The organism is Thiocystis violacea (genome assembly GCF_016583565.1).
Taxonomy (GTDB): domain Bacteria; phylum Pseudomonadota; class Gammaproteobacteria; order Chromatiales; family Chromatiaceae; genus Thiorhodococcus; species Thiorhodococcus violaceus_A.
This window is the reverse complement of the sequence record NZ_NRRF01000044.1, coordinates 1-44,228: the sequence shown is the minus strand read 5'-3', so window position 1 is coordinate 44,228 and position 44,228 is coordinate 1. Positions and strand designations below refer to the sequence as shown.

41 protein-coding genes, 2 tRNA genes and 2 CRISPR repeat arrays are annotated in these 44,228 nt (G+C 62.9%); of the genes, 19 read left to right on the top strand and 24 right to left on the bottom strand.

Annotated elements, in window-relative coordinates:
• The 3 genes from CKO23_RS16575 to CKO23_RS16565 form a co-directional block, all read right to left on the bottom strand.
• Positions 1–502, bottom strand: a 502-nt coding sequence (locus tag CKO23_RS16575; RefSeq protein ID WP_200332930.1) for a helix-turn-helix domain-containing protein, incomplete at its 3' end; no start/stop codon positions are given.
• A gap of 106 nt (positions 503–608) precedes the next feature.
• Positions 609–2,119: a CRISPR direct-repeat array (repeat unit 37 nt; unit sequence GTCTCAATCCCCTTTAGAACGGGTCTCTGATTCGAAC).
• Positions 2,120–2,254: 135 nt separating this feature from the next.
• The gene (locus tag CKO23_RS16570) at positions 2,255–2,656 is read right to left on the bottom strand and encodes a helix-turn-helix domain-containing protein (RefSeq protein WP_346014624.1); all 402 of its coding nucleotides are present in this window, start codon (positions 2,654–2,656) and stop codon (positions 2,255–2,257) included.
• 85 nt (positions 2,657–2,741) lie between these two features.
• Positions 2,742–3,062: a histidine kinase gene (locus CKO23_RS16565; protein ID WP_200332929.1), complete on the bottom strand. Its 321-nt coding sequence runs from the start codon at positions 3,060–3,062 to the stop codon at positions 2,742–2,744.
• Between the two features lie 161 nt (positions 3,063–3,223).
• Between CKO23_RS16565 and cas3 the strand changes: the two genes are divergently transcribed.
• The 9 genes from cas3 (at position 3,224) to CKO23_RS16520 (ending at position 16,939) form a co-directional block, all read left to right on the top strand.
• Positions 3,224–5,833 carry a CRISPR-associated helicase Cas3' gene (gene cas3 / locus CKO23_RS16560; protein ID WP_200332928.1) on the top strand — a complete coding sequence of 870 codons (2,610 nt, stop codon included), beginning with the start codon at positions 3,224–3,226 and terminating at the stop codon, positions 5,831–5,833.
• Positions 5,834–5,850: 17 nt separating this feature from the next.
• Positions 5,851–7,443, top strand: coding sequence for a type I-E CRISPR-associated protein Cse1/CasA (locus CKO23_RS16555; protein WP_200332927.1), 1,593 nt, complete (start codon positions 5,851–5,853; stop codon positions 7,441–7,443).
• Positions 7,430–8,002 carry a type I-E CRISPR-associated protein Cse2/CasB gene (gene casB / locus CKO23_RS16550; protein WP_200332926.1) on the top strand — a complete coding sequence of 191 codons (573 nt, stop codon included), beginning with the start codon at positions 7,430–7,432 and terminating at the stop codon, positions 8,000–8,002. The genes CKO23_RS16555 and casB overlap by 14 nt, the downstream gene beginning before the upstream one ends.
• Before the next feature lie 25 nt (positions 8,003–8,027).
• Complete coding sequence (cas7e, locus tag CKO23_RS16545) at positions 8,028–9,227, top strand: type I-E CRISPR-associated protein Cas7/Cse4/CasC (protein ID WP_200332925.1); 1,200 nt, start codon at positions 8,028–8,030, stop codon at positions 9,225–9,227.
• Position 9,228: 1 nt separating this feature from the next.
• Entirely contained in the window at positions 9,229–9,966 is a 738-nt protein-coding gene (gene cas5e, locus CKO23_RS16540; protein ID WP_200332924.1) for a type I-E CRISPR-associated protein Cas5/CasD, read from the top strand.
• A complete protein-coding gene (gene cas6e, locus CKO23_RS16535) occupies positions 9,963–10,682 on the top strand; it encodes a type I-E CRISPR-associated protein Cas6/Cse3/CasE (RefSeq protein WP_200332923.1) in 720 nt (239 codons plus the stop codon). The genes cas5e and cas6e overlap by 4 nt, the downstream gene beginning before the upstream one ends.
• Complete coding sequence (gene cas1e, locus CKO23_RS16530) at positions 10,676–11,566, top strand: type I-E CRISPR-associated endonuclease Cas1e (RefSeq protein WP_200332922.1); 891 nt, start codon at positions 10,676–10,678, stop codon at positions 11,564–11,566. Before cas6e ends, cas1e begins: the two co-directional genes overlap by 7 nt.
• Positions 11,538–11,834 carry a type I-E CRISPR-associated endoribonuclease Cas2e gene (gene cas2e, locus CKO23_RS16525; RefSeq protein WP_200332921.1) on the top strand — a complete coding sequence of 99 codons (297 nt, stop codon included), beginning with the start codon at positions 11,538–11,540 and terminating at the stop codon, positions 11,832–11,834. Before cas1e ends, cas2e begins: the two co-directional genes overlap by 29 nt.
• A gap of 66 nt (positions 11,835–11,900) precedes the next feature.
• A CRISPR array of direct repeats spans positions 11,901–14,430; the repeat unit is 29 nt; unit sequence GGTTCCCCCGCGCTCGCGGGGATAGGCCC.
• 1,354 nt (positions 14,431–15,784) lie between these two features.
• Positions 15,785–16,939, top strand: a complete 1,155-nt coding sequence (locus tag CKO23_RS16520) for an endonuclease (protein WP_346014623.1) — start codon at positions 15,785–15,787, stop codon at positions 16,937–16,939.
• Here CKO23_RS16520 and CKO23_RS25305 read toward each other — a convergent pair.
• From CKO23_RS25305 to CKO23_RS16435, 17 genes are all read right to left on the bottom strand, one after another.
• Positions 16,884–17,201 carry a histidine kinase gene (locus CKO23_RS25305; RefSeq protein ID WP_207168583.1) on the bottom strand — a complete coding sequence of 106 codons (318 nt, stop codon included), beginning with the start codon at positions 17,199–17,201 and terminating at the stop codon, positions 16,884–16,886. The two genes, CKO23_RS16520 and CKO23_RS25305, sit on opposite strands and share 56 nt — an antisense overlap.
• Before the next feature lie 9 nt (positions 17,202–17,210).
• Positions 17,211–17,513 (bottom strand): hypothetical protein, encoded by a 303-nt coding sequence (locus CKO23_RS16510; protein WP_200332919.1) that lies wholly within the window; start codon positions 17,511–17,513, stop codon positions 17,211–17,213.
• Positions 17,513–18,049, bottom strand: coding sequence for a thermonuclease family protein (locus CKO23_RS16505; protein WP_200332918.1), 537 nt, complete (start codon positions 18,047–18,049; stop codon positions 17,513–17,515). The genes CKO23_RS16510 and CKO23_RS16505 overlap by 1 nt, the downstream gene beginning before the upstream one ends.
• Positions 18,050–18,307: 258 nt before the next feature.
• A complete protein-coding gene (locus tag CKO23_RS16500; RefSeq protein WP_200332917.1) occupies positions 18,308–19,453 on the bottom strand; it encodes a peptidoglycan-binding domain-containing protein in 1,146 nt (381 codons plus the stop codon).
• 426 nt (positions 19,454–19,879) lie between these two features.
• Complete coding sequence (locus tag CKO23_RS16495) at positions 19,880–20,437, bottom strand: DUF1353 domain-containing protein (protein WP_200332916.1); 558 nt, start codon at positions 20,435–20,437, stop codon at positions 19,880–19,882.
• 186 nt (positions 20,438–20,623) lie between these two features.
• Positions 20,624–21,721 carry a metal-dependent hydrolase gene (locus tag CKO23_RS16490; protein ID WP_200332915.1) on the bottom strand — a complete coding sequence of 366 codons (1,098 nt, stop codon included), beginning with the start codon at positions 21,719–21,721 and terminating at the stop codon, positions 20,624–20,626.
• A 1-nt stretch (position 21,722) separates the two neighbouring features.
• Positions 21,723–22,736: a hypothetical protein gene (locus CKO23_RS16485; protein ID WP_200332914.1), complete on the bottom strand. Its 1,014-nt coding sequence runs from the start codon at positions 22,734–22,736 to the stop codon at positions 21,723–21,725.
• Positions 22,733–23,362 carry a TolC family protein gene (locus CKO23_RS16480; RefSeq protein ID WP_200332913.1) on the bottom strand — a complete coding sequence of 210 codons (630 nt, stop codon included), beginning with the start codon at positions 23,360–23,362 and terminating at the stop codon, positions 22,733–22,735. The genes CKO23_RS16485 and CKO23_RS16480 overlap by 4 nt, the downstream gene beginning before the upstream one ends.
• Positions 23,359–23,916: a phage antirepressor N-terminal domain-containing protein gene (locus tag CKO23_RS16475; protein ID WP_200332912.1), complete on the bottom strand. Its 558-nt coding sequence runs from the start codon at positions 23,914–23,916 to the stop codon at positions 23,359–23,361. The genes CKO23_RS16480 and CKO23_RS16475 overlap by 4 nt, the downstream gene beginning before the upstream one ends.
• Positions 23,917–24,228: 312 nt before the next feature.
• Positions 24,229–25,311, bottom strand: coding sequence for an OmpP1/FadL family transporter (locus CKO23_RS16470; protein WP_200332911.1), 1,083 nt, complete (start codon positions 25,309–25,311; stop codon positions 24,229–24,231).
• Between the two features lie 173 nt (positions 25,312–25,484).
• Positions 25,485–26,513, bottom strand: coding sequence for a patatin-like phospholipase family protein (locus tag CKO23_RS16465; protein WP_200332910.1), 1,029 nt, complete (start codon positions 26,511–26,513; stop codon positions 25,485–25,487).
• The gene (locus CKO23_RS16460; RefSeq protein WP_200332909.1) at positions 26,510–26,761 is read right to left on the bottom strand and encodes a hypothetical protein; all 252 of its coding nucleotides are present in this window, start codon (positions 26,759–26,761) and stop codon (positions 26,510–26,512) included. Before CKO23_RS16460 ends, CKO23_RS16465 begins: the two co-directional genes overlap by 4 nt.
• Positions 26,762–26,858: 97 nt before the next feature.
• A complete protein-coding gene (locus CKO23_RS16455; protein WP_200332908.1) occupies positions 26,859–27,314 on the bottom strand; it encodes a VRR-NUC domain-containing protein in 456 nt (151 codons plus the stop codon).
• On the bottom strand, positions 27,311–27,670 hold the full coding sequence (locus tag CKO23_RS16450) for a hypothetical protein (protein ID WP_207168582.1): 360 nt from the start codon (positions 27,668–27,670) through the stop codon (positions 27,311–27,313). Before CKO23_RS16450 ends, CKO23_RS16455 begins: the two co-directional genes overlap by 4 nt.
• A gap of 4 nt (positions 27,671–27,674) precedes the next feature.
• Positions 27,675–28,367 carry an ATP-binding protein gene (locus tag CKO23_RS16445; RefSeq protein WP_200332906.1) on the bottom strand — a complete coding sequence of 231 codons (693 nt, stop codon included), beginning with the start codon at positions 28,365–28,367 and terminating at the stop codon, positions 27,675–27,677.
• A gap of 4 nt (positions 28,368–28,371) precedes the next feature.
• Positions 28,372–29,208 (bottom strand): helix-turn-helix domain-containing protein, encoded by an 837-nt coding sequence (locus CKO23_RS26735; protein WP_200332905.1) that lies wholly within the window; start codon positions 29,206–29,208, stop codon positions 28,372–28,374.
• Between the two features lie 2 nt (positions 29,209–29,210).
• Entirely contained in the window at positions 29,211–29,447 is a 237-nt protein-coding gene (locus tag CKO23_RS16435) for a helix-turn-helix domain-containing protein (RefSeq protein WP_200332904.1), read from the bottom strand.
• Positions 29,448–29,540: 93 nt separating this feature from the next.
• On the opposite strand from CKO23_RS16435, the gene CKO23_RS16430 reads away from it, so the two are divergent.
• Positions 29,541–29,960 (top strand): helix-turn-helix domain-containing protein, encoded by a 420-nt coding sequence (locus CKO23_RS16430; RefSeq protein WP_200332903.1) that lies wholly within the window; start codon positions 29,541–29,543, stop codon positions 29,958–29,960.
• A gap of 326 nt (positions 29,961–30,286) precedes the next feature.
• Here CKO23_RS16430 and CKO23_RS16425 read toward each other — a convergent pair whose 3' ends face one another.
• A complete protein-coding gene (locus tag CKO23_RS16425) occupies positions 30,287–30,427 on the bottom strand; it encodes a hypothetical protein (RefSeq protein ID WP_200332902.1) in 141 nt (46 codons plus the stop codon).
• A gap of 26 nt (positions 30,428–30,453) precedes the next feature.
• Positions 30,454–31,527 (bottom strand): hypothetical protein, encoded by a 1,074-nt coding sequence (locus CKO23_RS16420; RefSeq protein WP_200332901.1) that lies wholly within the window; start codon positions 31,525–31,527, stop codon positions 30,454–30,456.
• Positions 31,528–31,617: 90 nt separating this feature from the next.
• Here CKO23_RS16420 and CKO23_RS16415 point away from each other — a divergent pair, with 90 nt between their 5' ends.
• The 7 genes from CKO23_RS16415 to CKO23_RS16385 are packed head-to-tail and all read left to right on the top strand — an operon-like array spanning position 31,618 to position 42,105.
• Positions 31,618–34,356: an HsdM family class I SAM-dependent methyltransferase gene (locus CKO23_RS16415; protein ID WP_242482497.1), complete on the top strand. Its 2,739-nt coding sequence runs from the start codon at positions 31,618–31,620 to the stop codon at positions 34,354–34,356.
• Positions 34,356–35,261 carry a hypothetical protein gene (locus CKO23_RS16410; protein WP_200332900.1) on the top strand — a complete coding sequence of 302 codons (906 nt, stop codon included), beginning with the start codon at positions 34,356–34,358 and terminating at the stop codon, positions 35,259–35,261. The genes CKO23_RS16415 and CKO23_RS16410 overlap by 1 nt, the downstream gene beginning before the upstream one ends.
• Positions 35,258–35,986 (top strand): hypothetical protein, encoded by a 729-nt coding sequence (locus CKO23_RS16405; protein ID WP_200332899.1) that lies wholly within the window; start codon positions 35,258–35,260, stop codon positions 35,984–35,986. Before CKO23_RS16410 ends, CKO23_RS16405 begins: the two co-directional genes overlap by 4 nt.
• Positions 35,986–37,296 (top strand): restriction endonuclease subunit S, encoded by a 1,311-nt coding sequence (locus CKO23_RS16400; protein ID WP_200332898.1) that lies wholly within the window; start codon positions 35,986–35,988, stop codon positions 37,294–37,296. Before CKO23_RS16405 ends, CKO23_RS16400 begins: the two co-directional genes overlap by 1 nt.
• The gene (locus CKO23_RS16395; RefSeq protein WP_200332897.1) at positions 37,293–38,273 is read left to right on the top strand and encodes a Fic family protein; all 981 of its coding nucleotides are present in this window, start codon (positions 37,293–37,295) and stop codon (positions 38,271–38,273) included. The genes CKO23_RS16400 and CKO23_RS16395 overlap by 4 nt, the downstream gene beginning before the upstream one ends.
• Positions 38,270–41,389: an HsdR family type I site-specific deoxyribonuclease gene (locus CKO23_RS16390; protein ID WP_200332896.1), complete on the top strand. Its 3,120-nt coding sequence runs from the start codon at positions 38,270–38,272 to the stop codon at positions 41,387–41,389. Before CKO23_RS16395 ends, CKO23_RS16390 begins: the two co-directional genes overlap by 4 nt.
• A complete protein-coding gene (locus tag CKO23_RS16385; protein ID WP_200332895.1) occupies positions 41,389–42,105 on the top strand; it encodes a M48 family metallopeptidase in 717 nt (238 codons plus the stop codon). The genes CKO23_RS16390 and CKO23_RS16385 overlap by 1 nt, the downstream gene beginning before the upstream one ends.
• Positions 42,106–42,121: 16 nt before the next feature.
• On the opposite strand, the gene CKO23_RS16380 is transcribed toward CKO23_RS16385, so the two are convergent.
• Together CKO23_RS16380 and CKO23_RS25730 are read right to left on the bottom strand one after the other, a co-directional pair.
• On the bottom strand, positions 42,122–43,084 hold the full coding sequence (locus CKO23_RS16380) for a tyrosine-type recombinase/integrase (RefSeq protein ID WP_440870571.1): 963 nt from the start codon (positions 43,082–43,084) through the stop codon (positions 42,122–42,124).
• Positions 43,085–43,190: 106 nt separating this feature from the next.
• Positions 43,191–43,331 (bottom strand): transposase family protein, encoded by a 141-nt coding sequence (locus tag CKO23_RS25730; RefSeq protein WP_242482496.1) that lies wholly within the window; start codon positions 43,329–43,331, stop codon positions 43,191–43,193.
• 252 nt (positions 43,332–43,583) lie between these two features.
• Between CKO23_RS25730 and CKO23_RS16375 the strand changes: the two genes are divergently transcribed.
• Together CKO23_RS16375 and CKO23_RS16370 are read left to right on the top strand one after the other, a co-directional pair.
• Positions 43,584–43,659 (top strand) — tRNA-Ala (locus CKO23_RS16375).
• Between the two features lie 59 nt (positions 43,660–43,718).
• Positions 43,719–43,794: transfer RNA gene (locus CKO23_RS16370), tRNA-Glu, on the top strand.
• The last annotated feature ends 434 nt before the right edge of the window (positions 43,795–44,228 follow it).

The following is a 44,228-nucleotide window of genomic DNA, read 5'->3' as shown; positions in this document are numbered from 1 at the left end:
AATCACCAGCGCGCGGGGTGTTGATCCAGCCCTGTACGCGATGCGGCTTGAGATCGATCTCGCGTAAGAAGCGTCCGATGGAGTGCGCGGAGATGTCTTCGACGATCCCGCGCGCCTTGGCCTCTTCAGCCAAGTCCGCATGGGTCCAGCGCGCCAGCGTCACTCCCTCGCGGACCGCAGGCTCGCACGCCAGGGCAATGATGGCGCAGATCTGCTCGGGGGTGAAGGTCGGCGGCGTCCCCGAACGCGGCTCATCGCTCAGACGCTCGAGCACGGGTTGATCCGCGCGCTCGCGCCAGCGTCGGCGCCAGCGTTGGACCAACGAGCGACTGACCTGCAACGTGGCGGCCGTTTCGTGCATCCCCTTGCCGGCGTCGGCGGCGAGAATGATTCGGGCTCGGATCGCCAGTTGCTGCGCCGTGGTGTGCTGACGCACCAACGCCTCCAACTGGGTACGTTCTTTGTCGGTGAGGGAAACGGGAATCGGGGTGCAGCGTGGCATCGTGTCATCAACTCATCGGCGAAACTCAAGACAGATGAGTAGGATGCCATCGATCGCCCAGAAACAGTATTAGGACTTTCACTCTAGACCACTAGCTGCCCTGAATGTCTCAATCCCCTTTAGAACGGGTCTCTGATTCGAACATTCAATTCATTCCGTATCGGAGAGACATCATGGTCTCAATCCCCTTTAGAACGGGTCTCTGATTCGAACGCCGCTACCTCTACGCTGCCCTACTCGCCTAGCCGTCTCAATCCCCTTTAGAACGGGTCTCTGATTCGAACGCGGTATAAATACGTATACTCAATTCCCTAACAGAGTCTCAATCCCCTTTAGAACGGGTCTCTGATTCGAACATGGGGCCAGAGACCGTTGCAACACGAGTGGTGGTCTCAATCCCCTTTAGAACGGGTCTCTGATTCGAACCAAGCTGATCGCCAACGAAGAGCGCCACATGGGTCTCAATCCCCTTTAGAACGGGTCTCTGATTCGAACCCCCCGAGACCATGAAGCTCGCCGCGTAACATGTCTCAATCCCCTTTAGAACGGGTCTCTGATTCGAACATGGGGCCAGAGACCGTTGCAACACGAGTGGTGGTCTCAATCCCCTTTAGAACGGGTCTCTGATTCGAACACGCATCCATCGACGAAGCCCGCTATGCCGACGGTCTCAATCCCCTTTAGAACGGGTCTCTGATTCGAACTTCCGCAAGCGACAAAACCGCGGAGGCACGAATGTCTCAATCCCCTTTAGAACGGGTCTCTGATTCGAACTAATAATCGATACGGAATGACACCGGAACCATGTGTCTCAATCCCCTTTAGAACGGGTCTCTGATTCGAACTCCCGCATCGCATCGGAGCTTCGCGAAATGCGGTCTCAATCCCCTTTAGAACGGGTCTCTGATTCGAACATATTGAGCATTACGACTCCGAAGATCGCGGGTAGTCTCAATCCCCTTTAGAACGGGTCTCTGATTCGAACTTACATGATCGGCATGATATCTCGCAACATCTCGTCTCAATCCCCTTTAGAACGGGTCTCTGATTCGAACTACTGTCATTCACGGAAATCCCGGCGTTGGAAGTCTCAATCCCCTTTAGAACGGGTCTCTGATTCGAACGGTAGACGCCTTCACGGGGTACATCACAACAGGGTCTCAATCCCCTTTAGAACGGGTCTCTGATTCGAACACCAGCCAACAGGAGAAACCAATGTTCTACGCAGGTCTCAATCCCCTTTAGAACGGGTCTCTGATTCGAACATCGATAGACCAGTCTCAGCGCAACAGAACAAGTCTCAATCCCCTTTAGAACGGGTCTCTGATTCGAACTGGATGCGGGAGCAACCACAGACACAGGCGGAAGTCTCAATCCCCTTTAGAACGGGTCTCTGATTCGAACATCCACTTAACTGCGCATACGCTTCTGACTTAGATGTCTCAATCCCCTTTAGAACGGGTCTCTGATTCGAACTGAGAGAGAGAGTCAAGTAAGTCTAAGCTATCGTGTCTCAATCCCCTTTAGAACGGGTCTCTGATTCGAACATGCAAGGTGTTTGACTGTGAGGCATCAGCTCAGTCTCAATCCCCTTTAGAACGGGTCTCTGATTCGAACTGCTCGTTGCCGGAGAAGCTTTTTAATCAACGACTTGCGAGGTGGGTTCCCAGGATTTCGCGGAGCCGAAAAGTTCATGTGCAGCGTGCCGTGCGAGCGTCGAATCCTCCTCAACTATAGCAGGCCGGTGCGTCTCTAGGGAACGACCCTTCGGCTAGTGTCGAGCTGCACATCGGTCGCAATCTCCGCAGCACTCTGGATCAGATCCCGGCCCCGGGCATCGGCGGCGCGATACCGGGCCAGAAGGTCGATCTCGGGCGCGTTTAGAGGACCAGTCGACTCATCCAGGCAGAGCACCCAGGTCGGCGAAACCATGCCGAAGACCTTGGCCAGCAGGAATACCTCCTCGATACCCGGCCGGCGCAAGCCCTGCTCGTAGTTGCTCAGTCGAGACTTCTTCAATACCCCGCCGGTGCGGGCGGACAGATCGCTGAGAGACCAACCTAGAAGCTTCCGCGTCTCGCGGAGGCGCTCCCCGATCCGCTTGGTCAGCTCGGCGGAGTCGATGTCGAGGTATTCGTTGATGATGTCGTCCACTCGGTGTCCCTCATTGCCGCTGCCGCGCCCCGCAGGATCCGGGCGCCGCGCGTGGTGCGCGGGGTCGTCCGGCTCGTCAGCCGCTTCAGTGCATGGTCGCAGCGACGCAAGCGGCTCGATACGCCCGAACCTGCCGCAGCAGCTCGGGCCGATCCTCCAGCGCCCGCCCGAGGGCGGTGTCCAGGGACTCCCCGCCCATGCCGTCGCCGAACAGGATTGAGCGGATCGCCTCCGCGTCCGGGCAGTCGCACCAGGCCGCCTCGAAGCCCGCGAGCCATTCGCCCTGGGCCTCCAGGTCGTTCAACGGCGGGTAGAAGTCCGGGGCGTCGGTCCCGCCGATGCAGACGGCGTAGCCGGCGCCGTACCAGCCGAAGTCGGCGACGGCTTCAGGGAGGGGGGCTGGCATCGATTCCGCTCCATGTGAATGGGTGATGACAATCTTGGGTAAGTGAATATTCCTCAGAGTGATATTCTACGCAACAACGTCACGAGGCTGTTTCGTCCGTTTTCGCGGCGGCGCCCCCGGTTTTGGGGCCAACAGGAACGCGTGCAAGCCAGAGACAAGGGATGATGCAAGGGAACCACTCCGCGGCATTCGGAAAGCTCCAGCGCGACGACAATGGGGCCATCTCCGGTTGGCATCCGCTCGTAGACCATCTCATTGATGTCGCGAGTTGCTTCGTTCACCTGTGCGCCTGTCACTCGATACGGCGAGCGTTGGAACGCACGGCAGGTCGACGACTCAGCCTCCAAGACATCGCGCGGCTTGCCTGCCTGGTCTTCCTTCATGACATCGGCAAGGCCAATAGCGGATTCCAGGCGAAACGCTGGCTCAAGGGCGCCACTCCGGGTTGGCCGGCGCATGCTGGACACGGCCTGGAAGCAATCAAACTCTTTGACGAGACCCCCTTCCTCCAGGCGTTGGTCGCCCTGCTCCCGGTTGACGCGATCTGTACCTGGGGCGAGGCTGTCGAGCCGCTGCTGAAGGCCAGCATCAGTCATCACGGCCGTCCAATCATCGAGAATGCAGGCGATTGGAACCGCGCGATCTGGAAGCCCGTCGTCGGAGCGGATGGGAAGACCCTTTACGATCCGGCTCCCGTGCTCGAAGAGATTGGGCGACGCGCAACTGATCTTTTCCCGGAAGCCTTCGCGCCGAGCGGCGAGCCGTTGCCGGACGCGCCGGCCTTCGGCCATCTGTTCGCAGGATTGGTGCAACTGGCCGATTGGCTCGGCTCGGATACGGCGTTCTTTCCATTTTCGACACCCGGCGAGGATCGGGCAGAGACCGCGATCGATTGCGCGGAGCGTGCGATCAGGTCGCTGGGACTGGATGCCGACGACTGGCGCCATGCCCTGGGGACACTTTCACCAAGCTTCGCTCAGACCTTCGGCAATCCGCCTTATCCCATCCAGGCGGCGATGGATTCCTCGGACCTGGGGCCGCTGGTTGTCTTGGAGTCAGAAACTGGCAGCGGCAAGACCGAGGCGGCGCTCTGGCGCTTCGTGCACCTCTTCGCGCGTGGTGAGGTGGATAGTCTCTATTTCGCGCTCCCGACCCGCGTCTCGGCCAGCCAGGTCTACGAGCGGATTCTGACGGCGGTTGCACGCCTTTGGCCAACCAATCCGCCTGTCACCGTGCGCGCCCTGCCGGGCTACGCCAGCGCCGACGGCCAGGAACCCACAGCGCTCCCGGACTTCAAGGTCTTGTGGCCGGACAAACCGGAAGACGCGGAGGCGCATCGCCGCTGGGCGGCTGAGTCTCCCAAGCGCTTCCTAGCCGCGCCGATCGCCGTGGGCACGGTCGATCAGGCGCTGTTCGGCGCCTTGCAGGTGCGTCATGCCCACCTGCGGCATGCCCTTCTGGCGCGCAGCCTGGTCGTGGTGGACGAGGTCCACGCCTCCGATCCCTACATGACGGTCCTCCTGGAGCGTCTGCTTCAGGCGCACTTGGGATGCGGCGGCCATGCGCTGCTGCTGTCCGCGACCCTCGGTTCCAGCGCAAGGACGCGTTATCTCGCGCTTGGCCACGATTCCAGGTCGGCGCCTCCGGCCTTTCAAGCGGCGTGCGACGCACCCTATCCCGCACTGTCCGACCAGCTCGCCATGCGCGCCATCGACTCGACCATTCGCCCCAAGTCGGTCACCTGGATCTTGCGCGATCTCATCGACGATCCCGAGGCCATCGCCCGGCTGGCGATCGATGTCGCATCGGCGGGCGCCAAGGTGCTCATCGTGCGCAACACCGTCCCTGCGGCGCTCGCGGTCTTCCGCGCGATTGAACAACTCGCGCCCAACCTGCTGTTCGCAGTGAATGGGTCCAGAACCTTGCACCACAGCCGTTTCAGCCGCGAGGATCGCCCGTTGCTGGACGCCGCGATCCAAGCACAGCTCGGCAAGGAGCGCCCGCCTGGCGCGCGAATCGTTGTCGGTACCCAAACGCTGGAGCAAAGCCTCGACCTGGACGCCGATCTGCTCATCACCGATCTCTGTCCGATGGACGTGCTCTTGCAGCGTATCGGGCGGCTGCATCGACATCCGCGTCCGGAAGAGCAGCGCCCCGAGGCGTTCCGCTTACCGCAAGCCTGGATCCTGACGCCGCCGAATCATGATCTGTCTCCGCTGCTGCAAACTTCCCGGCATGGCCTGGGACCGTTCCGCGATGGCGACGGCATCTACCCTGACCTGCGCACCGTCGAGGCCACACGCCGCCTGATCGTTGAGCGTCCTAGCATCACGATTCCCGAGGATAACCGGGCGTTGGTCGAGGGGGCGACGCATCCGGATCGGTTGCAGGAAATGGAATCGCTGGGCGAGGCTTGGAAGCAGCTCGGCCAGAAGATCGAAGGACAGACCGGCGCCCAGCGCACCATCGCCCACCTCCACGGCCTGGAAATCGACAAGGCCTTCGACGCCCAACAGGGCTTTCCGACCGATCTCGACATTGCTACCCGCCTAGGTGTGCGCGACCGTCTGTTGACCTTCGATCTGGCTCCGCCCGGGCCATTCGGCCAGCCGTTGAAGCATCTGCCCGTGCGCCATTTCCTGGTGCCCAAGGGCATCGATCCGGACGCCCAACCAATGGGGGTGGAGGTCCAGGAGGGCACGATCCTGTTCAGTCTGGAGACAGCTCAGTTTCGCTATAGCCGCCTGGGACTGGAGAGGATCGACGGCTAATCAGCTAGGAGTCTGCGATGACGCTGCGTTATTCACTGCTCGACGAACCACTCATAGGCGCCCGCCTGGCGGCCGATGGCTCACGGGTTCACCTCAGCCTACCGGCGCTCTTGGTCGCCCTGGCCGATGATCGGATTCGCGACTTCCCGGCCTTGAGACCGCATCAACGCCACCCCTGGCATGCCTTCCTGGTGCAACTCGCGGCGATGGCACTGCATCAGGCTGGCCAGACCGCGCCCTTTACCGATGAGGCGGCCTGGAAAGCCGCGCTGTTGGCTTTGACGCCGGATGATCTGGACGGGGCGGCGTGGTGTGTGATCACGCCTCCCGAGCGCCCCGCGCTGATGCAAGCGCCTGTCCCAGAAGGAACGCTGAAGGCTTGGAAGAACCAGATCAATGCGCCGGATGAGTTGGACATGCTGGTGACATCAAAGAACCACGATCTCAAGGCGGCCCGCATGCGGCGATGCACGCCCGAGGATTGGCTGCTGGCCTTGATCAGCCTGCAGACCCAGGAGGGATTCCTTGGCGCAGGGAACTATGGGATCTCTCGGATGAACGGAGGATTCGCAAGTCGCCCCGCGCTGGGCGCGGTCCCACTTGGCGGCTGGGGCAAACGCTGGGCGCGGGATGTCCGACGACTTCTCAGTTGCCGCGCCGAGATCGCGCAGGACATGGCGCTCTGCGAGCAGGGTGGAATTGGCCTGGTCTGGCTGCGTTCTTGGAACGGGACCGACAGCCTCGCCTTCGCGGCGCTCGATCCCTTCTATATCGAGATCTGTCGCCGGATTCGTCTCGTCGAGTCCCCCAATGGAATCGCTGCAGTGGCCACTGGCAGCAAGGCTCCGCGAATCGAAGCCAAGAGCCGCAATGGTGTGACGGGCGATGCCTGGATGCCAATCGAGATCGGTGCGGGCAAGGCGCTCACCATTACCGGCAAAGGCTTTGACTACAAGCTCTCATCCGAACTGTTGTTCGGCCAGAAATTCCGCTCGCCGATCGCCCAGGAATTGATTGCGGAGGATGGCGCTCAAGGGATTGTGATGTTGGCGCGTGGGGTAACACGCGGACAAGGCAAGACCGAGGGTTACCACGAACGGCGGATTCCCATCTCACCGAAAATTCGTGCCTTCATGATTCAGAAGAAGACCGATGGGGTCGCGAAGATCGCGGAGGAGCGGGTCTCGGACATCAGCAAGATTCGCGGGGTGCTATGGACCGCCTTAGCGACCCTCTTCGAAAACGGCGAGCCGAAAGACAAGTTCGGTGACAGCGCGAAGGACAAGGCCAATCTCTTTGCCAAACCGTTCGAACACTTCGAGGACTCGCGCTTCTTCGACGGTCCGCTCGGACTGAACGAGGAGGTCGAATCCGAACAGCCCGAGGACGTCCGCCTGCGCTGGTATCTGGACATGGCGGAGCGGGCAAAGGCCATCCTCATCGACGCCTTTGACTCAGGGCCGCGCAGCGGTGAGCAACGCTATCGCGCCCGTGCCGCGGCCCTGAGCCGATTGCATGGCGGACTGCTCAGCGACAAGACCCTGCCAACCCTGGCTCACTACTACAAAGTGCAAAAGGACGCCAAGGAGACATCATATGTCCAGCCCTGAAACCGAGCCCCAAGCGCCTGCCAGCGCGGAGCGCGAAAGCTCACCGATCGCCAGGCTCGCCCAACTCATCGGTCAGGCCGCCCGTTTCAACGGCGACCTTTACGGCTTGGGCAAGGGTGAAAAAGCGGCCTTGGCTCGCCTTGACCCAGACGGCGAGCTTCGCCCGCATCAGATCGCCGCCCTGGCGCGTGCACTCATTCACGCTGGCCTTGAGCCCGAGAGTTGGCCGCCGGAAACCTGGCGGCGCTGGGCCTTGATCGCTCACGGCATGGCGCTGGCTGGTCATGCCAGCGGCTCGCTCGGGAATCAGCTCTGCACGGCCGGAGTGTCGGAGTCGCGAGTGACTAAGCTCCTCACCTCCCGAGGAGATGCCTTTCGCCAACTTCTGCCGCGCCTGCTGCGCCTACTCGCGTCGAAGGAGGTCGCCCCAAACTGGCACGAGCTTGGTTGGCTGATCCTGTCTGAAGGTCGGGATGAGGAAAAGGCGGAAGCCATCCGCATGCGCATCGCCGGCCGCTATTTCTACGCGCTCGCCAAATCCAACAAACAAGCCGCCTGAATGACCGACAAGGAACTGTAACGCCATGACGACTGAACCGCGTTTCATCCAGATCCACACCCTGCACACCTATCCCGCCGCGCTGATCAATCGCGACGATGCCGGACTCGCCAAGCGCCTGCCGCTGGGGAACGCCATGCGGACACGGATCTCTTCGCAATGCTTGAAGCGTCATTGGCGGATCGCCGACGACCGGTTTGCCTTGTCAGCGCTGGCGGTTCCGATGGCGATCCGCTCTCGGGGAACGCTGGAGCTGATCCGCAAGCGGATCGTCGAGGGCGGCGTCACCGAGACCCTGGCGCAAGCGGCGGTGGAGGCCTTGCGCAATGGCGGCTTGGTGGACAAGGCAGGAAAGGAGATGAAAGGTAACGATGCACTGAATACCGGTCAGGCCGTGTTGATGGGAAAAGCCGAAATCGACTATCTGGTCCAGCGCTGCATCGAGTCGGCGAGCGCAAGTGCGGACGAAAGCGCCGTGCGCATCACCGTGGCGAAAATGCTGAAGGACGAGAAGAAGAACATCGAGGCGCTAAAGCATGGGAGCGGTCTGGAATCGGCCCTGTTCGGTCGGATGGTGACATCCGACGTCCTCACCAGCCGGGACGCCGCGGTCTACGTGGCCCATGCCTTTACGGTGCATGAGGCCCAGGTCGAGAACGACTATTTCACCGTCGTCGACGATCTCCTTCAGGAAAGCGGCGAGCTGGGCTCGGCGGGCATCTTCGACACCGAGCTGGCCTCGGGGCTGTACTACGGCTATGTCGTGGTCGATGTCCGCCAACTGATCGAGAATCTGGAGGGCCTCGCGGCCAAAGAATGCTTCGCTGCCACGACGCCACCGGAGAAGCGCGCGTTAGCGGGGAAAGTCGTCGAACACCTCCTGCACCTGATCGCCACCGTCAGCCCCGGCGCGAAACGCGGTTCGACCGCGCCATTCGACTGGGCCAAGCTGATGCTGGTCGAGGCGGGTGATTGGCAGCCGCGCAGTCTGGCAGGCGCCTTTCACGATGCCCTGCCACTGTCGGCCCGGGATGAGAGGCCGATTCGCGAACGCGCCGTGGTCTGCCTGAGCGACGAAATCGCCAAGATGGACGAGGCTTACGGCGCGACCTTGACCCGCCGCGTGATGGCGCTCGATCCGGTCGAGATTCCGCAGGCCCAACGCCTCAATCTGAGCGCGCTCGCCACCTGGACCGCTGAGGCGATCGTGACAGGGGCGTGCTGACATGCCTCGCCATCTACTCCTGCGGCTGGAGGCGCCGCTGATGGCGTTCGGTGGGGAAACCATCGATAACTTCGGCATCATCCGCGACTTTCCGGCACTGTCGATGGTCACGGGACTGCTGGGCAATGCCCTGGGCTGGCGGCGCGAGGAAACAGAGAAACATGATCGATTGCAGGAGCGGCTTGTTTTAGGCGCGCGCTTGGAGCGCCAGGGAACGCGAATACAGGATTATCAAACCGCATTGCTGTTTGAGAATGATCAGGGATGGACAACCCAAGGCATTCCGGAAGGGCGTGCGAAGAGTCCTAGTTATGCGCCGCAGCCGGACGGCCGCAAGGCGTTGACCTTGCAGCGCTACCGCGACTACCACGCCGACCTGTCCATGCTCGTCGCTCTACGCCTCGAACCAACCGACGAGCCCCCGACGCTGGATGATGTGGCCACCGCCCTCGATCACCCAGCCCGCCCGCTCTTCATCGGCCGTAAGCCATGCCTCCCGAGCCGTCGGTTATTCGACGGATGGCACGAGGGCGAAAGCGTCTTGCACGTCCTGCGCTCCGTGCCCTTGCCAGTCGATGCGCCAGATGGCGCGCGGCTGCAATGGCCGGATGGCGAGGGCACCATGCCGGGTGACCGGGGTCTCGACCTCTGCGACGAGCGCAATTGGACCAGCGGCGTGCATGGCGGTTGGCGGCCGATTCGGGAAGGTCGGGTTCGGGTCGAGGAGAAACCGGCATGAGCCTTTACCTGCTGCACTGCTCGCCTGATCCCGAAGCCATGGCCATCTGGGCAACCCGCCATCGGCTGCTGTCGCCTGACGGTGATGATGGATATGCGTTGCATGCCCTGCTGACTGCGGCCTTTGGCGAGCAATCCCCCAAGCCGTTTCGCTACCTCGGCCCGCGACAGGGACTCTTGGCCTACTCAGATCAACCCCCGGCGGCGCTGCATGACAACGCGGCCCTGGCGACCCCTGATGTGGCGCGAGCACTGGGGTTGGATAGCCTCGCCGCGCGGCCGTTTCCGACCTCATGGAGTAAGGGCCAAGCGCTGAGTTTCGAGGTCCGAGTGCGCCCGGTACTCCGGGCAAAGGACGGTCGCGAGCGCGATGTCTTTCTGCACGCCATCGAAGCGGAACCGTCGCCTGAACAGCCCATCAACCGCGAAATGATCTACGCCGAGTGGCTACGAAAGCGGCTCGCTGAACACGGCGCCGCCCAGTTGCTTCAGGCCGGTATGGACGCCTTTCGGCTCAGTCGCGTGATCCGACGTGCCGGGTCTGACGAGGCCAGACAACGCAAAGCGCGCTCGTTCTCTGGCCCCGATGCCGTGTTCAAGGGCCAGTTGCACGTTGGCGATAGCGATGCCTTCACCCGCCTGCTGACGCGCGGTATCGGGCGGCACCGCGCCTTCGGTTTCGGCATGCTGTTGCTCAAGCCGGCCCGCTCATGCTGAAGGGACGACTCGGCCTTGAAACCTCGCGGATGCCCCATGCCGATCGGCATGGGCTGATCTGGTTTGAGCGTGGCGAGCTGTGCGTGATCGATGGCTGTCTGCATTTCTTCCAGGGCAAGGACTCACTGACACCCTCTGCGGTGCAGATCCCGCATCAAACCGTGTCGATGATCCTGCTCGGCCCTGGTAGTACCGTAACCCATGACGCGCTTCGCCTGCTCGCCAGGCACGGCACCTTGATGGCAGCGGTGGGCGAGGACGGCGTGCGCTGCTACACCGCGCCGCCTTTGATGCCGGACCGTTCCGACATCGCTCGCCGTCAGGCTGAATTGTGGGGTAATCCGCGTCGGCGCATCAGCGTCGCCCGCCGCATGTACGCCCTGCGCCTCGGCGAAGTACTACCTCATCGAGACCTGGATACCCTGCGCGGCATTGAGGGCTCTCGCGTCAAAGCAACCTATCAGTTGATGGCGCAGCGCTATGGAATCGACTGGAAGGGGCGGCACTACGATCGCGCCAACCCCAGCGCGACGGACATCCCCAACCAAGCGATCAATCACGCGGCGACTGCCGTTCAAGCGGCGGCGGCAATTGCTGTTCAGGCCGTTGCGGCGATCCCCCAGCTAGGGTTCATCCATGAGGATTCGGGGCAGTCGTTCGTACTGGATATCGCCGATCTGTTCCGGGACACCATCACTCTGCAGGTTGCTTTCACGGTCGCGAAGAAGGCCGAGACGGACAGCAAGACGGTCGATCGCTTGGTCAGGCGCGAAGCGGCGACCGTGTTTCGCAAGCAGGATGTAATCCCCTCGATGATCGATCGCATCAAGCAAGTCATCCGCATGGAGGAGACCGATGCCTCTGGTCATGATCGTAACGCGTGATGTCGCCGACCGATACCGTGGATATCTCGGTTCGCTCATGCTGGAGGTTGCTCCAACGGTCTACATCTCACCGCGCATGAATCCGGGTGTGCGCTCTCGCACCTGGGGGGTCTTGACGGCTTGGCACACAGCGGAGCCGACAGGAAGCATCGTGATGGTGTGGCGGGATGTGAATGCAACAGGGGGTATTGGTATCGCGACGCTGGGGACGCCGCCGAGAGAACTGGTCGATATCGACGGACTGTGGCTGGTGCGAAAGTCTTTGTAAAAGCGCTCTTTGAAAACTAATGTATCTCCCGTTTTTCTCTTGTAGGGTATGCGCTTAACTGCAAGAGGTTCCCCCGCGCTCGCGGGGATAGGCCCCACCACCAGGCGCCCGACAGGGGCGATGCTCCGGTTCCCCCGCGCTCGCGGGGATAGGCCCCAGCCAAGCCTACGCAAATAATGCCATTACTGGGTTCCCCCGCGCTCGCGGGGATAGGCCCCATGATCCAAGGCATCCAAGCCAACATCTCAGGGTTCCCCCGCGCTCGCGGGGATAGGCCCGCAGACGGCGCATGGAGGCAGAAGCGCGGCGCGGTTCCCCCGCGCTCGCGGGGATAGGCCCCGGCCATTTCGCAGCGCTCCTTCACGCCGCGCGGTTCCCCCGCGCTCGCGGGGATAGGCCCGCCATCAGCACACCAGCGACCCATTCATTGAGGGTTCCCCCGCGCTCGCGGGGATAGGCCCCTGTAAGCGTTTTTGCGGTAATTGTCCTGGATGGTTCCCCCGCGCTCGCGGGGATAGGCCCGATCAAATCCAGGCGCTTGGACTCGGCGGTTTGGTTCCCCCGCGCTCGCGGGGATAGGCCCTGACGAGAGAAGCCTGAATTTGGGTCGTAGAAGGTTCCCCCGCGCTCGCGGGGATAGGCCCTGTCAAGGATTTAGGTTGTCGGCCGTGTTCGCGGTTCCCCCGCGCTCGCGGGGATAGGCCCCACGGATTGTCCGAGTAATTGATCTCGCACAGGGTTCCCCCGCGCTCGCGGGGATAGGCCCGCCGAAATTTACCGGAGATGGCACGCCGACCCGGTTCCCCCGCGCTCGCGGGGATAGGCCCACAGCCCGAACGTCGTCGCTGGAATGCCGAACGGTTCCCCCGCGCTCGCGGGGATAGGCCCTCATTCCCGATGACCATGGCGGTCAAGCGAATGGTTCCCCCGCGCTCGCGGGGATAGGCCCCCATCGGATGACTTTTGCGCCTCCAGCTTGCGGGTTCCCCCGCGCTCGCGGGGATAGGCCCGATCGCCTCGGATGCTGCGCTCCAGGGCGAGAGGTTCCCCCGCGCTCGCGGGGATAGGCCCAGGCCAGGTTGGTGAACGACATCGGGCACGCCGGTTCCCCCGCGCTCGCGGGGATAGGCCCAATCCTTAGTATCCATAAACCCACCATGCATTGGTTCCCCCGCGCTCGCGGGGATAGGCCCTCTACGGGGCCAAGGTATGAACGCGCCACTGGGGTTCCCCCGCGCTCGCGGGGATAGGCCCCCATGGACAAGCTGGGGCGGGTCTCTGATCAGGGTTCCCCCGCGCTCGCGGGGATAGGCCCAAATCGGCGTGTCGGACGACCGCGCGAGTCATGGTTCCCCCGCGCTCGCGGGGATAGGCCCCACGGCGCCACGGTGCGCGCCATCGCGGTCGAGGTTCCCCCGCGCTCGCGGGGATAGGCCCTGGTCGAGGTCATGGATCGCCCGTCGATCACCGGTTCCCCCGCGCTCGCGGGGATAGGCCCATTGACTACCTCCACGGCCCCGTCACGTCGACGGTTCCCCCGCGCTCGCGGGGATAGGCCCCGCTGGGGCCTGACCTGCTGCAGCCCCGAGTGGGTTCCCCCGCGCTCGCGGGGATAGGCCCCACCGCGCCCACTGCCGATGCCGTCGTCCCACGGTTCCCCCGCGCTCGCGGGGATAGGCCCGCCCAATTCGTCGCGATCGTCGACCATCACCTGGTTCCCCCGCGCTCGCGGGGATAGGCCCGCTAGCAATCGCGGATGGCAAGCAGGCGGGGCGGTTCCCCCGCGCTCGCGGGGATAGGCCCAAAGTCGCAAGCCGCTCCGCCTCTGCTCTCGCGGTTCCCCCGCGCTCGCGGGGATAGGCCCCTGATACCAGAGGTGGTACCGCTTGAGGTTCAGGTTCCCCCGCGCTCGCGGGGATAGGCCCGTCCCGGCCGTCAGATTCTCGGATGCGATGATGGTTCCCCCGCGCTCGCGGGGATAGGCCCAAAGGCGGCGCTCCGCATGACCTTGAAGTCGTGGTTCCCCCGCGCTCGCGGGGATAGGCCCGCCACGTCCTCGAGTGCATCCAGGGTGAGCTTGGTTCCCCCGCGCTCGCGGGGATAGGCCCCCGTGCGACTGCACCAACTCATTGGCCGCCGTGGTTCCCCCGCGCTCGCGGGGATAGGCCCGATATCGAGGTATGCCCACCGCTTCCTCCAGCGGTTCCCCCGCGCTCGCGGGGATAGGCCCGTGACCAACCTGATCTAAGCGAGACGAGCGCCGGTTCCCCCGCGCTCGCGGGGATAGGCCCTGCTCGCACACATGCTCGGAGTGTTTGATGGAGGTTCCCCCGCGCTCGCGGGGATAGGCCCTTACGCACGACCACGACGCCCATCTGATCGAGGGTTCCCCCGCGCTCGCGGGGATAGGCCCTGCAGGACCAGGCTCGGGCGCAGACCTCGGCGGGTTCCCCCGCGCTCGCGGGGATAGGCCCGCCGGAGCATCGCCCACCCCCGCCTGCCCAGCGGTTCCCCCGCGCTCGCGGGGATAGGCCCCGTTCACGCTAGCGACGCTAGACGGTTTTAGCGGTTCCCCCGCGCTCGCGGGGATAGGCCCACGCTCAAGGCTGACAGCGGCGAGCCACCGACCGCTGCCGATCCGCCATTCCACTGCGGAGCGATGCTTGCAGCAGCGGCCCCGTGCCGAGGTTGATCATGATGGTGGTCTGACGCGGGGTAACAGGCTCGCACTAGAGCGCATCCGCCCGCGCGCGCTGCTACCCAACCTCGCAGCCACGCTGACGCCGCGCGCGCGGGCGGTCGAGACCCCGCCGTCAGGCGGGGGCGAGTCGCGCGCGTGGAAGCTGGGTGCCACTGCGCTTGAGTCGGGCGGCGAGGGTCGATTCAGGCGCGGTGCTCGCTCTTCATCGAGCGCGCAAGCAATGCCAGCGCTTGCCGGCGTCCGCTTGAACGCAGTTAAGCGGCGCCTGTCACTGGTCTGTCAGCCGGAGGGCGGTGGGCGGGCATATGAATCGGTCGTGACCGGCGCCCGCCTTGCCAGCGCCTGCCGGGGCCGCTACCCCAGAATCGAGGACAAGGCGCCGGTGGGTGCTGCGATGCAAGGCGGGTGACGGGCACGCTCCACGCCTGAGACGATGAGTCGGAGTGCGGAGCGGAGTGCCGACCGGCGACCCCGGCGAGCGCGGTGTTTGCGCTGGCCGGGGGCGATGGCCGGCGCCTGCGGGCCGAGGTCGAGCGATGCCCTGTGAGATTCGGTCGCGACTGGCGCGGCGCCTGCCAGGGCCAGCGGGGGCCGCCTCAACGAGATCAACCACTGCGGCGCCCGGTGGACCTGCTGAGCAGGCGCCGTGACAGGCGCGCTCCTCAGCTTCCAGGACGATGAGTTGGACCACTGAGCGCCGTGCCAGCCGTGGAGGCAGGGCGCGCGGACTCAGGGCGTGCCGGGATGCGCAGTCCAGGGATGGCGAGCACAGCCCGGCGCCCTGGCCGCGCGCGCTGCCGGAGCGGTTGGCGCAAGCGGGGCCGATGCCTGCGGTGAGCTTGAGCCGGACGTTCCCCCCAGCGGGGGGGTAGGGGGGAGATGTCCACGCAGGTCGCGGCAATTCTTCCCCCTTGAGGGGCTAGGGGGTGATCGAAAGTAGCGGGCTGACGGTGCGGGGAAGGAGTGACCGGCGCTGTTTGCCGGGCACGACCCCGCGCCGGCAGACCTACCTTGGAGCGCAGCGACCCCTCGGGGCGCGGGTGCTCCCGCATCTCAAATCGGTCGTGGCCGCCCGGCTGTTGGCGTTGTTTGCCAAGAGCCGGGCGGCCACGCTCAACCCACCCCCAGCGGGGGCCGGGGGGGAGATGTCCACATCGGTCGTGACGGGCGCGGCGCTTGCCCAGGGTGGCCGGTGCCGCCACCACATGAATCAAGCGGCGGCTCCGGGCGCGCTGGATCTGCAAGCGCCGTGACCGGCACGCTCCTCCTTTGCCTGCATGAACTGGTACAGTGCGTCCCTTTTGCTCGCTGTATCTCCATGGCTCGTTCCGCTCGTAAGTCCACGAAACCTAGTGCCCGCAACGGCTCTGCGGCGTTTGCGATTTTCAACCGCTTTCCGATGCGTGTTTGGCTCGCGAAGTTACGTGACGTCGCCGCAGGCTTGGGCATCATCAGCGCCGTATCCTTCACGCCGCAGTCGATCGTGGAGCGGCTGCCCGAGAACGGGCAAGAAGCATTCGCTATCGCCACAGACATCCGTGCCTTGCTGGTGGATGTAGCCGGGGATACCGGCACCTGGCTTGGGGATCTGCTCGGGTCTCTGGCCGACCATGACCTCGAAGTTCCGGCGAGCATCAAAGACCTGGGGGCATGGTTGCCCGAGTTTCGGTTGCCTGACCTGCCCGAGCTTCCTTGGGCCGAGCCTAAAGCCGTTGACGGCAAAACGCTGCCGACAACGGCAGGATCTTTCTCGACGGCGAAGGATTACCTATACAACAAGGTCTACTTCGATCACCGCGAGACTTTCTACTGCGGATGCCGCTACAGCGATAAGGGTGCCATCGATCTCGGGAGTTGCGGCCTTACCAGCTTATCCAGCGTCAGCCGGGCCAGGCGGGTCGAGGCCGAGCACGTTTTTCCGGCGGCCCAGTTTGGACAGTCGCGCCAGTGTTGGCGTGAGCCAAAAGCCTTCAAGGAGTGCAGCAAAGACAATGGCGAAACGCTATCCGGTCGCGACTGCTGTCAGCGCGTCGATCCGGTATTCGAGGCCGCTCATAACGATCTCATCAACCTCTATCCTGCCGTCGGGCAGATCAACGGTCAGCGGTCGAACTACAACTGGGGCATGGTCAGCCGCGGGGAGCGCTTCGGAGAATGCGAGATCCGCATCGATTCGAGCATCCGCAGAGTTCAACCACCCGCTGACGTTCGCGGAGACATCGCCCGGACCATGCTCTACATGCGCGACACCTATGGGTTTCGATTGAGCAGCCAGGACCAGCAGCTATACAAGGCATGGAACAACGGGGATCCTCCCGATGCCTGGGAGATCGAGCGAGACAAGCGCATCAAGGCGATCCAGCGACATGGTAACGAGTACGTGGAGAACTTCCGAAAGCTCTGATCGCGAGCAGTTGCCGCAGCAGTTCGGGCCGGTCGGCAAGGGCACGCGCAAGGACCTCCTCGACCGGTTGGCTCCGGGGATCCTGCTCCAGGCCGGGACACTCCGGAAGCTCCGCCCAGGCTCCCGCGAATCCGGCGAGCCATTCACGTTGCGCCTTGCAGTCGCCGAGCGGCGGAAAACAGGCCGGGTCGATGATGCCATCGAAGACGGCTGAGCCAGCGTCGAACCAAGTCAGCTCAAAGTCGTGGTCGAAGATGGGCATGGTGCGACCTCATGGGTTCGTTGGAGCCCCAACGCTCTGGCACCGGTGGTCGTTGATGATCGAGTGGGTCCGAATGGCGGTGCAGGAGACGAGGATACGACGGGCGAGGATGACCTCGGCGCGGTCGAACTCGCCGACGGCGAGCGTGCTGGTGGCCGATTCGATGGCGTCATTGATCGTCTGCAAGTCGGCGCCGGTGAGCAGTTCGCCATCTAGGACGCGGCGCTCGATCGCATGAACGCGCGTCAGGCTCTCACGATTCCTGGCGTCGAGTTCATCCTTCAGAAGGTCATGCAAGCATGCGAGATCCATCAGTGGTGTCTCCATGTCCAGGGCTGTTGCTGATCGCCCGGCTTCTCCCAGATCCCACGCCCTGCAGTCTTGGCCTGCTCCTGTGCCGCATAGAAGCGGGATTCGTTGCAGTAACGAGGATAAACGGCCGCGCGACCCGCCGCGACCATTGCCAGATTCAAGCTGGTCTCACCATCGAACACCTCGCCGACGATGCGACCATAGCGGTCCTTGTCGTGCTCCACCAACCGGACGGTGGACGGGGCAATCCTGCGCAGATAGTCACGGCTCTCGGTGCCCCAGGGCCGCTGTCCCATCTCCGGCGTGTCGATACAGTAGAGCCGGACTTTGACCTTCTCGGCGCCGCAGGTGGCGCGGAGGGTGTCGCCGTCATAGATGCTGTTGATCATGCACTCGGGCGGCTTTCTCGTGTTGAACGAGATCGTGTCACCCAGGATCCAGGGTGCGGCGATGCCGATGCCAGAGAAGGCCCAGAACAGGGCGAGGCGTTGGTGACGCGGAAGGAGTCGATGCCAGGGGATGCGAAGACGGGTCATGTCTGATGTTACGTTATAACGTAATTTTTTCGATCGGCTTGAATTCCCTTATACAAGAGATCGTGTCAACTCGTTGCCGCTGACGCCGCAGCCTGGTCTGCTGACGGCGCCACGCCATGCAGCTGTTGGCGCTCAGGATGACCTCCTCCGGAGCCCATCCAGTGCGATGCTCAATCGAAAATCCCAGCACAGCGACGGCGGGCTGCTGCGACACAGAGCGCACCGCGAGGACAGTGCACCGCATCAATGTCGGTGTGTTCAGAATACTGGGATCGTCGGCAGATGCTTCTTCAGCCATTCTCCTGGCTGCTGAATCAGCCATGGACCAACCGTCCTCAAGTGCTCAATCGTCTGTCCGTTGACGATTGGGACACAAAACCCGTCGACACACACCTGGCCCTGCTGAATGTGGTCGATGTGAAAATCAGAGTAGGGATACTTCTCGTCGGTTCGGGCGCGACCGATCGCGTTGGTGATGCAGATATGCAGTCCCTCACCCTGCCTTACGATCTCGCGAAATGAATCCCGTTCTCCGTGGACGTTAAAGGCGTCGCGACAGAATTTCGAGTCCGTCAAAGGAACCTTGATTTGCGCCAAGTAGGGGTTGATCGGCGCGACCGGCCCGCGTGTCAAACCGATCATGTGAGTCAGCGCCACAGCCGGATCGACGACGGCGCAGAACATGCCCTTGGAGCCCGTTCCTGAATAGACGCTTTCGATGAGCCTCACCAGCGACCAGATACCGAAAGGGACCATCCGGTGATGGAGCCGGCGCAAGGTCGCTGTGGAATCCGGGTTTGCGGCGAAGCGCTTTGAGAGTTCATCGTCATCGAGCGGGGGTTCATGGACGGCCACGAAGGGGAAGAGCAACATCTTCCCAGGCGTCTTCGCCGCGTTGCTGCGCCGAACGACCGCTTGAATCTCAGCCGGCAAGCCGGACAGCGGCGGTTTGTACGCGCCGCCAATCGGCGCGCGCGTCGTTGATGCAGGCGGTGCGGTCGCGACGGGCTGCGCGCTGAGTGTCGCGACGCGGGGACTGACGGGGTGCAGACGACCGAGGTCGACCAAGCGGGGCGGCCCGCCCGCCCCATCCAGCACCCAAATGGCATGATCGAGCGAGGCGATGGTCATGCGTCCCACGACATTGTCGGCCTGCGTCTGGTAGCGCCGATTGACCACGTCGAAGTCGCGTTTGTAGCTGAGCACCGCGTTGGCCGTCTGCGGGCCGTATACCGCAGTCTCCTGGCTGGCCGCTTCCGGGACAAGATACCGAAGCCGCACGAGCGCGGCCTGGATGCGCGCCACATGTTCGCCTCGGGATCCGGGCACGACGTGAGCAGCGTCGTTGACGAGACAAGCCTGAAGCGCTGGGTTGTCGGCGAACAGTTGTGAGCGCAGTGCCATCGGTCGGACTCCCGTCGCGTGCCATTTCAGTCAGGACAAGAAACGCCTGAGATCGTCGTCATAAGGATAGACCCCATGACCCTGCGCGTTCTGCGAGCCCGCCGTTCTAGAGATTGCGCGATCCACCAACACAGAGAAACAAGCGGGGCTTCTGAACTGGAAGTTGGCCGGGTCGTTTTGACTGTCGAGGACGAACGGCCTGGCCGCCGGGAATATACGGCGGAGTGATCCTCTACAGAGAAGGTTACCGACAACCTAGAAGTGCGTTTGTCCGTTCAAACAGGCAACGCCAACGGTCCGAACCAAGATCAAGGAATGCTCGGATAGACGAGCACGTTGCGTCAGGATCTTCTCGCCGAATTCACCGAAGAGTGCGCAACAACCGCGACGCGGGCGCTCTCTCCGAGCGCCTGGTGCATAGACACATCAGAACTGAAGGTGACACGCAATGATGTCATCAAGCTGCTCGATCGTTGCCCCTGGAGGCAATTCCTGCATTTCAGCCGAAATGTCTGACAGCTTGCTTTGCATGAACTGCTCTTCAGTTGTTGGCACCTCGAGCGGCAGCCTGAACAGGATGTTCTCTTTGGCCATCGTCCGCTTTGGCAAACTCCTGGAAGCCCAAGCTCCAATGCGCACACCTGCATATAGGATGCGTGCCTGAGCTTCGGAGCAACCGCCAGCGCGGCAGGCATGGAAGAACATCGCGTCAGCCTCTTTCCGCGAGACTCCATGCGTATTGCAGGCGATATCGTGGACAACCGATGCGCGGCGATAGTCGTCAGTGTAAGGGCTCCCCACAGTCGACCAGAGCGGGCGAGGAATACTTGCGCCGTTGATCGTCTCTCCTTTGGGTGCAGGCCACACCCGTCCGGCGGGGTCTGTGAAGGAGAAATCCTCCAGTAGCAGCATGTTCCGGTCTTCATCGTGAAGATCAGTCAACCATTCCGTCTTCGGATTCCCAGAGAAGGTGCCGTGCGACATTTTGAATACCTCAGTTGCCTCCTGTTAATGCTCAAAGCGAACTTACCGCTATACCCTTGTCGGCCGTGCTGTTTCGTACACATTCAAATCTTAGCTCATGGGAAGCCGTTTGGCAGGTAGGCGCTGAAAAGAGAGGCAACGAGCATTGAACTATCGCAAACATTCCGTTTGCGGTCGTTTACTACATCAACGCAACCAGCGTTTGAGGAGTTCGGACGTCTCCGCGCCGCGCGACTGAACAGGATCCAGGTCCGGAAGCTTCGCGCCCGGAGCATGCCGGACCTGAAAGACCAGATCGACGTTGCTCAAGGTGCGCCCCGTGAGCCCCTGCAGGATCTCGGGAGACGCATAAGCGAAGGTGAGCGCGTCGCTGGTGACCTCCAACGTCGGCGATTTCGCCCTGACGCCCTCCGCCTGCGCCGTGCCGAGGAGGAAGACCGCGCCGACTTGGCTCAGGGTTGCGGCTCGCCGCTGGAGTTCCCCGACGCTCACCAGGGCGCCCTGTACCGTGGCGGTCGAGGTCTGGATCGGCTCCCCCTTGGTCAGCTCCGCGTGGCTGCTATACCAGTCGCAGGTGCTGCCCGCGCAGAATGAGCGCGGGCCGTCGTCGGTCGCGAGGATGAGCCCCTGAGCCGCCCAAGGGCCGACCACCGCATAGGTTCCTGAGATGTCCCGGTCGGTGCGGTTGTCGCGCCCGCTGACCTTGATGCTGAAGCGATAGCTGCCCTTGTCGCGGTCATACTCCGAGCGGGCAGCCTCCAGGTCTCCCAGCGCCCCACGGATCAGCCCAGCGGTTCCCTTGCCGGTTGCCGCCAGCGGCATCATCACGACGCCGAGCAAGGCGACCACAACCAGAAACGCCAACTCGCCACCCTTCGCGACCTCCATCCGATAGTCCGGATTGCCGGGCAGGACGCAGCGGATCCGCGCCGGCCAGAACCAGGCCACGCCCGACTTGGTCATCATGTCCGCCCAGGAGTGCGAGACCCAGCCGGTGATCAGGGCCAGAGCGAAGCCGAATGGCAGCAGCCAGAACGCCAGCCCGCCCGCGACGAGCTGGACCAGCAGCGAATGGGTCATGCTACGGTGCCCGAAATACTGCTCCAGCATGCTCGATGTCAGGCGCAGGATTCGCCCGATGTAGCTTGCGCGGCTGTCGAGATCCGGCAACGCGGCGCCGAGCAAGGCAACCACCGCTTCCTCGGCGGCCGGGGGGTGCGCGGCCACCACGCAAGCGGTCAGATAGGCGGTCTGGGCAAACAGGAGATGGGTCGGCGTCAGCATCTCACCGTCTCCGCAGCTGCATCATCCGCCCGAAGTACAACAACAAATAGAACATGCTGGTCCCCACTCCCGCCATCACCATCAGCTCCTTCATGCCCATCCCGCGCGAGATGTACCTAAGCGCCATGAAACCGACCGAGACGATCACCAGCACCGGGGTCATGTCGAGATAGGACAGCGCGGCCTCGTGGCTCAGCTCGCGCAGGGTTCGACGGGTCACGGAACGCTCGACCAGCGCGAGATCCAGCAGACCCTGGACGGCAGCCGGGATGCCGCCCGAGTCCCTTACCACAGCGCGCACGAAGGCGCGGCGGACCCTTGGCGTTTCGAACGCCACCGGATGCACGGCAAGCCACTGCTCAACCCAGTCGCGCACATCGGGACTGACCAGCGGCTTGAGATCCACCGTGAGCTGGAATTTCCAGAGCAACCGCTGGATCCGCGCGCGCCGGTTGTCGGCGTCGAGCGCGGCGCAGAGCTGGCAGTGCTCGGCGAGCTGTCCCAGGATCTCGGCTTGGGTCGGCGGAACCTCCAGCGATGAGACGAACAGGATGACGTCGTCGCGGCGTTCGAGTGAGCGCAGCAATAGAGCCATCTGATCGGCCACCGGCTCGCGTGAGAGCGAGCGGCGGATGTGCTTGAACTCCACCCGGCCCGTCCGCTCGGCGATCACCCGGTAGCGCGGTGGAATCAGCCGCTCGGGCACCTCAAGGCCAATGGCCTCGTGGATCTGCTCGGCCAAATCGGCGGTGAGCTGCTTCGGCGTGCTGACCGAGGGGGCCAGGCAGATCCGTTGCCCCGCTAGTCCTGCGCGAACCCGCGCCAATAGCGCCCGCTTGCCGATCCCGGCTCGGCCTTTGACGATGATCGAAGAACCGGCCAACAGGGCGCGGGTGATCTGGGCGATCTCGAGCCGCCGACCAACGAATATCGATGTGGAGGCTTGAGCATCTGCGGCCTGGTCAGGGGCCAGCTGATCGTCGGTGCTGTCTGGCGCGTCCCCCGCCGAGCTCATCGCGTCATCGCCTCGAACAGAACCCGTAGCCGCTGCCATTCTTGCCCCCCGTAGTGGCGGGCCAGGGTCAGGCGCCGAGTGTCGAGCTTCGCCGCCTCCTGCTCCCATTGGTGCTTGGCGGTCTGGAAGGATTGCGCGGCGGACCACAGCGAATCGGCCGGATCAATCCCCTGATCGACGCGCTCTTGCTGGTAGGTAAGCTGATCGCGCGCAAACTGGTGCGCGGCATCCAGCGCCCGGACCTGGTGCGTCTGCTCGCACAGGGCTTGGACGTCGGCGAGCAGCGCCGCGCGTGTCGCGTCCTCCTTCGCAACGGCGGATGCCTTGTCCTTCGCTGCTTGGATCTGCGGGGTCCGGTCCCACAGCGGGATCTTCACGCGGATCGCCGCGTTCGGGCCTGCGGCCCCGCTCTCGAAGGTTTCGGTGATCGAATAGCCGACGGTTACGCTCGCGTCCCACGGCTTTTTCCTGCGCTGCTCGGCGTAGATGTCGCGCTCGGCCAGCAGGACAGGGTTCGTCTGGCTGACGAGGGTCAAGGCTTCCTCGAGCCGTTCGGCGCCGGGGCACTCGGCGCAAAGTGCCTGGGTGAAGAGCATCAGGCCAGCGAAAGTGAGCAAGGCCTTCATCGGAGCAAGAGCGCTTCTGAATTGCGGCGATAGTAGTCTCGCCAATCGTCCGCTCGCTCGTGCCCAAGTCCGGCGAGAGCACGCGCCTCGTGCTGCGTCAGCCCCGCTATCGCGTAGAACAGGGCCGCCAACTCCTCGAAGCAAGCGCACGCGAGCGAGTAGTTGTCGTAAGCGTCGTGATGCGCCTTGGGCAGCTGCTGGCTCCAATGCTCCCACAGCACCTCGTCGCACTCTTCCTGATACGCGGTGATCATTGCCCTGAGCGCCGGCTTGACCTTCTTGGCGTTGATCGACATCAGCCAGCCCGAGAGCTTGTTGAGCGGAATGCAGCAGACCTTGCGCCGCTGATCATCGCCCGGCATCTGCATCACGATATTGGTGACGCGGAACCGCTGTTGATTGGCCATCAGCTTCTTATGTTGCGCCTGCCAGGTGAGCCCCATGCCCTCGGCAATGGGCCTGATTGGCGTATAAGGCTTGCCGTCGTAGTCGAGGACATAGAGCGTGGTGTCGCGGAAGGAGATGGCGCAAAGATGGATCGTCGGACCAGACATGACGTACTCCCTTCGTGTCAATGCCTGCCGAAAGGGCGGCAGGCCGCGTGAGGTTGTCACAACCGGCAACGGGACCGGCCATCCATGCGGATGCCTCACACAGCCCGCCAATGGGCGGACAGAACCCGCCTTGGACGAGGACCCGTTGACGCGAGGGTGACAGCCCCGATCAGTATCATAGATATTTTGTATGCTATGATTAGATTTATTAAATAATAAATACACAATACGGCAATATTCAAGCTATTCAGGCGTCTTTTGGACTGAAAATCTCTCGGTTCTGCGCCGCCGTCCTCGCTGCTCCGCTCCCCGTTACCAGCGCCGCGCAATACCCAAGGCCACGAGGTCCGCACTGCCGCTGTAGTCCGCGGCTGGATGCGTGCCGCTCCTATCGCCAAACCAGAGATGGGCATAGCTCAGGTTCAGCGCCCAGGACCCGTCCTGGTAGCCCAGCCCGCCCGCCAGCCAGACCCGGTCGCTATCGGGCAACCGCGCCGAGCGGTGCGCTGCGTCGGACACTGGCGACTGATCCCAGGCGGTGCCGAGCCGCCAGATCCAGGGGCCGCGCCGGTACTCTCCGCCGAGCGCCAGGCGCCAGGTGTCGCGCCAGGCGTGGTCTTCGGTGAGGGTCTGGCCGTCGGCCAGCTCCACGTCCAGCGCCTGCAACCGACTCCAGCGCGTCCAGGTCGCGCCGCTCAACAGGGACAGGTCTGGGCGCAGATCCCACTTGGCCCCAGCCGACAAGGTTTCCGGCGTGGTGACGGCCACCCGCGAGGACACCGACCCCGACGGTAGACGGGTTCGCCCGTCGAGGTCGTGATGCACGGCGGAGGAATAGGCGAGCCCCAAGGCCAGCCGCGGATTGGGGGCCCACAATCCCCCGAGCGACCAACCCAGTCCGACGTCCTTGCCCTCGATCTCGACGCGGCCATCTCGTCCGTGCAACGGATAGGCGCTCGTCAGCGTTGCCTCGAACGCCTGGGCGAAGACACCCGCGCCCAGTCGCAAAGTCGGCGCGGCCTGGTAGGCGCCGGCCAGATGCGCCCGGGCGGTCTGGATCTCCGAATGCAGGGCGTAGTAGCGCCCGGCCCAGTCCTCCGGGTAGTCGGTCGCGAGCCCGAAGGTGGAGTAGAGCCCGATCCCAATCCCGCGCGAGGCGCCATAGAGCGTCGGCACCGCGGCCGGCTCCCCGGCGTCCTCGGGCTGGATGTCGTTGCGAATCAGATGGAGAGAGGCGCTGACCGCGCTCCGCTTCGGCAGCGCGGCCGGATTGAAGCTCACCGCCTCGGGACCCGTCACGGCGGCCTGGCCAGCGTAGGCACGACCGAGCCCGGCCGCATCGCGCTCGACAAGCGCGAATCCGCTCGCATCCACGGTCCCGCTTGCGAGCAGCATCACCGCGCCTGCGGCAGCTCGCCCGGCGCCTGCGCCTGCGCGCGTCCGCGCGGCAACTCGCCGCGACCGGCGGCAGCCGATGCCCTGCACCTGCGGCAGGCCCAGTGCAACCAGCGCAGGGTTGGTCCAGGGAGAGGCCGTGGCGCAGGGTGAGCAGTCTGCCCGAGCGACCATCAGGCGGTCTCCCGGCGTGACGTCAGCCGTTCCAGCCAGCCGGCCTCAAGCGGGAGCCCACGCATCCGGCGGGCGAGCTGGTGGAGACGATGATCGGCGCCGTCCTGCAGATAGGCGTAAGCCGCGGCCTGCAGTTCGTCGATGTTGTCGATGTTGTCCATCTCGGCCAGCCGGTCAGAGATGGCGGTCTGGAAGCGCCAGTAGTTGTGGGCGGGCAGCAGAGTCCGGGCAGTGACGTGGTCGGTCCCGACGGCACCGGTCATGAGCGCCGTCAAGATCGCCGATCCGTGCCCGAAGATGGTCTTGGGGATCGTCGTCTGTCCCTCGGGCGGTGCACCGGTGCCGAAGCTGGCAACCACAACGTCCTCTATGGGTATCGCCTTGCGGTGCGGCTGGTGGCTCAGCGCCTCCGAGATCGCCAGGACTACCGGGTTGTTGGCGGTCATCCCGCCGTCGGCGAGCGGGTGCTTGACGCCCGTCTCGTCGGTGACCATCAGGTGAGGGTCGAAGAACAGCGGCGCGGCCGCGCTCGCCCGGCAGACCTCCCACACCGGGAGTGCCTTGTGGTCCTCGCGCTCAGAGGAAAAGACGTGGACCTGAAGCGCCTGGATGTCATAGCTCATCGCCATCACGGGCCGCCCGAGATCCCCGAGGCGGGCATCACGGAAGATCGAGCGCAACATCGTCTCGAGCCCCACGGCGTCGTACTTCGCCGCGAGCCCGACCCGATTGGCAAAGCGCCGACCGTGGTCCTTGAGCGAGACCGGCTTGGCGAATGCCACCGCTGCACTGTCGCTCCAGATCTGGCGCAGCTCTCTGGCATCCATCCCCATCGAAAAAGCGCATCCCATCACGGCTCCGATCGAGGTTCCCGCGATCAGATCGACGTGAGCATGAATCGGCCCCTTGAGGTAGTGCTCCAGGCGCTCGACCCAGACCACAGAGAGGATGCCCCGCACCCCGCCACCGTCGAGGGTCAGGATGCGGTAAGGCTTGCGACGCAGACCGAGGGATTCAGCGATGCTCATAGGTCTAGCTCCTCCTGCTTCGGGATGAAGGAGGTCAGGACCGGACCACGCTGCGCGGTGAGCAGATTCTTGACTTGCTCTAGGGCTTCCTCGTCGCCGTTGGTGATCTCACATTCCAGCGCGATCGAAAGCTTGCCCTCGTCGGTGACAACGATCTTGCGGATGTGGGTATCCAACTCGGCGCTGCGAGCAGGGAACCGGAGGACCTGGCCGCGATCGTTGCTAGTGGTGTAGGTGCGTTCGCCCATGGCGTGGATCTCCTGTCATCGTGGATGGATGCCCGTCTCTCCGGGCTGTCACGCCTGATCGCGGGTCGGGGGTGCGAGGGTGGCGTTCCCCTGGGGTTCAGCCACTTACCCCGCGCGGATAGCGCAGTGGTGGACTGATCGCGGTCTCGCGTACCGCCTGCACGTTCGGCGCGGATTCGCCGAAGAACGCATCCAGCCCCCGCTTCACGTCCTCGATGCCGCAGGCAAGGATCGCCAGCCCGCCGGCCGCTTCGACTTGGGCAAGGAAGGCCGCTTGCTCGTCGCTGGGTTCCTCGCCTAGACGCTTGACCTCAATCGCCAGGAATTTCCCGGTCACGAGCTGACCCAGCACATCCGAGCAGCCAGGAAAGGCATAGCGAATGAAGCGACGCTTCGGCTTGCCATGCTTGTCGCGCTCCTCGACGACATGCGCCCCGGTGTTGAAGCGACGCGCCCACGCCACCCGTCGATCTACGGCGAGATAGCGCAAGATCGCGCACTGAATGTCGTGCTCCAGGGGCTCGATCGGGGTCAGGCGAAAAGCTCGGCTCATGTCAGGTCCTCCGGTCGACGGTGAATAGCGGTCAAGATCGCGCGCGCCTCCGCTGCGAAGGGTCCGGTGATCGACAGCGGCGGACGTGCGTCCCCGCCGGCGAGATGCCGCGCCAACACCGCCAACTGCTGGCGTGCCGCCGGGCTGTTGCGGTAGCGCCAACGGATGCGAGCGCGGTAGGCCTCGGGATCCATGCACATCGAAGGCGCGGCGAGCGGACCCAGGGCCACGGAGCTGGTGTCGGCCGCAAGCGTGAACGCACCCGACCAGGCATCCCCGCTCAGAGACGCTGTACGGGCCGTGGAGCTTGCGCGAGTGGTTATATCAAAACTCCTATGGGTCATTTTCTCAGGCACGGCTCTACGCCTCCTGTGCGGTCTGAGGGCGACTCGCGCGGGTCCGGTAGCTCGACCAGGTGAACGGCACCAACGCGCTTCCGGATTCGAGCACGCGATCCATGATCCGCGCCCCCAGGTAGTCCTTCATGCCATCCGCATCGAGATTGCCGATGAGAAGCGTTGGACGTTGAGCGGAATAGCGCCCGTTGACCAGATCGAATAGCAACGCCCGGCGCTTCTCACGGTCCCCGATCGACACGCCTACCTCGTCGAGGACAAGAAGATCCGGCTCGATCAGCAGTGCGAACGCCTCCTCTTCGGTGCGCTCGGCCCGCGGCGAGTAGGTCGCGCGGATCATCCGCAGCGCCTCCGAGATGGTCATGAACAACCCGGTGTGACCCGAGCGGATCACTGCAGTCAGGATCGCGCAGGCCAGATGCGTCTTGCCTGTGCCAGGATTGCCGGCCAAGACGAGCGAATAGCCCGCGCTCAGGACGCGAGCAAACCCTTCCGCGTACCGCTGGCAGGTCTCCAGCGCGCGGCGCTGGTCCGGCGTCTCGGCATGGTAGCCACCGAAATCGCGCCCCAGGAATCGCCTGGGAATCCCCGAACGCCCGAGTTCCGCCTCGAGCCGGTGCTGACGGTCGCGGTCCCGCTCGCGCTCAAGCGCGACAACTTCCGCGCGCCCAACAGCGTTGAGTTGCTCCAGGGTCATCGGTTCATTGCATCCAGGGGATGTCCTCAAGCGGGGTGGCTCCCTTGGTGTAATCCGGGCGATGGTCGCGGCCATTGACTCCGGTTGCGCCTGTCTTGTCATCTTTCGCCTCGTATTCACGCTTCACCCACTTGCGCCAAACGGCGAACCAGTCCGCACTGACAGCCCTGTCACCGGTCGCTGCCTGCCAGTAATCGCGGAAGCCTATCCAGACCGCGTCGAGATCGAGATCCGGACGCGCCTCGGTAGCCCACGATTGCCACGACTGCGGCAGATCGCGAAGAGCAAGCCGAGCGGGTTTTTCTGACTGTTCAACTCGGTTTTCGCGCGAGCTGCTGCTAGCTGCTAACGGTTCTTTACGGTTCAGCTTACGGTTAGTGGCCGCCAGGCGGCCTAGTTCAGGGCCGCCAGGCGGCCTAGTTGAGCCGCCAGACGGCCTAGCCGCCTCCTGGCCTAGGCCGCCACTCGGCCTAGTTGAGCCGCCAGACGGCCTAGCCGCCTCCTGGCCTAGGCCGCCACCCGGCCTAGTTGAGCCGTCTCGCGGCTTAGCCGCCTCCTGGCCTAGGCCGCCTCCCGGCCTAGTTGGATGGCCGTTGATGCCGAGCCGATAGATCGTCACGCGCCCCCGGTCGCGTTCCCGGATGACAAGGTGTGCCCGCTCAAGCGCGTTCAGCGCATCCTTGACACCCGAAGGCGAAAGCCCAGTGCGTGCGCTGAGACGCGAGAGCGACGGCCAGCACTCCCGATCTTCATTGGCGTGATCTGCAAGGGCCAAGAGCACGAGCTTCTGCGTGGGCGATACCAAGAGGCTCCAAGCCCACTCCAGGGCTGACAGACTCACGGTCAGCTCCCGTCGGTTGTGATGAGTTCACTGACAGGCACACCGATTTCGGCGGCCAGCCGTTCCAGGGTTCTGAGGCTTGGGCACTTCTGACCTTTCTCGATGCGGCTGAAGTAGCCTTGCGAAAGCCGCATCCTCCGGGCGAGATCCATCTGGGTGACGGAGTTGCGTGCCCTCCAGACTCGGAGATTCCGACCGACGGTCACGGCAATCGTTTGGGCATGGTGCTCTGTGGTCATATTATGTCCTCCAATGGGAATAAAATAACTCCCATAGGTTATATTCTCAAGGAAAATTAGACTGTTAAATGTCCCAGGGGCATAATTCGCCGTATGTTGCACACTCGTCTCAAATCCGCTCGACAGGCCAAGGGCCTCAAGCAAAAGGAGGTCTCGGATGCACTCGGAATTGCGCAAGGCTTCGTCTCGCGGCTGGAAAACGGCGACAAGAAGCCGAGCGTGGAGATGCTTGCGAGGCTGGCCGAGCTGTATGGAGTATCCGAGAGCTATCTGATCGGGCATCAGCTCGCTGACGATCAGGGCGAGTATTCGCCGGCTGCCGAGCGCCTGTTGGCTGATCCTGGGACGCCCGCCGGATTGCGCGAACTCGCCGCTGACAGCGCGCTCCTAGCGACGCTAGAGATCACGTCGGCGGAATGGTTGGCCTTGCGCTCGATCGAGCTGCCGAAACCGGCAGCAAAAAGCGGGTACGTTCAGCTCTTGACGACGATCAGGGGGATCTCGCGAGCGTGACTCGAACGTGACGCGCTCCAGTCACGTTGGGGCAACCTGAGTCACGGTGAGTCACGATTGCGTGGGGGCGGATGCGCTAATATGTTGAAAAATAAAGGTAGCAGTTTGGGGAAATTGGCTACGAACCAGGTGGTCGGGAGTTCGAATCTCTCCGGGCGCGCCAATAAAGACAAAGGCTTAGCATCAATCAGGTGCTGAGCCTTTTTCGTTTCTGACGAAAACCCGAAATTTACCCCCACTTTTACCCCCACCCTCAGAAACGCTTACTCACGGTTCCGTGCGCTGGGCTCTTTTTCGAGAATCCACGTCCATTTTGCGAAACAGATTCACCAGTCGACATCCAGGTCGTCTAGCAACCCGCCCAGCCCTCTCTCCACCAGCCGCAGCCGACTGGCCATCCCAGCGATCGAGGCACTGACGAAACGATCATGCTGCTGCCTCAGTCGCTCGAAGGTGCGTCGGTGCATCCCCTTCGGTCGTCGACCGGGGAAGTTCAGGATGCCAGGCTCCCAGCCCAGCCGTCGGCGAATGGTCTCCGCCCGCCGCATCGCGCGGTCATCGTCGGTTTCGCGCTGACAGTCATAAGCCAGCCGGTAGCAGTGCCGGCAGGCAAAGATGCCCGAGCCGCCGAGATAGAGCATGGCCACCCGTCGTCCGCAGCCATTCGCCGGGCAGAGGAACCAGGGACGCGATCCGCCGTAGTTGCAGCCGGTCCAGTCCAACTGGACGGCGTACCCATCGGCGTCCAATCACCACCTGTGCGCTGGTGCCGATAGAGCGGATGGAATTCCCCGTTGACCCATTCGGCGGCTTGCTGTGAGTGATCCTCCGGGAAGGCGAAGAAGTAGTCGAGATCGTTGCGTCGATAGGGCTCGACCACGCAATGCTGGCCACGCCCTTCGGCATGGCGAAAGTAGTGACTGATCAGGTTGGCCAGTTCCCGCAAGCTCGCGGTATCGACCGCCGCCTGCTGTCGAGGCAGGTTCCGGCGCTTGCGCCAATAGGACAGCATGTCCGCGTGGTAGAAGCGGGTTGCGCCCTTCCACCAAGGCCCATAGTCGAGGAAGGTGATCATCGCGCGGGCATAGTGGCTGGAAAGGGCCGAAAGCTGGTCGGAGAAAGACGCGAAAGCCTCGGAATCCGCCCCACACTGCCAACGCGCCTCGTCGAGGATCGCCAGCCAGCCCTTCTCGCAGCTCATATCGAAGATCTGCCGCAACTCCGCCTCCAACGGATTGCGCTGGGTGTCCGACAGATCCCGCCATGCCTCGAACAGGGCATCCGGAGTGCCTTCGTTCATCTCCGCAAAATCCAGGTCGCCGAACAGCCCGTGCATCTGGAAGTACCGCGCCAGCAAGGCGTTCGGCATCTGGCGGGACAGGTTGTTGATCGAGTAGTGGCGAGTCATGCGTTCCTCCTTGGCGTGTATCAATCGCTTTTTTTGGACGTTAGCGGTTTTTCCTGTACTTTGCAGCGTTTGCGCTGCAGGACGTGCTGTGGACTGTCGGGAGCATCGGTCCGCCCCGAACAAGGTTGGGGTGCTGATCTGGGAGCCTGGCAGGTGCAAGGGCGCTCCGATCGAGGGCGCGGATCAGGCCGGCGGCACTCATTCAGGGCGGAGCCTCAGTCTTAACGAAGGAACAGCTGTAACCGAACCATGGCGATCAAGAAGTCCGATCTTTACTCCTCCCTCTGGGCCTCCTGCGATGAGCTGCGCGGCGGTATGGACGCCAGCCAGTACAAGGACTACGTCCTGTTCATGCTGTTCATCAAGTACATCTCGGACAAATACGCCGACTCCGACGACTTCGCCCCGCCCGTTATCATCCCGGCCGGCGGGGGCTTCAAAGACATGATTGCGCTCAAGGGCAAGAGCGACATTGGCGACAAGATCAACACCCAGATCATCCAGCCGCTCATCGACGCCAACGCCCGCCTCGCGCGCAGCGACTTCCCCGATTTCAACGACCCGAACAAGCTCGGCGAAGGCCAGGCGATGGTGGAGCGCCTGACGAACCTGGTGGCCATCTTCCAGAAGCCGGAACTGGATTTCTCCAAGAACCGTGCGGAGCACGACGACATTCTCGGCGATGCCTACGAGTATCTGATGCGTCAATTCGCGCAGGAGTCAGGCAAAGACAAGGGTTACTTCTACATTCCGGCCGAGGTCAGTCGCATCATCGCCCAGGTGATCGGCATCTCGCCCGAGAATGCCAAGGCATCCACGACCGCCCATGATCCCATCTGTGGTTCGGGTTCGCTGCTGCTGAAGGTCGCGGCCCAAGCCGGGAAGCACATCACCCTGGAGGGGCAGGAGAAGGACATGACCACGACTGGTCTGGCCCGCATGAACATGATCCTGCACGACTTCCCGACCGCCAATATCCAGTTGGGCAATAGCCTGACCTCGCCCAAGTTTACGAATGGCGCGCAGTTGCGAACCTATGATTACGTGATCGCGGGAGTCCCCTTCTCCGAAAAGAATTGGAGTGCTGGATTCTCGCCCTCGGATGATCCCTATCAGCGCTTCCAGTGGGGTGAGCCACCGGCCAAGCAGGGCGACTACGCCTACCTGCTGCACATCATCCGCTGCATGAAGAGCGCGGGCAAAGGTGCCTGCATCCTGCCCCACGGCGTGCTGTTCCGCGGCAATGCGGAGGCCGTCATCCGCGAGCGGCTGGTCCGCTCCGGCTACCTCAAGGGCATCATCGGCCTGCCCGCGAATCTGTTCTACGGCACCTGCATCCCTGCCTGCATCCTGGTGCTGGACAAGGAGAACGCCACCGCCCGCAAGGGCGTCTTCATGATCGACGCATCCAAAGGCTTCATCAAAGACGGCAACAAAAACCGCCTGCGCGAGCAGGACATCCACCGCATCGTTGATGCCTTCCGCAAACAGGGCGAGGCGCCGCGTTACGCCCGCATGGTGCCCTTCGACGAGATCAGCGACCCCAAGAACGACTACAACCTCAACCTGCCGCGCTACATCGACTCGACCTCCGCGGAAGACATCCAGGACATCGACGGCCACCTGCGCGGAGGCATCCCAGAGCGCGACATCGATGCCCTGAATCGCTACTGGCAGGTGCTCCCCGGCCTGCGTGCCGTCCTGTTCCAGCCTGCCGACCGGCCCGGCTACAGCGACCCGCGGCTGCCCATCGCCGAGGTGCAGGCCGCCATCATGGGGCATCCGGAATTCACCGCCTTCAACCAGGATGTGACTCGACGCTTCGCCCAATGGCGCGAGGCCAACCTCCCGCGCCTGAAGGGCTTCGACCAGGACGATCATCCCAAGGCGCTCATCGAGACCATCGCCGAGAACCTGCTCGCCACCTTTCGGGCCGCGCCCCTGCTCGATGCCTACGCCGTCTACCAGCACCTGATGGACTACTGGGCCGAGACCATGCAAGACGACTGCTACCTCATCGCCGCCGATGGCTGGGTAGCTGAGACCCATCGGGTCAGGGAGGAGGTGAAGGCCGGCAAGCGCAAGGGCGAGATGAAGGATAAGGGCTGGACCTGCGATCTGATCCCCAAGCCGCTCATCGTCGCCCGCTACTTCGCCAAGGAGCAGGCGGCCATCGATGCCCAGCAGGCCGAGTTGGAGACCGTCACCGCCAGCCTCGATCAGTTGTCCGAAGAGCACGGCGGCGACGAGGGCGTGTTAAACGATGTCGCGACCAAGGCCGACGCCCAGACAGCCTACACCGAGGCGCTGGTCGCGCTTTGGGACCAGCAGGACAAGCCGGCCTATGCCGCTTATAGCGCCAGCATCGAGACGGCGAATTCGCAGGCCGCACAGCTGCAGGCGCTCAGCGATCAGCATGAGTTCTCCGCCCTGAAGAATGCCAAGGGCAAGCTCACCCTCAAGGCGGTCAAGGATCGGTTGTGCCGGATTCCGCCCGGCGCGGAACGGGCCGCGCTGACCGACTATGTCGAAGCGGACAAGCAACGGAAGGAGGCCGATAAGGCGGCCAAGCATCGCTTCGCGGCGGTCGAGTCGGGATTTCAGGATCGGCTCGCCGAGGACCCGCTTCCCGAGGGCTTCGGCGATCTTCAGGCCACGGTGCGCTATCTGGCGCTTCTGGACGAGCATGCCGAACTCAAGGCCAAGCTCAAGGCGGCCGAGGAAGCCCTCGACCGGGTCGCTTACGAGAAATACCCGACGCTCACCGAGGCCGAGATCAAGACGCTGGTGGTAGACGACAAGTGGCTCACCCGGCTCGCGGCTGATGTGCAAGGTGAGCTGGATCGCGTCAGCCAGACGCTCACGGGGCGCGTGCGCCAGCTTGCGGAACGCTATGCGACACCCCTGCCGCGGCTCACCGATGAGGTCGAGGCGCTGTCCGCGAAGGTCGCGGAGCACCTGAAGCGCATGAGGCCGGACTTCGGCTGATGACGTTCCCGGTTCGGGTCATCGACACCAGCCTTCCGGAGCTTCTCGAACAGCTTGGAACCAAGAAAAAGTCTTGGGTCAGATTGGAGAGCGGTCGTTATCTGTTCAAGATCGGCCGGCCCGGCACCGGCGAGAATTGGGCCGAGGTGATCGCGGCGAGACTTGCGTCCATGTTGGGCATCCCGCATGCCGACTATGAGTTCGCCGTGCGTGGGGATGAAAAGGGCGTGCTCTCGCCGCTCATCGTCCCCGAGGGTGGCCGCTTGATCGCTGGGAACGAGTTGTTGGCCAAGATCCACCCGGAGTACCCGGTCCATGAGGTCAGACAGGTCAGCGATCACACGCTGGGAAGGATCCATGGCTTGCTGACACACCGAGACATCGGGCTCCCTCCGGACTGGAAGCCGCCCGCTGACTCGATCACGACGGCCTATGACCTCTTCCTGGGCTATTTGCTGCTCGACGCCTGGATTGCCAATCAAGACCGTCATCATGAGAACTGGGGAGTCATTCATTATCAACAGCGGATCTATCTGTCGCCGAGCTTCGACCATGCCGCCTCAATGGGACAAAATGAAACCGACAGCAACCGTGAGGCGCGATTGACCACCCGCGACCGGGGCCGCCACATCTCGACCTATGTGAACCGAGCCAGATCGGCCATCTATGAGCGCCAGGACAGCGCCAAGCCGCTAAAAACGGTTGAGCTATTCGAGAAAGCCGCCAGCAGATCACCGACCGCTGCACAGATCTGGCTCAGACAGCTTGAAAGGGTCGACGCGCAAGACATCGCGGCACTGTTCGAGCAACTTCAGGAGAGCGAGGCCAGTCAGATCGCCAAAACCTTTGCGATGCGCCTGCTCGAACTGAACCGAGAACGACTGCTCAAGAGCCTGACACCATGAACACCCTTTATATCGCCTGGCAGGATCCCGAAACGCGAATCTGGCACACGGTCGGCCGTCTGACTCAGTCGAGCAAGACCGGCTATCGCTTCTGCTATACCGCCGGCGCGGAGGCATCTCCACGCTTCGACTACCTGAGTCGGATGCACGATCTCTATCGTTGCTATCACTCGGACACCCTGTTTCCGCTCTTCGCCAACCGCATCCTCAACCGCTCCCGCCCCGAGTTTCCCTGCTACCTGGACTGGTTGGGGGTCGATGCGGATGCCAGCCCCCTGGAGCTGCTGGCACGCTCCGGCGGACGCCGAGCGACCGACAGCCTCTGTGTCTACCCCGAAGTGGAGCCGGACGATTCGGGTTGGATGACGCTCGATTTCTTCAGCCACGGCCTGCGCTATCTGCCGCCCGAGGCACTGGAGGCGCTGGACCAACTTCAGCCCGGCACGCCCCTGCAATTGATCCCCGAGGACCACCAGCACGATCGTTACGCGCTGAGGCTAGAGGATGGCGCGGCGCAACCGCTCGGCTACTGTCCGCGCTATCTGAATCAAAGTCTGCGCGTGGTCATGCGCGAAACCCCGATTCAACTGAGGGTCGCGCGCAACAACCACCAGGCGCCCACTCAGTTTCGACTGCTGTGCGAGGCGCGTTTTACGGGGAAGGCTGGAAAGCGTTTCTATGAATCGGATGAGCATCGGCCGCTTGCGCTGCTCGCGGCGGCCTAATGAATCGAGAGGTCAGGTTCGATATGTGCAGCGCCACAGAGATTCCATCCGGCTACAAGCGCACGGATGTTGGAATCGTACCGGTGGACTGGGATCCGGCACCCGTTGGTCGCAAGGGCGAAGTGCTGACAGGGAAAGCTCTGGCGGCGAGTGCCCCAGGACAACAGCGACCGTACTTGCGCACCAAGAACGTCTTCGACGGACGAATCGACATTGATGATGTCCTGACGATGCCAATGACTGAGGCGCAGTTTGCCCAGTTCGCGCTCAGAAGCGGTGACGTACTCCTGAACGAGGGACAAAGTCTCGAACTCGTGGGCCGGTGCGCGATGTATCGCGAGGAATATCCGGAACCATGCGCGATACAGAACCAGCTTCTCCGGTTCAGAGCCCGGCCGGGGGTATGCGGTGAGTTTGCCTCCCACCTTTTTCGCTTTTCGCAACAATCCGGCGTATTCGCACGAGTCGCTCTGCAGACGACCTCGATCGCCCATCTCGGCGGCAAGCGATTCGAGAACCTCATTCTTGCATGGCCTCCGACCGAGGCCGAACAACGCGCCATCGCGACGGCGTTGAGCGATGTGGATGCCCTGCTGGGCGGGCTGGACCGGCTCATCGCCAAGAAGCGCGACCTCAAACAGGCCGCCATGCAGCAACTCCTCACCGGCCAGACCCGCCTCCCTGGTTTCAGCGGGGACTGGGAGATAAAGCGGCTGGGGGCTTCCGGGAATTGTCTGCGAGGCGTGAGCTACCGAGGGGACAGTGACCTTGCGGCTTACGACTCACCACATACCAAGCGCCTCCTCCGATCCAACAACGTTCAGAACGCAACCATTGTCACCAATGAAGTTCAGTTCGTGAATGCCGCAAGGGTAGCTTCGCGCCAACTCCTCGAGAAAGATGACATCCTCATTTGTATGGCCAACGGCAGCAAAGCTCTCGTTGGCAAGGCCGGGCTTTTTCGGGTAAACGATGGCCACGACTACACGTTCGGCGCATTCATGGGCTGCTTTCGCACGAACTCCGCCGAGGCGAACCCCGCCTTTGTCTTCTATCTTTTCCTGACCGCTCAATACCGTGATTACATCAACAATCTGCTTGCCGGATCGAGCATTAACAACTTGAAGCCGAGTAGCATTGAGTCGCTTGAGTTTTCCATGCCATCCCTACCCGAACAAACCGCCATCGCCGAAACCCTCTCCGACATGGACGCCGAACTGGAAGCGCTCGAAGCCCGCCGCGACAAGACCCGCGCCCTCAAGCAGGCGATGATGCAGGAACTACTCACTGGGAGGACGCGGCTGGTATGAGTGCCTACCAGCCACCGTTCAGTCTCAACCACGCCACGCTCTCCAAGGTGGCGGAGATTGCCGAGTGGCTGGGGCGTTGGAAAGAGGCCAGCCGCGCCGGGCTGGTGCCGCAGCTGCGCCGGGGCAACCGTATCCGCACCATCCAGGCATCCCTGGCCATCGAGCAGAATACCCTGTCCGTGGAACAGGTGACCGCCGTGCTGGACGGTAAGCCGGTGCTGGGTCTGCCCCGCGAGATCCAGGAGGTGCGCAACGCCTTCAACGCCTACGAGGCCCTGCCCGACTGGAACCCGTCCCGCTTGGACCATCTGCTGGCCGCTCACGGGCTGCTGTTGCATGGGCTGGCCGATGATGCCGGGCATCTGCGCCAGCGCGGGGTCGGGATCTACCGGGCGGATCGGCTGATTCACATGGCGCCGCCACCGAGCCAGGTGCCCCGACTGATGGACGACCTGCTCGGCTGGCTGTCCAGTACGGAGGCCCATCCCTTGATCGCATCCTCTGCCATGCATTACGAGCTGGAGTTCATCCATCCCTTCAGCGACGGCAATGGGCGCGTCGGGCGCCTCTGGCAAACGCTGATTCTGAGCCGCTGGCAGCCCATACTCGCCTATCTGCCCGTCGAGACCGTGATCAGGAGCCGACAGGACGCCTACTATCGGGTGTTGGGAGAAGCGGACGAGGCCGCCGATTGCAGTGGCTTCATCCTGTTTATGCTCGATGCACTCGCCACCGCCCTGCGACAGGCAATCGCGGACGGGACTTCGGTGAATCCTTCGGCGAAAACGTCGGTGAAAACGCCGATAGCCTTGCTGGAGCTGCTCGGACGGAACCCCGAGATGACGCTGGCGGAGGTGGCCGCCGTGATCGGACGCTCGGTGCGGGCGGTCGAAATGGCCAGCGCCAAACTGGTCAAGGCCGGCAAACTGCGCCATGTGGGTCCGCAAAAGGGCGGTCGCTGGGAGATCCTGCCGTGACTGCGCCGCGATCCGAACGTCTGACACAGAACCGCGTGCTCTCCTTGTTCACGGACGAGGCTCGCCAGGATTGCCTCGGCTACCGCTACCTCGGCGAATGGAGCAAGCGCCCAAACAACCGCGCCATCGAGACGGATCTGCTACGCGACAATCTCGCCGCGCGGGGCTACTCGGCCGCGCACATCTCCGCCGCACTTCAGAAGCTGGAGACCGCCGCCGACGCGACGGGCATCACCCTCTATCAGGCCAATCTGCGCACCTACCAGTTGCTGCGCTATGGCGTGCCGGTGCAGACCGCCGCCGGTCAGTCCCACGAGACGGTGCATCTCATCGATTGGGAGCACCCGGAGCGCAACGACTTCGCCCTCGCCGAGGAGGTCACCCTGCGCGGCGGCTACGAGCGCAGGCCCGACCTGGTGCTCTACATCAACGGCATCGCCATCGCCCTGATCGAGCTGAAGCGCAGTTCGGTGGAGGTGGCGGACGGCGTGCGCCAGCTCATCACCAACCAGGAGGAGATCTTCAACAAGGGCTTCTTCAGTACGGTGCAACTGGTCTTTGCAGGCAATGATTCGCAAGGGCTGCGCTACGGCACCACCGGCACGCCGGAGAAGCATTTCGTGGAGTGGAAAGAGCGAGGCGCCAAGGACGCGTTCGAGCTGGATGTTGCCGACGCGCGTGGTTTCTATGCCGCCGCCGGTGTCCTGCTGGACCGTCCGTTGGCGCAACTGTGTGAGAAGACCCGTCTGCTGGACCTGATCCGGAACTTCATCATCTTCGACGCGGGCCAGAAGAAGGTGCCACGGCCCCATCAGTTCGTCGGCATGAAGAAGGCGCAGGAGCGGATCAGGCAGCGCGAGGGCGGCGTCATCTGGCACACCCAGGGCAGCGGCAAGAGCATCCTCATGGTGCTGCTCGCCAAGTGGCTGCTGGAGCACGACCCCGACGGGCGCATCCTGATCATCACCGACCGCGATGAGCTGGACCAGCAGATCCTGGGCGTGATGAAGAACGCGGGCGTCATTGCCGAGGATGCGCCTTCGCCGCGCATCACCTCGCGGGCTCAGTTCGTCGAGAAGCTGGGGGCCACCACGCCCCGGTTGTTGTGCGCCTTGATCCACAAGTTCGAGCCGGACATCAAGAGCGAACCGCCCCCGATTCACGGCCGCTTCTATGTGTTCGTGGACGAGTGCCACCGCACCCAGGGCGGCGAGATGAACCGCCAGATGAAGCGCTGGCTGGAGAACGGCATCTTTGTCGGCTTCACCGGCACACCTCTATTGCGGAAGGACAGGCAGACCACGCGGCAGGTCTTTGGCACCTACATCGACACCTACAAGTTCCATGAGGCGGTCGCCGACAAGGTGGTCCTCGACCTGAAGTACGAGGCCCGTGATGTGCCCGAGCGCCTGACCCAGCAGAAGAAGGTGGACGCCTGGTTCGACAAGACGACCAAGGGGCTGAACAACTTCCAGCGCGCTGTTCTGCGCAAGCGCTGGGCGACCATGGAAGCGCTGATGAGCGCCGCAGAGCGCAAGCAGCGGATCATCGCCAGCATCATCGAGGACTTCGGTCTGCGTCCGCGCCTGAATAATGACCGCGGCACGGCGCTTCTGGTGGCGGCCTCGATCTATGACGCCTGCCACTACTACCGGTTGTTCCGGAACACGTCATTCGGCCAATACTGCGGCATCGTCACCTCGTTCCAGCCGAACCACAACGCGATCTCCAGGGAGCCGGCGAACAGCGACGAACGCTACAAGTTCGACACCTACACTCAGCATGTCCTGACCGCTGGGCAGAGCACGAAGCAGTACGAGGACGAGATCAAGCGCCGCTTCATCGAGGAGCCTGCCAACTGCAAGCTGCTGATCGTGGTCAGCAAGCTGCTGACCGGCTTCGATGCCCCTTCCTGCACCTACGTCTATCTCGACAACGAGCTGCACGACCACAATCTCTTCCAGGCCATCTGCCGCACCAACCGCCTCGACGGCGACGACAAGGACTATGGCCACATCGTCGATTTCAAGGAGCTGTTCGGGGACGTGCAGCAGGCCATCGCGGTCTATAGCTCCGACGAATTGGATGTCGACGGCGGCACCAAGGAGGACAACAACGCTTATCTGAAAGACAGGCTGAAGGAAGGCAAGAAACAGCTCGATGCGGCGCGCGAGGCGCTCCGGTATCTGTGCGAGCCGGTGCCGCCGCCTCGCGAGGTCGAGCAGTATCTGCATTACTTCTGCGGCGACGCCAGCGATCCGAGCGCTCTAAACGACACCGAAGTGCTTCGGGTTTCCTTCTACAAGGCGGTGGCGACCTTCGTGCGCGCCTTCGCCTCGATTGCCCAGGATCTCACGGCGGCGGGCTATACAGACGCCGAGGCCGACGCCTTGCGGCAGGAAGTGGAGTTCTACGGCGACACACGAGCCGCGATCAAGAAGCACTCGGGCGAGGAGTTGGACATCAAGCCCTACGAGGCGGACATGCGCCACCTGCTCAACACCTACGTTCAGGCGGACCCGGCCGACCCGCAGGGCACGATCGACCAGTATTCTCTGGTCGAGTTGATCATCGAGACCGGTATCCACGACGCCATCGCGAAGAAGCTCAACGCGAAGGGCAAGCTCTCGAAGAACGCCGTCGCCGAGGGGATCGTCAACAACGTCCGTAAGACCATCATCCGTGATCAACTCACCGATCCGAAGTTCTACGCGGAGATGTCGAAGCTGCTGGATGACCTGATCGCCCAGAGTCGGGTCGGCGCCTCCGCCTACGAAACATTCCTCCAGAACGCAGAGGCACTGGTCAGACGCTTGGCAAAAAAGGACGTGGGCGCCCGGCCTGAGATCCTGAACGGTCACCCGGAAGCCATCGTGCTCTTCAACAATCTCGACAGCATCGCGGCCTCCAGCTTCCAGTGCCCGACAGATTCGGAAGACAAGGCAAAGCTCGCTCTGGACATCGACGAGGCCATGCAGCAGAAGGCACCGGCTGGCTGGAAAGGGGACTCGACCCGCGAGGCGCAGGTGCTCAATGCGCTGTTTCCGCTGCTGTCGCGGGATCGGGCAGCGACACAGGCGATCTTTGAAATCATCAAGAACCAACCAGGCTACTGATGACCGAGACCATCCAGCTTGGGGAGATCTCGATCCTGGTGACGCGCAAGGCCATCAAGAACGTGCATCTCTCCGTGCATCCGCCGGACGGTCGGGTCACGCTAGCCGCTCCGACGGGCACGCGCCTTGAGGTTGCCCGCGCCTACGCGATCTCGAAGTTGGGTTGGATTCGCCAACAGCAGGAGACGCTGAGCAACCAGGCGCGAGAGACGCCACGGCAGTTCATCGAGCGTGAGAGTCACTACCTTTGGGGGCGGCGGCATCTCCTGACGGTCGTCGAGCGCGACATCACGCCCGTCGTCACCCTCGACCACAAGCGCATCACCCTGACCGTGCGACCGGGCAGCGATCACGACAAGCGCGCTGAGGTCATGCATGCGTGGCACAAGTCCCTGCTTCACCAAGTGGTGCCATCAATCATCGGCAAGTGGGAGCCAAAGCTAGGAGTGAAGGTCTCGGCGTATTTCCTGCAACGAATGAAAACCAAGTGGGGAAGCTGCAACCACGAAGCCGGGCATATCCGTCTCAACACCGAACTGGTAAAGAAGCCGAGGGACCTCCTGGAATATGTCGTGGTGCACGAAATGGTGCATCTGCTGGAGCCAACCCACAGCGAGCGGTTCCTCGCCATCCTTGGGGAACATTACCCGACCTGGCGTGAAGCCCGTGCGGAACTCAACGAGCTGCCGCTGACAGCGGAGGTGTGGGGGGAGTGAGATGCGAGTCGTGGATTCAAGCAGTCTGTGAAAACCGACCGATGACGACATTTTCCTGTTCCTCGGCAGCCAACAGTAACGCAAGCCGATCCCCAAGCCGTCGCCAAGCATCCCGCTGCTCTGCCTTCAACTCATGGCGCTGGTAGATCCGCTTGAGCTTGTTCTGCTCGACATGATTCAGACAGCGCTCGATCACCTCTCCCATCACGCCCAGCTCGCCCATCATGGTCGCGCCCGTGCGGCGCAGATCATGAGGCGTCCAGGCCCCACCCGAGAGCAGTAAGACCCCCGTGGCCTTGGTCCGGTTGGACAGCGGCTCATCGCGCACGCGGTCTTTGATCTGCTTGGTGATGGATTTCAAACAGATATGGTCCATGCCGTCTCGGGACGGAAGACACCAATCCGAATCGCCGGTCAGGGTCTTCATCGCCTGGAACTGCGTCTTGGCGAAGTCGGAAAGATAGACGGTGTGCTCCTTGGCGTTCTTGCTGTTGCCGGCAGGGATGGACCACTCGCCTTTATCGAGGTCCAAATCCGCCCATTTAGCTTGTGACAGCTCGCCCACCCGGCAGCAGGTCGAAAGCATGATCCAGATGGATAGCTCCGTCGTGTGCAGCAGGTTCGCCGACGGAAGGCGCTTCTTCAGATCAATGATCTCCTCCTCGGACAGATAGCGCTCCCGCTCCTTCTGCCGCCCGCCGATCTTCTCCTTGGTCAACCCCGCCAGCGGGTGCGCCTCGACCCATTCCCGCGCCAGCGCAAAATTGAAGAACTGACGCAGATCACCGAACAGATGATTCGCCATCACCCGCGCGCCGCGCTCGACCACACCATCGAGCACATCCACCAGCATGGATCGCTTGAGGTCAACCAGCGCCACCTCGCCCAGGACCGGAAGAATGTCCTTCTCGATCGCCCGCATGGATTCCTTGCCGCCATCCTTGCGCCGCGACAGTTCCGCCTTCTCCCACTGGCTCAGCGCATCCTTGAAGGTCCGTCGCGCCGCGTTCTCAGCCGCAATGCGGGACAGCTCCGCCTGATGGCGCTCGACCGCCTGCGCCTCCTCGACCTGCTTGCGAAGTTTCTCAGCCCGACCCCCAGCCGTTGGCCCCGCTGGTCGCCGCGCAGACCACCAGCAACACGATATCCAGTAGGGCATGGAGCTTGTTGCGCTCCACTCGCGGGTCTTGAAGCGGGGCGAAATGCTCAAGGAAACTGGCGGACATGAGGGGCTCCTGACAAGGTTTCTCTCAATACTGCCGTAACGCACTGCCAAAAATAAAGTTTATATGCGCTCGCCCTGCACTAGTCACCGATTACGAATCGCTGTAAAATCTTCGCCCTTCGCTTGGGGCACAAGCCCCGAAGGTTGGCAGAGACATTGGCCAAAAATATAAAGCTGCTGTCGGCACGACAAAGGCGAAAAAAATCTGGACAAAGCGGAAAATGTCCTTTAGTATTTCGCGTCTCAGAGCACTGGGGCCATAGCTCAGCTGGGAGAGCGCAACACTGGCAGTGTTGAGGTCGGCGGTTCGATCCCGCCTGGCTCCACCAAACTTCGACAGAATCCGGTTATTGGGTCAAGAGCCGGAATCCTTGGAATATCAAGTTCTGTCCCCATCGTCTAGTGGCCTAGGACACCGCCCTTTCACGGCGGTAACCGGGGTTCGAACCCCCGTGGGGACGCCATTTTAAGGAAGGGGCTAGCCGAAACGGCTAGCCCCTTTTTCGTTTGGGCTGAAAACCCGCTGTAACCTACCTCTTAGCTCCACCGCTCACTCTGCCCTAAACTCGTGTTTCGCTGCCCTCGGTGCGCTGGTGGTGCGACACGATGTCTGGCGTGGCGCTGTCTGTCCATCTCCAGCATTCCAGAATTCCAGCATCCGCCAGCCGTGGCGATCAGGTCACAATCGCTAGTGCAACAGAGTGGAAATCCCGAGACTGTTTAATCATTCATGCTGCGAGCGGCTTTCCCTCATAGGTCCAGCGGAAGGGCTTGGCCAACGTGCGATTGAAGAAGTCGATGAAATCGCTGATGCGTTTCTGAAGGTCGTCGATGGAGGTGAGGTTGCCACGGCGCAGGACTTTGCGCGCCAGGATCGAGAACCACATCTCGATCTGAT

Excerpts from the sequence above, each read along its gene's own strand:
- CKO23_RS16565 (WP_200332929.1), bottom strand. The coding sequence starts at position 3,062 with ATGCCAGCCCCCCTCCCTGAAGCCGTCGCCGACTTCGGCTGGTACGGC.
- cas3 (WP_200332928.1), top strand. The coding sequence starts at position 3,224 with ATGATGCAAGGGAACCACTCCGCGGCATTCGGAAAGCTCCAGCGCGAC.
- CKO23_RS16555 (WP_200332927.1), top strand. The coding sequence starts at position 5,851 with ATGACGCTGCGTTATTCACTGCTCGACGAACCACTCATAGGCGCCCGC.
- casB (WP_200332926.1), top strand. The coding sequence starts at position 7,430 with ATGTCCAGCCCTGAAACCGAGCCCCAAGCGCCTGCCAGCGCGGAGCGC.
- cas7e (WP_200332925.1), top strand. The coding sequence starts at position 8,028 with ATGACGACTGAACCGCGTTTCATCCAGATCCACACCCTGCACACCTAT.
- cas5e (WP_200332924.1), top strand. The coding sequence starts at position 9,229 with ATGCCTCGCCATCTACTCCTGCGGCTGGAGGCGCCGCTGATGGCGTTC.
- cas6e (WP_200332923.1), top strand. The coding sequence starts at position 9,963 with ATGAGCCTTTACCTGCTGCACTGCTCGCCTGATCCCGAAGCCATGGCC.
- cas1e (WP_200332922.1), top strand. The coding sequence starts at position 10,676 with ATGCTGAAGGGACGACTCGGCCTTGAAACCTCGCGGATGCCCCATGCC.
- cas2e (WP_200332921.1), top strand. The coding sequence starts at position 11,538 with ATGCCTCTGGTCATGATCGTAACGCGTGATGTCGCCGACCGATACCGT.
- CKO23_RS25305 (WP_207168583.1), bottom strand. The coding sequence starts at position 17,201 with ATGCCCATCTTCGACCACGACTTTGAGCTGACTTGGTTCGACGCTGGC.
- CKO23_RS16510 (WP_200332919.1), bottom strand. The coding sequence starts at position 17,513 with ATGGATCTCGCATGCTTGCATGACCTTCTGAAGGATGAACTCGACGCC.
- CKO23_RS16505 (WP_200332918.1), bottom strand. The coding sequence starts at position 18,049 with ATGACCCGTCTTCGCATCCCCTGGCATCGACTCCTTCCGCGTCACCAA.
- CKO23_RS16500 (WP_200332917.1), bottom strand. The coding sequence starts at position 19,453 with ATGGCACTGCGCTCACAACTGTTCGCCGACAACCCAGCGCTTCAGGCT.
- CKO23_RS16495 (WP_200332916.1), bottom strand. The coding sequence starts at position 20,437 with ATGTCGCACGGCACCTTCTCTGGGAATCCGAAGACGGAATGGTTGACT.
- CKO23_RS16490 (WP_200332915.1), bottom strand. The coding sequence starts at position 21,721 with ATGCTGACGCCGACCCATCTCCTGTTTGCCCAGACCGCCTATCTGACC.
- CKO23_RS16485 (WP_200332914.1), bottom strand. The coding sequence starts at position 22,736 with ATGAGCTCGGCGGGGGACGCGCCAGACAGCACCGACGATCAGCTGGCC.
- CKO23_RS16480 (WP_200332913.1), bottom strand. The coding sequence starts at position 23,362 with ATGAAGGCCTTGCTCACTTTCGCTGGCCTGATGCTCTTCACCCAGGCA.
- CKO23_RS16475 (WP_200332912.1), bottom strand. The coding sequence starts at position 23,916 with ATGTCTGGTCCGACGATCCATCTTTGCGCCATCTCCTTCCGCGACACC.
- CKO23_RS16470 (WP_200332911.1), bottom strand. The coding sequence starts at position 25,311 with ATGCTGCTCGCAAGCGGGACCGTGGATGCGAGCGGATTCGCGCTTGTC.
- CKO23_RS16465 (WP_200332910.1), bottom strand. The coding sequence starts at position 26,513 with ATGAGCATCGCTGAATCCCTCGGTCTGCGTCGCAAGCCTTACCGCATC.
- CKO23_RS16460 (WP_200332909.1), bottom strand. The coding sequence starts at position 26,761 with ATGGGCGAACGCACCTACACCACTAGCAACGATCGCGGCCAGGTCCTC.
- CKO23_RS16455 (WP_200332908.1), bottom strand. The coding sequence starts at position 27,314 with ATGAGCCGAGCTTTTCGCCTGACCCCGATCGAGCCCCTGGAGCACGAC.
- CKO23_RS16445 (WP_200332906.1), bottom strand. The coding sequence starts at position 28,367 with ATGACCCTGGAGCAACTCAACGCTGTTGGGCGCGCGGAAGTTGTCGCG.
- CKO23_RS16435 (WP_200332904.1), bottom strand. The coding sequence starts at position 29,447 with ATGACCACAGAGCACCATGCCCAAACGATTGCCGTGACCGTCGGTCGG.
- CKO23_RS16430 (WP_200332903.1), top strand. The coding sequence starts at position 29,541 with ATGTTGCACACTCGTCTCAAATCCGCTCGACAGGCCAAGGGCCTCAAG.
- CKO23_RS16425 (WP_200332902.1), bottom strand. The coding sequence starts at position 30,427 with ATGCACCGACGCACCTTCGAGCGACTGAGGCAGCAGCATGATCGTTTC.
- CKO23_RS16415 (WP_242482497.1), top strand. The coding sequence starts at position 31,618 with ATGGCGATCAAGAAGTCCGATCTTTACTCCTCCCTCTGGGCCTCCTGC.
- CKO23_RS16410 (WP_200332900.1), top strand. The coding sequence starts at position 34,356 with ATGACGTTCCCGGTTCGGGTCATCGACACCAGCCTTCCGGAGCTTCTC.
- CKO23_RS16405 (WP_200332899.1), top strand. The coding sequence starts at position 35,258 with ATGAACACCCTTTATATCGCCTGGCAGGATCCCGAAACGCGAATCTGG.
- CKO23_RS16400 (WP_200332898.1), top strand. The coding sequence starts at position 35,986 with ATGAATCGAGAGGTCAGGTTCGATATGTGCAGCGCCACAGAGATTCCA.
- CKO23_RS16395 (WP_200332897.1), top strand. The coding sequence starts at position 37,293 with ATGAGTGCCTACCAGCCACCGTTCAGTCTCAACCACGCCACGCTCTCC.
- CKO23_RS16385 (WP_200332895.1), top strand. The coding sequence starts at position 41,389 with ATGACCGAGACCATCCAGCTTGGGGAGATCTCGATCCTGGTGACGCGC.
- CKO23_RS25730 (WP_242482496.1), bottom strand. The coding sequence starts at position 43,331 with ATGTCCGCCAGTTTCCTTGAGCATTTCGCCCCGCTTCAAGACCCGCGA.